Below are 53,792 nucleotides of genomic sequence, written 5' to 3'. Positions count from 1 at the left end.
ACGGCGGCGACCGCGATCGGATCGTGGACCGGTGGGTGTTCGAAGCCGAAGACCCGCAGGTAGGTGGCGGCGAAGAACGTCATCAGCTCCGCGCAGATCGTGCCCGGGCGGGTGTTCATGGCGCGGAACTCGGCGATGACCGACGTGGTGGCCAGGGCCTGGTGGGTGACGTTCAGGCCGATCATGGTGATCGGCAGGCCGGAGCGGAGCACGACGTCGGCGGCTTCCGGGTCGGTGACGATGTTGAACTCGCCGTACGGCGTGGTGTTGCCGCGGTCGGTGGAACCGCCCATGAAGACGATCCGGCGCACCTGCGGGAGGACCTCGGGGTGCCGGGTCAGCAGGGTTGCGACGTTGGTCAGCGGCCCGGTGGCGATCAGGGTGACCGGTTCCGCCGAGTCCACCAGCAGGCGGTGCATCAGGTCGACCGCGTGCCGGCCGGACAATTCACCGACGGGGCCGTCGAGATCCGGGCCGTCCAGGCCGGACTCGCCGTGGATGTCCTCGGCGACGGTGAGCTCGCCGGTCAGCGGGCGGTCGCAGCCGGCCGCGACCGGTACGCCGGTGACGCCGGCCAGGGCGAGGATCCGCAGCGCGTTCCGGGTGGTCTTGTCGAGGGTCTGGTTGCCGGCGACGGTGGTGACGCCGAGCAGGCGGAGCCGGGGATCACCCGCGGCGAGCAGCAGTGCGAGGGCGTCGTCGTGTCCCGGGTCGCAGTCGAGGATCACCTGAGTGGGGGTCACCCCGTGACGATAGGCCTCAGCCGCGGGCGACGAGGTCCTCGACCCGGCCGGGCGCGAAGATGCCGTCGGCCAGCAGCAGGGCCAGCCCGATCAGCCCGGAGCGGTTGTCCAGCCGGGTCGCCACGATCTGCAGGCTGCGGGTCGCGAGGGGCAGCGAGCGGCGGTAGACCATCTCGCGGATCCCGGCGAACAGCTGTTCCTCGATCCGGGCGAGTTGCCCGCCGATCACCACGACGCGCGGGTTGATCAGGCTGACCGAGTCGGCGACGGCGTGCCCGATGATCCGGCCGGCCCGGCGGGCCAGGCGCACGGCGAGCAGGTCGCCGGTGCGGACCAGGGCGACCGCGTCGTCCACCGTGGTCACGTCCTTGCCGGCCTCGCGCAGGTCGCGGACCATGGCCCAGCCGCCGGCGTACGCCTCGACGCACCCGGTGTTGCCGCACCGGCAGACCGGCTCGGTGCCGGCGTCCTCGACGGTCACCTGGATGTGCCCGATGTCGCCGGCCGCCCCGTCGGCGCCCCGGTAGATCTCGCCGCCGAGGATCATCCCGGCGCCGATGCCGGTGCCCGCTTTGATCATCAGCAGCTGGCGGACGTCGGGGTAGACGCTGCGCTGCTCGCCGAAGGCCATCGCGTTGACGTCCTTGTCGACGAGCACCGGGCAGGCGTAGCGGCCGGCGAACCAGCCGGGGATGTCGTACCGGTCCCAGCCGCTCATGATCGGCGGGCTGACCACCTGGCCGCTGTCGAAGTCGACCGGGCCGGGCACGTCCAGTCCGATGCCGAACACCTCGGCGGTCCCGCGCCCGGCACCGGCCAGCAGCTCACCGAACATCGCGTCGGCAGTGGTGAGCACCGGATCGGGTCCGGCGGCCACGTCGATGGCCCGCTCGCGCTCGGCGAGCACGGTGCCCCGCAGGTCGCACAGCGCGGTCCGCATGCCGGTGGCGCCGATGTCGGCGACCAGCAGCACGCCGCGGTCGTGGTGGAACGTGAACCGGCTGGCCGGTCGGCCGCCGGTCGGTGAGCCCTCGCCGCTCGGCACCACCAGGGCCGCGCTGAGCAGCGCGTCGAGACGCTGGTTGACGGTGGACCGGGACAGCCCGGTCAGGTGCATGACATCGGCCCGGGTCAGGCTCGGCCGGCCCCGGAACAGCTGGAGCACCTCACCGAGTCCGGCCACGGTCGGGACTGCTGACGCGCTCATGGACACCGGCAGATCCTATTACGAGTAGACGTCATACGTAAGTGCCTGATGTTTTGGTTGACAGAAGTCATAAGTGCCTCTGTAATCAGACGAAACATCGACGACACACCTCGGGAGGTCTCCCCGTGTCACGTATCCCGATCCATTTCGGCCTGGCGCTCACCGTGCTGGTCACGGCCGCGGCTTGCGGGTCGAACGACACCACCACGGCCGGCACCGCCAAGGTCGCGGCCGTCATCAAGGGCCTGGACAACCCGTTCTTCCAGTCCATGGAGCAGGGCATCAAGGAGCAGGCGCAGACCTCCGGCACCGCGGTGACCGTGCAGGCGGCCAACTCGATCACCGACACCACCGGGCAGGCGGACAAGCTCACCGGCCTGGCCGGGCAGGACTTCTCCTGCTACATCGTCAACCCGATCTCCGGCACCAACCTGATCCAGGGCATCGCCCAGCTGGCCGCGAAGAAGAAGACCATCGTCAACATCGACAGCCCGGTGGAGGCCGCCGCCGCGAAGGCCGCGAACGCCGCGCCGGCCACCTACATCGGCACCGACAACACCTCGGCCGGGCAGCAGGCCGGCGAGCAGATGCTCAAGCTGCTGCCGGGCGGTGGCAAGGTCGCCGCGATCGGCGGCATCGCCGGTGACGTCACCAGCGGCCAGCGCATCGACGGGTTCAGCCAGGCGATCACCGGCAAGCTCGAGCTGGTGCAGACGGTCGCCGCCAACTGGGAGCGCCAGGAGGCGCTGACCCAGGCCACCAACCTGATGCGGGCCCAGCCCGACCTCAAGGGCTTCTTCGTCGCCAACGACGACATGGGGCTGGGCGTGGCGCGCGCCGTCGCGACGTCCGGGAAGACCGGGCAGATCAAAATCATCAGCGTCGACGGGATCAAGGACGCGCTGAGCGCGGTCAAGGCCGGTCAGGTGGACGCGGTGGTGGCGCAGTACCCGTACGCGATCGGGCTGATGGGCATGGAGGCGTGCCAGGCCGCGGCGAAGGGCGCGACCCTGCCGGCCACCGTCGAGGCACCGGTCGAGGTGGTCACGAAGGAGAACGCCGACCAGGCGCTCGCCGCCACGCTGAAGCCGTTCGGCACGTACGCCGACCCGTTCAAGACCCTGCTGGGCAGCTGATCATGACGACTGTCGCTGCACCGCCGCGGTTCAACACCGGACGGCTCAAGGACGTCAGCTTCTGGGCCGAGTGGGCCGCCGCGATCGGGCTGGTCCTGCTGGTCATCGTCTTCCAGATCCTCAACCCGACGTTCCTGAGCACCGGCAACATCGCCTCGATGCTGGTCGCCGCCGCGATCCTGGTGATCCTGGCGGTGGGGCAGACGTTTGTGGTCGCCACCGGCGGCATCGACCTGTCGGTCGCGTCGATGATGACCCTCGGCGCGGTCGGTTTCGGTCAGGCGTACTCGCACGGCTGGGGCCTGACCTGGTCCTGCCTGGTGGCGGTCGCGGTCGGCGCGGCGACCGGGCTGATCAACGGCCTGGTCATCGCGAAGGGCCGGATCACCGACTTCATCGTCACGCTCGGCATGCTCTCCGCGGCCTCCGGCGCCGCACTGATCCTCGCCGACGGCAAGCCGGTCACCGTCATCGACACCACCCTGCTCCAGCTCTCCACCGGCGGGATCGGCGTGTTCGGCTGGACCGTGCTGATCGCCGCGGTGGTCGCGATCATCGCCCACGTGCTGGTCTTCTGGACCCGGTTCGGCACCCACGTGCTCGCCACCGGCGGCTCCCGCGAGGCGGCCAACGCGACCGGCATCAACACCGACAGGATCAAGATCGCGGTGTACGCCGTGTCCGGCCTGCTCGCCGGTCTCGCCGCGATCCTGCTCGTCGCCCGGGTCGGCGCCGCCGAACCCGCCTCGAACACGTCCTTCCTGCTCAACTCGGTGGCCGCGGTCGTCCTCGGCGGGGTCAGCCTGCTCGGCGGGTGGGCCACCATCGCCGGACCGGTGATCGGCGCGCTGCTGCTGACCGCGCTCACCAACGGCCTCACCCTGCTCGGCGTCTCGCAGTTCTACCAGCCCCTGGCCGTCGGCTTCGTCGTCGTCCTCGCGGCCCTACTCACGAGGTTCCAGAAATGAGTGCTCTGCTGAGTGCCGACGGCGTCTTCCTGGCCTTCGGCAGCGTCCAAGCCCTGAAAGACGTCTCCCTGACCGTCGCCGAGGGGAGATCACCGCCCTGGTCGGCGACAACGGCGCCGGCAAGTCGACACTGGTCCGCTGCATCGCCGGCGTGCACCGCCCGGACCACGGCACCATCGCGATGCGCGGCGAGTCACTGCACCTGAAGTCCCCCGAGGACGCCCGGGAGCAGGGCATCGAGACGGTGCACCAGAACCTGGCGCTGGTCGAGGACCTGACCGTGTGGCAGAACCTGTTCTTGAACCGCGAGCTCGTACACAAGATGGGTCCTTTCGGTCTGTTGGACCGCCGCCGCATGCAGCGGCAGGCCCGGGAGATGGTCGCGACGCTGGCGGTGAACGTGCCCGCGGTCGGCAGCCGGGTCCGGCGGCTCTCCGGCGGGCAGCGGCAGGCGGTGGCGATCTGCCGCGCGGCCGGCTTCAGCTCCCAGCTCGTGATCATGGATGAGCCGACCGCGGCCCTCGGCGTCCAGGAGACCGCCCGGGTCGAAGAGCTGATCACCAAGCTCCGCGACGACGGCCGCGCCGTGCTGCTGATCAGCCACAACTTCGACCAGGTCATGCGGCTGTCCGACCAGGTCTGGGTGATGCGCGCGGGCCGCTGCGTCGGCGGCCGCCGCACCGCCGACACCACCGGCCAGGAGATCGTCGGTCTGATCACCGGCGCCATTCAGTGAAGGAGACCCCCATGGACATCCGCAATCCGCTCGGTGTGCACGCCCTCGTCTGGGTCGGCGACACCGCCCCGGCCTCGGTCACGACCGCGATCCAGAAGACAAAATCTTCGGGGTACGACCTGATCGAGTTCTCGTTGCACGACTCCCTGAACCTGGACGTCGCCCGGACCCGGGCCGAGCTGGACGCGGCCGGCCTCAAGGTCGCCTGCTCCCGTGGCCTGGCGATGGACGCCGACATCTCCAGCGACGACCCCGCCGTGGTGGCCCGCGGCGAGCGCCTGCTGCAGGACTCCCTGACGATCGCGGCCGGGATCGGCGCCAGCCACCTGACCGGGGCGCTCTACAGCGCGTTCGGCAGCTACGCCCGCCCGCTGAGCACGGCCGGCCGGGCCAACGTGGTCACCGTGCTGCGCGAGCTGGCCAAGCAGGCCAGCGGCACCGGCGTCACGCTCGGCCTGGAGATCTGCAACCGGTACGAGACGAACGTGGTGAACACCGCGCGCGACGCGTTGCGCCTGGCCGACGACATCGGCGAGGACAACGTGGTCATCCACCTGGACACGTACCACATGAACATCGAGGAGAACGACATGGTACGGCCGGTGCTGGACGCCGCCGACCGCCTCGGTTACGTGCACATCGGTGAGAACCACCGGGGCTACCTGGGCTCCGGGCACCTGGACTTCACGTCGTTCTTCCACGCGCTCGGCGCGATCGGCTACACCGGCCCGATCACCTTCGAGTCGTTCTCGTCCGCGGTGGTCGCGCCCGGCCTCTCCGCCGACCTGTCCATCTGGCGCAACCTCTGGGACGACGGCGAGGACCTGGCCCGGCACGCGCGGCAGTTCATCGCCGGCCATCTCAGCGCCCGACCGGCATGAGCATCACGTTCGCCGGCCTGGTGGACCGGGCCGGCGCGCTCGCCTCGGGCGGGCGACGGGCCGTCCTCGGGATCACCGGCGCGCCGGCGGCCGGCAAGACCACCCTCGCGGAGGCGCTGGTCCGGACGCTGGCGCGGGCCGGGGTGCCGGTGGCGCACGTACCGATGGACGGTTATCACTTCGCCGACGGGGAACTCGACCGGCTCGGCCGGCGCGACCGCAAGGGCGCGCCGGACACCTTCGACGCCGCCGGGTACGCGGCGCTGCTGCGCCGGCTGCGGGAGGACGAGGACGACCTGGTGTACGCCCCCGGCTTCGAGCGCCTGCTCGAACAACCGCTGGCCGGCGCGATCCCGGTGCCCCGCGCCGCCCGGCTGATCATCTCGGAGGGCAACTACCTGCTGGTCGACGAGCCGTGCTGGCGCGACGCCCGCCGCCGGTTCGACGAGATCTGGTACGTCGACCTGGCACAGGAGGAACGGATGCGCCGTCTGGTCGAGCGGCACGTGCGCTTCGGCAAACCGCAGGCGGAGGCGATCGCCTGGGCCACCGGCACCGACGAGCACAACGCCGGGCTGATCCTGGCCACCCGGGACCGGGCCGACCTGATCGTTCCGAACACCGTGCTGGACGAAGCGTTGGATCAGGTTCGCCCGGTCACAGACGGGCGGCGGTGACGAACGTCCGGGCATGGTGGATCAGCGGGCGGTCGTCGTCCGGGCCGTGGAACACCTCGAGCACCGACGCGACCACCAGCGTCGAGTCACCCACCGGCACCAGGTGCAGCGGCGCGGCCCGCAGCGCGGCGACCGCGTCGAACAGGACCGGCTCGCCGGACGGGAGGGTGCTCCACCCCTGCTCCGGGGTGAACCGGTCACCGGCGGAGTGCGCGAACTCCCGGGCCAGCGCGACGTGCCGGGTGCCGAGCAGGTGGACGACGAAGCTCGGCGCGTCCAGCAGGATCCGCGCCGACCGCGTGCCCATGACCGAGAACGACAGGGCCGGCGGCGACACCGACACCGACGCCACACTCGAGGCGGTCAGCCCGACCGGCCCGTCCGGCCCGACCGCGCTGATCACCGCGACCCCGGTCGGGTACCGGCGGAAGGCCCCCTTGAGCCGCTCGCCGACACCCGATTCCCGCACTGTTCCCAGATCCACCACGCGACGGTAAAACCTCAACCCCGCTTCATGTCAAAGCGTCGTCTGTCACTCCGCGCCCCCGGCTGGCGTCCAGGGGTGCCTCGAGGCGGTGGAGACACCCCTGAGCGCCAGCCGGGGGCACCGCCGGTCACTCCGGGGTGGTGCGGGCGATGTGGACCGGGCAGGCGGCGTGGTGCAGCAGCTGCAGGCTGGTCGAGCCGACGAGCGATCCGGAGACCCGGCCGTGCCCGTGACTGCCCACGACGATCAGGCGGGCCCGGTGGGAGGCCGCGATCAGGGCAGCTGGTGGGGTGTCGTGGGTCAGCGCCACCTGGACCGGCACGTCCGGGAACTTGGCGCGCCACGGGGCCAGCTGCTCCTCCAGGCGGTCGAGCTCGCCGTCGTCCCGGGCGGGCGGGTCGGTGGTGAGCCAGGCCGGGAGGGCCGGCGGGCAGGCGCGGATCACCGTGATCGGGCAGTTCTGGTCGGCGGCGGTGCCGAAGACGGTCTCCAGGACCAGGTCGGCGCTGGGGGAGTCGTCGACCCCGGCGGCGATCGGCGCGTCCGGGGCCGGTTGCTCGCCGATCACGATGACCGGGCACGGCGCGTGGGTGGCGACCCGCTGGGCGGTGGAGCCGAGCAGCATCCCGGTGAAGCCGCCGCGGCCGCGCCGGCCCAGGACCAGCAGCTGGGCGCCGCGGGCCGACTCGAGCAGCCGGGGGACGGCCGGTCCGATCAGGGTGAACGTCTGCGGGGTGAGCCCGGGGGCGACCCGCCGGACCCGGTCCACCGCGGCCGCGACGACGTCCTCGGCCTGCCGGCGGGCCGCGTCCAGGTGGTGCTCGCCGACCGGGAAGCGGGACTCGCGCCAGTCCCAGTCGAAGGCGTGCACGACCCGCAGGGTCAGGCCGCGCCGGTGTGCCTCCCGGGCCGCCCATTCGACGGCCGCGTCGCTCGTTGTGGTGCCGTCGGTGCCGACGACGATCCCAGTGGTCCGCATGGCAGGTTCCCTTCGTCTCTGCCGTCCATCCTCGGTGCCGTCGATCTCCCGGGGCAGGGCGACAGCACCCGGCCCGGCGGGCCGAAGGTCACGGACCTGCCAGGGGGCAGTATGAGAGGCATGAACACTGCACCGGACGTGCCAGGATCCGCCCGGGACCGGGACGCGGCCGGGCGGGCCCGCAACTCGCGTCCCCGCGACGGGCTGGGCCGCCCGCTCCCGCACGGGCTGCCCGGTGTGCCGACCACCCCGGAAGACCTGGTGCTCCCGCCGGACGAGGCGCTGCGCGAGGCCGAGCGCCTGCTCGCCGCCGGCCGGCCGTTCCACGCCCACGAGGTCCTCGAGGGCGCGTGGAAGGCCTGCGACGACGACACCCGGGAGCTGTGGAAGGGTCTGGCCCAGCTCGCGGTCGGGATCACCCACCTGCGGCGGGGCAACGAGGTCGGCGCGGTGCGCCTGCTGACACGCGCGGCGGACCGGATCGAACCGTACGCCGAAAGCAGCCCGCACCGGATCCCGGTGGCCGCGCTGACCGCCTGGGCCCGCGCCCTGATCGCGAGGATCGGCAGCGGCCCGGTGCCGGAGGAGCTGCTGGCCCCGCGCCTGATCAGCTAGATCTTCGGGAGCAGGGCCTCGGCCACGTCCTTCTCGTCGGACAGGTTCTGCTTCTCGGTGCCGCCGTGCGCGTAGACGTCGATCTGCACCGTCCCGAAGAGCACGTACAGGTGACCGGAGTGCGCGTACGCCTGATCGCCGAGGTCCTCGACCGGCTCCGCCTCGGCGACGGTGACCTGGAACTCCGCCGCGGTGGTGCGGCTCAGGAAGACCGCGAGCCGGCCGCCGTCCTGCTGCCACTGGCAGTACCGGGTGGCGTCACCGGCGTTCGCGCCGTCCTCGTCGATCTGGCTGACCTTGCGGTCGGTCAGGGTGCTGATGTCGTCCTCGGAGAGCAGCGTGCACGGGTCCGGGATGTCCCCGTCGTCCTTCACCGACGCGGCGTTGCCGACCTGCTGGGCCGCGGCCGGTTCCCGCGTGGTCGTGCGGGCGGCGGCCCGGGGGCTGGCGTCGGCGTTGTTGACCAACCCGCAGCCGGTCAGGGCGAGCGAGAGGGCCGCCAGGGCGGCGAGGCGGTGCTTCACGGGTTCTCCTCCGGGCGATGCGGTGGTGCGGCCGGTGGGATCGCATCACGGCGAAGGGTGCACATCCCAGGGGTACGGGCGCGGAGTCACCCGGTCGCGTCAACCCCGGCCAGCTGCCCGGACCACCACCTCCTCCAGCATGCCGGTCGACGTCATCAGTGCGGGCTGACCCGCAGCTCCGGGACCGGCACGCCCTCGAACCAGGCGGCCTCGCGCAGCGTGTCGAGCAGCCGCTGCCGGTCGTCGGCGTCCTGCCGGTCGAGGAACAGGATCCCGTCGAGGTGGTCGGTCTCGTGCTGCATGCACCGGGCCAGCAGGCCCTGGCCGACGACCTGGACCGGGTCGCCGTGCTTGGTGTAACCCTTGGCGACGGCATTGAGCCGGCGCTTGGTGTCCAGATAGACGCCGGGGATCGACAGGCACCCCTCCGGACCTCGCTGATCCTCCTCGTCGGGGAACTCCAGCACCGGGTTGACCAGGTGGTCCAGCCGCAGATCGTTGCCCGGCAGGTCCGGGTTGATCGCGAAGACCCGCAGGCTGACCCCGATCTGCGGCGCGGCCAGCCCGGCGCCGCGCGACTCCGCCAGGGTCTGTGTCAGGTCGTCGACCAACCGGCTGAGCTCGGCGTCGAAATCGGACACCGGCGCGGCGGCCAGGCGCAGCACCGGGTCACCGATCTTCCGGATGGGTAGCACGGACACGACGACCTCCATGATGCGGGACACTGCGGGCGCTCCCGGAGACGCTACCCGGGTGTGCGCGCGGGTCAAGCCGGGTACCGCGAGCTTGTGGACAACGCCGCTGTGGACGAAAAACGCCTCGATCAGCCCTCTTCCGGTTCCGAGAATTCCTCGGAGGGCGGTGACAGCAAGTGGACCGTGATCGTCGCGGTGGTCGCGAACGGCGCCATCGCGATCGCGAAGATCATTGCCGGGTTGCTGACCGGTTCGGCGTCGATGTGGGCCGAGGCCGCCCACTCCATCGCGGACACCGGCAACGAGATCCTGCTGCTGATCGGCCTCAAGCGCTCCCTGCGGGAGCCGGACAGCAAACACCCCTTCGGGTACGGACAGGAGCGCTATTTCTGGACGTTCCTGGCAGCGCTGGGGATCTTCCTGGTCGGCGGGGTGCTGTCGATCGGCGAGGGCGTGCGCAGCATCCTGATGCCGGAGGCGGTCGAATCGCTGTGGATCGGCGTCGGCGTGCTCGTGGTGGCCGCGGTGTTCGAGAGCTACTCCTGGTACACCGCGCACAAGCAGTTGCGCCGCGACGCCAAGCAGCAGAACCGGACCCTGCGGCACCACCTGCGGCACGCCTCCGACCCGAGCGCCACCACGGTCTTCCTCGAGGACACCGCCGCGCTGATCGGTCTCGCGATCGCCTTGGCCGCGCTGGTCCTGCACGCCGGGACCGGCTGGGCGGGCTGGGACGCGATCGGCAGCATGACGATCGGCCTGCTGCTGATCGTGGTGGCGTACCTGCTGGCCCGCCGCTCCAAGGGCCTGCTGCTGGAGGAGTCGGCGCCGGACGACGTGCTCGACCCGATCCGCGCCAAGGTGGCCGCGGAGTCCTGGGTCGAGAAGATCGACGACATGCACGCGGTGTGGGTCGGCCCGTCGCAGCTGCTGGTCAACCTGTGGGTGACACCCACCCGCGCGGTCCGGGACAGCCCGGCCGGCAACCTGGTCGAGCACGCCGCCCACCTGCGCCGCGACCTGATGTCCGACGACGCGGTAGCCCAGGTAACCCTGACCCTCGAGACCCCCTGACCCCCTGAACCCCCTCCGCCGTGGTCCGGGCCGCTCGTCGCTGCCGGGCCTCGGCTGGTGCTGAGGGTTGTCTCGGGGGTGCGGAGGCAGCCGCCACCACCAGCCGCTCGCGGTTCGCCGGCTGGTTGTCAGGGGTGCCTCCCGATGGGCGAGGCACCCCTGGGGGCCAGCCGGGGTCAGGAGGCGTAGGTCTCGAACTCCGCGACCTTGGGAGTGCCGGAGGCGCTGGTGATCTTGAAGGTGATCTTGGTGAGGGCGGTGGCCGGGAAGCTGATCACGCCGGCGCCGGTGCCGGAGGTCAGGACCGCGCCGGTCGTGCCGTTGAGGACCTGGTAGGCGCCGATCAGGCCGGTGGCGCCGGACGCCTCGCGCAGGTTGATCCGGGCGACGGTGGTGGCCGAGCCCCACTTGATCGAGATGTCGCCGGTGGTGCCGCTCGGGGACCAGTAGGTGGTCAGGCTGCCGTCGCGGACGTTGCCGTAGCTGGTGCCGCTGGCCTTGCTCGACCCGTCGGCGCCGGCGCCCGAGGCGAGGCTGAGGTTGGTGCCGCTGGGCTGCGACGGGCTGGCCGTCGGCGAGACGGTCGGCGACACGGTGGGCGAGACCGTCGGTGAGCTGGTCGGCGACGCGGTCGGGGTGGTGGTGGCGCACTTGCCGTCCGAGGTCTTCAGACCGGTGCCCGAGCCGGCGGTCGCGCGGGCGATCGCGGGGACGCACGACGCGCTGTCCAGCACGTACGCGTAAGGGATGCTCACGGTCGTGTTGGAGACCGGATTCGGACCGGCGGGGTTGTTGTCGGAGGCCACGGCCGACCAGGTCACGTTGTCGAACGTGTTGCCGGCGACCTGCCAGTACCCGGGCAGGTCGGTGTAGAACGTGCCGAGCACGTCCTTGGAGTTCTGGAAGTAGTTGTTGTCCACCTTCGCCTTGCCGCCGGCACGGGCGTTGATCCCGGACTCGTTCAGGCTGAGGTAGTAGTTGTTGTAGATGTGCGCGGTCGCGCCCCGCAGCAGCGGGGTGCGCGAGTCGATGTTCTCGTAGAAGTTGTGGTGGAACGTGACCGGGCCGTTGGCGAGGTCGCTGTCACCGGAGCCGATCAGGCCGCCACGGCCGGAGTTGCGCAGGATGCTGTAGGAGAGCGTGACGTACTGGGTGTTGTCCTTCATATCGAACAGGCCGTCGTAGCCCGCCGACTCGCCGCCCGAGGCCAACAGCGTGGCGTGGTCCACCCAGACGTTGTGGACGTTGGTCTCCATGCCGATCGCGTCGCCGCCGTTGGAGGTCGGCGAGCCGGACTTCTTGACGTTCTGGACCGTCACGTTCTGGATGATGATGTTGCTGGCGTCCCGGATGTGGATGCCGAGTTGGTCGAAGACGGCGCCGCCGCCCACCCCGACGATCGTGATGTTGCTGACCTCTTTGAGCTCGATCTTGTCGGCGGCGGTGTTGCAGCTGGCGCCGGAGACCTTCGTGGTGTTGCCGTGGTTGATCGTGCCCTCGACCTCGATGGTGATCGGGGTGCTGCTGCTGGCCCGGTTGCAGAGCGCGGTGTGGATCTGGGTGCCGGTGGTGGCCCGGACCGTGGTCCCGCCGGCGCCACCGGTGGTGCCGCCGTTGACGCTGGCGTATCCGGTCGCGGTGCCGGTCACCGCCGCCGATGCCTGGGGAAGTGGCAGGGCGATGGCGACGGCGGCAGCGGTGATCGCGGTGCCACCGGCGAGTGCGAGTGCTCTTCTCATGGCTTTGCTCTCCTGGGGATGTAGTGCGGGAAAGCGCTTTCCTCAGGAGCATAGAAGTACATCGATTCACGTACAAGAAACTTCGCTGTTTGCATTTTGTTGCATTCGCCGGCCGCGTCGTCTCGACCTCTGGCGAGGCCGGGCACCCCTCCGGGCCGGGCGATCCGGTCGCCGGCGGGAGGCTGGTTCTCCGGGCCGGGTCCGATTTCGTACGTACGAAAAAGGCCGCCGGAACCAACCGGCGGCCTGAATCGTGCGGGATCAGCGCTTGCCGCGTTTGGCAGCGGTCTTCTCGTCGCTGACGCCGGCGGTGAGCAGCGTGCCGTCCGCGGACTCCAAGTGGGCGCGGACGAACCAGTGGTACTGCTCGAGCTTGCCGGACTGGCCGATCAGCAGGTCCTGGGTGACCGGGTCGGACTCCTCGGTCTTCGCGATCGCCTCACGGTGCGACTCGATCACGCCGGTGTAGACGATGTCGAGCGCGGCCAGGTGCGACGTGGTGTCGGCGCGGCCGATCGCGTAGTCGTCCCAGGAGCGCTGGGCGACCAGGGCGCCGGGCGTGCCGACCGGGGAACCGCCCAGCGTGGCGATCCGCTCGGCGATGTCGTCGACCATGACGCGCACCGCGTCGACCTGCGGGTCGAGCATCTGGTGCACCGCGATGAAGTGCGGGCCGACGACGTTCCAGTGCACGTGCTTGAGGGTCAGCGCCAGGTCGTTCAGGGCGTTGAGCCGGTCCTGCAGCACAGCGATGACGTCACCGGCGGTGTCCGGTTTGAGGCCGGGAACGGTGTAGCTCGGGCTGGTGGTCGGTTGAGTCTTACGTGCAGCCATCGCTTCTCTCACTCCTCTACCAGGGTTTACCTCTGCCTGAGTGCCCGTCCCGGAGGGTGATAAACCGTGCGGGCGGTCACCGCATTCGTGGGGAAGGATGCCGGTATGACCTTGGCGCGGTATCTGGTGGCGGCGGTCGGCGCCCGGCTCGCCGACGAGGGCGCCCGGGTGGCGATCGTGCTGCTGGCCCTGGAACGCACCGGCGACGCCCGCCTGGGCGGGCTGCTCGTCGCGGCCCTGATGGTTCCCCATGTGCTGGCGGCGCCGCTGGTGGGCGCGGCCGCCGATCGGGTACGCCGGCGCAAGCCCCTCTACGCGGCCGCCTTCCTCGCTACGCGCTCGCGCTGATCGCCGCGGCGACGCTGATCGGCACGTGGGAGTGGGTGGCCGCGGGCGTCCTGGTCGTCGCCGGCTGCCTGTCGCCGCTGCTGCTCGGCGGGCTGAGCAGCCTGCTCGGTGAACTCGTCCCGGACGACCGGGCCCGGGCGTTCAGCTTCGACGCCGGCACGTACGGCGCGGCCGGGATCGTCGGCCCGGCGCTGGCCGCGATCGTCGCCGGCTGGGCCGGTGCGGGCTGGTCGATGCTGGCGCTCGGCGGCTTCGTCGCGCTGGGCGCCGGCCTGTTCCTCACGTTGCCGGTGCCCCGGCGACCGGCGCCGGTGCAACGGCTGCGGGTCCGCCCCCTCGCCGGGTTCGCGGTGATGGTGCGCCGGCGGCCACTCGGCGCGGTCACCCTGGCGTCATCGGTGCACATGCTGGGCTTCGGCGCGCTGCCCCTGGCCGCCGCGGCGATCGCGACGACGGCCGGCCGTCCGGCGCTGACCGGGCTGGTGCTGTCCGCCCTGGCCTGCGGCGGGCTGCTCGGGTCGGTGCTCTGCACCCGGCTGCCGGTGGTGCACCGCCGTCCGGAACCGGCCGTACTGGTCTGCTGCGCGGCGATGGCCGTGCCGTTCCTGCTCACCGCGCTGGGGCCGCCGGTCTGGGCGCTGCTGGTGCTCTTTGCGCTCGCGGGGCTGTTCACCGGTCCGGTCAGCGTGGCGGTGTTCACCACCCGGGACCGGGAGGCGCCGCCGGAGCTGCGGACCCAGGTGTTCACTCTGGGCGCCGGGTTCAAGGTGACCGCGGCCTCGGCCGGCGCGGCGGTCGGCGGCCTGCTCGCGTCCCACCCGCCCGCGGTGCTGCTGTCCGCGATCGCCGGGTGTCAGCTGCTCGGGGCGGTGCTCGGCGCGCTGGTGCTGCGGACACGGAACCGCCCTCCGCGTGGGGCGGAGGGCGGCGCGACGCCGGGGATCAGACCTTCTGGGTCTCGGTCGTCGACGGGTGCAGCTCGGTGGTCGTCTTCTTGACGAACCGGCCGGTGCTGGTGCTGCGGTTCACCTCACGGTCGGCGTGGTCCTTGCCGACGTGCTCGGTGGTCGTGGTCTTGGGGGAGCGCTTGGTGGTCGACTCCTTGACGAAGCGGCCGCTCTTGGCGCTGCGGTTGACGTCCTGCTCGGTGCTAGCCATCTCGGGGGCCTCCTCTGTCAGCGGGGGATGTCGCTGTTCCTTGATGTGCCCACAGCCGACATCCGGAAACACGAACACGAATCGGTGGCACGTCCGGCGCGCTCACCGTCGTACCGGAAGGGCTTTGCTCACGCCGGGATGATCGCGACGCCGGCGGTGCGCAGCGGTCGCAACGCCGGGTGGTCCGGCAGGTCGGTGATGATGCCGCTGACCTCGGCGGGCGGCAGGACCGTGAACGCCGCGGCCGCGCCGATCTTCTCGGCGCTCGCCAGGACGTAGGTCTCCGCGGCGCGCCCGGCGAGGGTCCGCTTCATCGCGGCCTCGTCAGGATCACCCGTAGTGAGGCCCGCTTCGTGGTGCACGCCGGCGACGCCGAGCAGGAACAGGTCGGCGGAGATGCCCTGCGCGGCCTCCGCGGCTGCGGCGCCGCAGGTCACCGCGGAGTGTTTGAAGAGGCGGCCACCGAGCACGTAGACCTCGACCGATGGGTGGCCGACCAGCGCGGCGGCCACGGTGGGACTGTGCGTGACGATCGTGGCGGTCAGGCCGGGTGGCAGGGCGGCGGTGACCGCGAGGGCGGTGGTGCCGCCGTCGAGCAGGACGGTGCTGCCCGGCCGGATCAGCGCGACGGCCGCGGCGGCGACCCGTTCCTTGCTGGAGGTGGCGACGGTGGTGCGCGTCGCGTAGTCGGCGGCGGCCGGGGAGAGCGGCAGCGCGCCGCCGTAGACCCGCTGGCAGAGGCCCGCGGCGGCGAGTTCGCGCAGGTCACGGCGGATCATGTCCTCGGTGACGGCGAGCTCGGCGGCGATCTGCTTGGCGACCACCTTGCCGTCGGCGTGCAGGCGGGACAGCAGGACGTCGCGTCGCTCCGCGGCCAGCATCCGTGTTTCTCCTCATTATTGTCGACTCTTGCGCGTTTTCGGTTGTAGGTTACGCCCATGACTGTGCGACCTGGCATCGACCTTCCCGACGCCCGCGGCCGGACCGGGTTGGATCAGGTGGGCCGCGACCTGACCGGCAATCCGGACGTGATCGTGCGCGACGTGGAACTGCTCGCCACGGCCTGGCACGTGCTGCGCCGCACCACCTACGACTACCGCCGCGGCGACGGGCAGTGGACCAGTGAGCAGCGCGAGACGTACGACCGGGGTGACGGCGCGACGGTCCTGCTCTACGACCCGGAGCGGGAGACCGTGCTGTTCACCCGGCAGTTCCGCTATCCGGTGTACGTGAACGGACATCCGGACGGCATGTTCGTCGAGACCGCGGCCGGGCTGCTCGACGGCGACGACCCGGCCGCCGCGATCCGGCGGGAGGCGAGCGAGGAGTTGGGCGTGGCGATCGGCGAGCTGGAGCCGGTCTTCGTGGTGTGGACCAGTCCGGGATCGGTCACCGAGCGGATCCACTGCTTCGCGGCGCCGTATTCCGCGGCGTCCCGGGTCGGCGCCGGCGGCGGGCTTGCCGACGAGGGCGAGGACATCGCCGCGGTGGAGCTGCCGTTCGCGCAGGCCCTCGCACAGATCGAGACCGGTGAGATCGCCGACGCCAAGACGATCATGCTGCTGCAGTGGGCGGCGCTGCGCGGACCGTTCTCCGCGGCCGTTTCCGGTCACCACGCGGTTCGTCACGGCACGCGCGCCTAGCTGCTGTTGCGCACGCGCGAGGCCGGTGTTCACTTGCGGTCACCCCGGCGGTCCGCGTCAGGTCCGCCGCCCCTCGCGACCGTCATTTTCCGGTACGAATACCGAGCCCCCGCCGGAGGCCTCTCGGCCCAAGCCCTCGGGGCGAGCGGCCCCGCGACTCCCACCCACGGCACGCCCCACCCGGCGCGCACGCACCCGAACTCCCCACGCCGCGCTCGCCGGCGGTGTGTGTGTTGAGTTTGGGTGCGGTGCGCACCGAAAGTCCCCACGCCGGGCTCGCCGGCAGCGTGTGTGTTGAGTTTGGGCGCTGAGCGCACCGAAAGTCCCCACGTCGCGCTCGCCGGCGGCGTGTGTGTTGAGTTTGGGTGCGGAGCGCGCCGAAAGTCCCCACGCGCGCTCGGGCCGCGGCGCGGCTCACCGTGCTGGGCTGGTCCTCAGGGGTGCCTCGTCAACCTCGAGGCACCCCTGAGGACCAGCCGGGGTGGTGGGGCGCGCCGCGGTCTTGGGTGGCAGCGGTGTGGCGTGCCACCACCGCGGGACGTGGCCCGATACCCCGGCCCGGCGGCCCCGATACCCCGGCCCCGCGGCCAGGCCCGGCGCGGTGATCCGGGCCGGGGCGATCTGGATCGGGGTGACGTGGGCGGGCAGCGGGCTCAGCTGTCTGCGGTGGCGGAGGCGCTCAGCAGGTCGGCGAGCGCCTGCGGTTCGGAGAACATCGGCCAGTGGCCGGTGGGCAGCTCGTGATAGGTCCAATCACCGTCGACCATCAGCGCGAACGCGGGCACCGACCCGGCCATCCCGCGCAGCTGGGCCTCGGTGAACGAGCACAGCACCGCCGTCCGCGGGATCTTCTGCCACGCCGAGCCGTGCCGGACCGGGTCGGTCGCGGTGGCCACCGGCTGGGGCCGGCCCCGCTCGCGGACCACCGCCCAGTCGAAGCCCGCGGCGGCCGGCGGCGCCTCGGCCGGCACCGGGATGAAGCCGTCGACCGCGTGCGGCGGCGAGCCGTCGAAATCGGCCTGGGACATCCCGTCCGGCATCGGGCCGGAATCGACGTAGACCAGGCGGGCCACCCGCTCCGGCACCCGGTCGGCGGCCGTCGTGATCACCATCCCGCCGTAGCTGTGTCCGACCAGGATCACGTCGTCGAGGCCACGCAGCACGTCGGTGAGCTGGGTGACGTGGTCCTCGACGCCGATGCCCGCTCCGAGATCCGGCGAGAACGTGTACACCTCGCCGGGCAGCGCCGCGGCCACCTCGTCCCACGCCCAGCCGCCCAGCCAGAACCCCGGTACCAGCACGTATGTCGTCATGAGAAGAACGCTAGGCGCTATACCGGGCAGCTTCCGCCCGGTATATTGTGTGGTCCATGCCACAGTCACTCGGGAGGGTGCTCGGACTGCTCGAGCTGCTCCAGGCCAGTCCGGCCGGTGCCACCGTCGGGCAGCTCGCCGAGCGGCTCGGTGTCGACGAGCGCACCGTCCGGCGGTATGCGGGACACCTCGCCGACCTGGGCATCCCGGTCGAGGGGCGGCGCGGGCGGTATGGCGGGTACACGCTGGCACCCGGCTATCGGCTGCCGCCGCTGATGCTCACCGACGACGAGGCCCTGGCCGTGCTGCTCGGCCTGGTCGCCGGGCGCCGGGCGGGCCTGGTCACCACCGCGGCCGCCGGGGAGACCGCCCTCGCGAAGATCCAGCGGGTGCTGCCGGCGGCCCTGCGCGCCCGGATCGACGCGCTGCTGGCCACCCTCGACTTCGCCGCCGGGCGACCCGCGCCGACACGTGCCAATCCGGACACCGACACGCTGCTCACCCTGGCCGGTGCGGCCCGGGAGCACCGGCCGGTCACGTTCATCTATGCCAAGCCCGGCGCGGATCCGGCGGTGCGCGGCCTCGACCCCTACGGCCTGGTCTTCCACGGCGGCAAGTGGTTCGTGACCGGGCGCGATCACGACCGGGCTGAGGTGCGGACGTTCCGTCTCGACCGGATCAGTGGGGCCGTCGCGGGGGAGGGGGTCTTCGAGGTGCCGGCCGGGTTCGACCCCGGCGCGCAGGTGGCCGCCGGGCTCGCGGCCGCTGCCTGGCGGCACGAGGTGTCGGTGCTGCTGCACACCGGCCTCGACGAGGCCCGCCGGCGGATCCCGGCGACGGTCGCGACCCTGGTCCAAGCTGATGATTATCGGGTACGAATGACCGCCCGCGCGGAGCGCCTGGACGGGATGGCGCAGATGCTCGCCGGTCTCGGCTGGGAGTTCACCGTGGAGAAGCCGGCCGAGCTGCGCACCGAGGTCGCCGCCCTGGCCGCCCGCTTGCAGGCAGCCGCGGAGCGCTGACGCTCGATGGGGCGGAGCCACGGCCGCGAACCGCCGAACGCGCAGCCGTCCGGGAGCGACGGGCCGTGCCACGATCGCTGCGCCATGATGGGGTGATGTCACCACGTCGGCGGTCCCTGCTCCTCGGCGTCGCCGGCGTTGTCGTCGCGCTGCTCATCGTGCTGGGTGTCCGGCTCGCCGGCGCCGGTGGCGGTGACGACGGCACCCGCCCCGACCAGGCCCGGCCGGGCACCGTGCTGCTGGTCCCGGGGTACGGCGGCAGCCGGACCGCGCTCACCAGCCTCGCCGCCCGGCTGCAGGCCGAGGGCCGCACCGCCGACGTGCTGACCCTGCCCGGCGACGGCACCGGCGACCTGCTGGCACAGGCCGACACGCTGGACACCGCGGTCCGTGACGCGCTGCGCGCCGGCGCGCCCTCGGTCGACGTGATCGGCTACTCCGCCGGGGGAGTGGTCACCCGCCTCTGGGTCGACCGGCACGCCGGCGCCGAGGTGGCCCGCCGGATCGTCACGCTCGGCTCCCCGCTGCACGGCGCCCGGATCGCCGGCGTCGGCGCCGCCCTGGCCCCGGACGCCTGCCCGCAGGCGTGCCGCCAGCTCGCCCCGGGCAGCGACCTGCTGCGCGGGATCACCGGCTCCCTGCCGTCCGGCCTCCCGTGGCTGTCGATCTGGACCGAGAACGACGAGACCGTCCAGCCCCCCGATTCGGCCCGCCTGTCCGGCGCGGTCAACCTCTCGCTCCAGGGCCTCTGCCCGGCGGCTCGGGTAGCCCACAGCGAACTCCCCACCGACCCGGACGTGGTGGCCCTGGTCCTGACCGCCCTGAGCCCCACCCCCCTGTCCGAACCCACGACCTGCCCCACCAGCGCCAGCTGACCCCACGCCGCCGGGCTATCGGCTGGCTCTCAGGTGTGTCTCGATGCCATCGAGACACCCCTGAGAACCAGCCAGAGTCTGGGGGCGCGCCTCGGTCGTGACCCGCAGCGGCGTCGCGGGGCCGCACGGGCGGGACGTGGCTCGTAGCCTGCGGGCGAGCGCTCCGCATTCGTACCGAATAGGGCACGTCAGCCGCAGCGGACCTGGCGCCCAGAAGCGGTGCGTTCAGTTGGCGACGTCCTTCGTCAGGAAGTTGGCCCAGGCGGCGCCCAGCAGGACGGCCAGATAGACGAGCTGGATGCCGGCGCCGCGTTCGATGTCGCGCCAGAGGACCGGGTCGCGGAAGAAGTCGACCCAGGCCAGCCAGTAGCGGGTCGGGAGGTACGGGCGGATCGCGGCGGCCGCGTCCAGCGTGACCAGGACCTGACTGGTCACCAGGACCGCCAGCGCGCCCATCGCGGCGCCCAGCGAGGAGTCGGTGACCGTGGAGAGGAACAGGGCGATCGCGGCCACCCCGAGCATCGAGATCACGATGTACGCGACCGTGCCCAGCAGCCGCAGCGCCAGGCCGGCCGGGCTGATCGTGACGCCGGACAGCGAGGTCACGTCGGGTGGCAGCGCGACACCGGCCGAGCTGGTCGACACCCCGAACAGCAGAATCCCGGTCAGGTACGACGTGACCAGCACCGACACGATCGCGAACAGCACGAACGCGACCAGCGAGATCAGCTTGGCGACCAGCAGCCGGGTGCGGCTGACCGGCCGGATCAGCAGGTAGCGCAGCGTGCCCGCGGACGCCTCGCCGGCCACCGCGTCACCGGCCAGGACCGCGACCGACACCGGCAGGAAGACCGGCAGCACCAGGGCCATCGCGGCGGCCGGGTAGAGCGCGCCGTTGCTCAGCACCGCGGACAGGAACGCGCCTCCCTGACCGGGCGGCGGCGGGATCCGGGTGGTGGCCAGGAAGATCGCCACGGTCAGCGGCAGGGCGCAGAGCAGCGCCGCGATCACGTACGTCCGTGGCCGCCGGAACAGTTTGGCCAGCTCGACCCCGATCATCCGGCTGCCTCCACGCGGTCCGAGCTGGTCGTGGTCGCGTCGAGGACGACCTGTTCGAGGGTGCGGCGTTCGGTGGCGATCGCGGTGACCGTCACCCCGGCCGCGACAAGTTCCGCGTTGAGCGCGCCCGGGTCGTCGTGCCGGACGGTCAGCACCTCGCCGTCGCGGTGCTCGACCCGGCCGTCGAGCAGCGCCACCACCCGTTCCGGGGTCGGGCTGCCGACCGTGACCCGGCCGGTCGGGGCGCGCAGCGAGCTCAGGTCCTCCTGCAGCACCAGCCGGCCGCGGTCCATCACACCGACCCGGGTGCAGAACGCGTCGATCTCGGCGAGCAGGTGGCTGGAGAGGAACACCGTGGTGCCCTCCCGGTTGAGCTCGTCGAGCAGGTCCCGGATCTCCCGGATGCCCCGCGGGTCGAGGCCGTTGGTGGGCTCGTCCAGGATCAGCAGCTTGGGCTGGCGCAGCAGCGCGCCGGCCAGGCCGAGCCGCTGCCGCATGCCGAGCGAGTAGTTGCGGACCGGGCGCCGATCGATACCGGCCAGGCCGACCCGTTCCAGGGCGTCGCCGACCCGCTGCCGCCTGTCCTTGCGCCGCCCGCCGGCGCCGGCCGCGTCGAAGAGCGTGAGGTTCACCCGGCCGGACAGGTGCGGATATGCGCCCGGCCCCTCGACCAGCGCGCCGATCGACGGCAGCACGTCCTGGATCCGCTTGGGGACCGGCTGGCCGAGCACCTCGATCTCGCCGCGGGTCGCGAAGACCAGGCCGAGCAGCATCCGGACCAGGGTGGTCTTGCCGGAGCCGTTCGGGCCGAGCAGGCCGTAGCGGTCACCCTCGCGCACCTCGAGTTCGACGCTGTCGACCGCGACGGTCCGGCCATAACGCTTGGTCAGATCGTGCGTGATGATCATCCAGCGACCCCGGTCATCCGTTGACTCCGGCCAGGCCGGTGGCCACCCGGCGCAGCAGGTCCGGGCCGACCAGCCCGGCGACCAGGAACGTGCGGTTCCGGTTGCGGACCGCGAGCACGTTCAACAGCCCTGTCTCGATCACCGCGGCCTCGTTTCCGTCCGGCACCGGCACCTCCAGTCCATACGTGGTGATCTGCCGGAATGCCCGCCCGCCGGAGCGTCCCGGCAGGGCGAGCACGACGAACGACGCGAGTCCGGCGCCGTACACACCGGCCGCGGACACGCCGGCGACCGCGTCCCGGCGGGGGAGCCCGGCCAGCGTGGCCGGCAGTGGTGCGGGCTGCCCGCGGTTGAGGGCGCTGAGCGCGTCCGGCGCCTCGGCGACCGAGTAGCCGATGCCCGGCCGGGGCGCGGGCGGGGTCAGCACCCCGGCGTCCGGCGCGCCGAACCGGATCTCCAGGAACCGGGTGACGAACACCGGCCGCGCCCCGCCCCGCGCGGTCACCTCGACCTGCAGCGGCAGCCCGTGCTCCGGGTCGGCCCAGATGTCCACATGCGCGACGGTGGTGCCGGTGCCGGCCGGGGTCAAGCGCATCCCGGCCGCCTCCACGCCGGCGACCCGCTTGGCGTCCAGCGGGGTGAGGCTGTCGCCGGCGGCGGCCGACAGGACCTGCCGGGCCAGCGCCGGCGGGGTGAGGTCGGCCGCCCGGGGGAGCCGTACCGGCTGGGCGCCCTCGATCCGGGTCAGCTGGTTGTCGCCGAAGTCCCAGGTGAACTGGGCCTCCGGGGTCTGGTAGAGACCGTGCTCGGTGCCCTCGCCCAGCACGTCGACCCGCCAGCGGTCCGGTGCCGCGTACCAGGTGCGCATCTCGGTGGTGCCGCTGACCAGCGCGGTGACCTGGGTGAGATTGGGCAGGGCGGGGAGTCCGAGCAGGCCGGCGCTCTGTGCGTACCCCTGATGGGCCTGAATGCCGGAGGCCGCGATCCGGGAGCGCAGGTCGGCCGGGTCGACGCCGGCGGCCCGGACCGGCCAGACGTTGACCACCACCGGGACCGCCGCCAGCACCAGGACGAGTCCGAGCACGACGGCCCATCGGCGCATCCCCTGCGCGGTCACCACGGTGCGGCCGATGTCCATAGTCCAGCAACCGTACCCACGATCACCGCCGACCCGCGCAAGATCGCTCCGGCTCTTGGTCACCCCGCCGGCGCATGACCGCTCCGGCTCCCGGTCATCCCGCCGGCGCCAGACCGCTGCCGGTCCCGGCCGCAGCGCGCGTGCTGACGCGAGACCGTGGCCGCTCACGACCGCAGCGCGACTCGGGGCCCCGGCTGGTCCTCAGGGGTGTCTCACCGGCCTTGAGGCACCCCTGAGGACCAGCCGGCAACCGGAGCCGCGCCACGGTCCCGCGCGGCTCCGGCCCCGGCCGGTGCTCAGGGTCACTTGCCCGTGGCGGCGGCCATCCGGGCGATCGCTTCCGGGCTGACCCGCAGGCCGGCGCCGAGCTCGAGCAGTTGGTCGCGGCTGAGCGGCACGTCGGCCTGTACCGTCGCGTAGACCTGCGGCGACACCGAGATGATCAGCTGCCAGGTGGGGCCGATCGGGTGCAGCACCGCCTCGTGCCCGGCCACGGTGACCTTCTCGCCGTCGACCGGGTCGCGGTAGGAGCGCTGCTCCAGGTAGATGCCGATCTTGCCGCCGAGGTCGCGGGGGTCGTACATCGGCGCCTTCGACGGGTCGACGCCCGGCGACGGGTCGCGGACCGCGTCCGGGGCGATGGTGAGGCCACCCTCGTCGTCGTTCTGGACGAAGAACCCGGCCGGCACCTTGGCGATGGTGAAGTACCGGGGCTGCTCCCCGCGGTAGTCGACGAGCCGCAGACCGGCGACGGTGCTCTCGGCGACGGCCGGCGCGGGCGGTGAGCCGGGCCGGTTGCCGACGACGGCTCCGGTGAACGAGACCGCGGCGACGATCGCGGCGACCCCGAAGGCCGAGCCGGCCACCGTACGGGCGGTCCGCCGCCGCCGCACGGCCCGGTGCGCGCGGGCGAGGTCCGCCGTGACGGTGTCGCTGGTGGCGGTCTCGATCGGCCCGCCGAAACGGTCGAGCCTGGTGTGCAGATCCATCATCGGTGCGCTCCCTGCGGCAGTGTGATCAGGGCGGCCCGCGGTTGTCCCAGCGCGGCTCGCAGTTTGTCCAGCGCCCGGGCGGTCTGGCTCTTGACCGTCCCGGGTGAGCAGCCGAGCGCCTCGGCGGTGTCGGTCACGTCCATGTCGTGCACGAAGCGGAAGACGATCGCGGCGCGCATCCGCGGCGGCAGCTCGCCCAGGGCCCGGGCCAGGTCCGGGTCACCGTCGTCGGCCGCGGCGCTCACCCGCTCCGGCACCTCGGCGAACGACCGCTCGAAGCGCCGCCAGATCCGGCGCCGCTCGTCCATCAGCGCGTTGAACAGCGCGCGGCGCACGTAGGCGTCCGGGTTGGCGGCCCGCCGGTAGGCCGCCCACGAGATGTAGAGCTTGGTCAGCGCGGTCTGCACCAGGTCTTCGGCGAGGAACGGATCGCCGGCGGTCAGCAGCCGGGCGGTGTGCAGCATCCGCCCCCGGTGCCCGGCCACGAACGCGGCGAACTGGCTGTCGTGCTCGGCTGTCCCCGAGCTTTCTGGTTTCACGTCCCTCAAGACCGTAGTGCGCACGGTCCAGGTTGCACGCCCCTAGGAAAACCCGATTTGGTACGAATACGGAGCGGCCGTCCGCAGGCTACGAGCCGAGTCCCGCCCGTGGGGCCGACGCGAGACCGCTGCACGTCGAGGCCGAGGCGCGACTCCGGGTTCCGGCTGGTGCTGAGGGCTGTCTCAAGGCCGCTGAGGCAACCCTGAGCACCAGCCGACCACCTCAGGCAGCGACCGCGGCGGTCTGGAACGTGGCCTCGAACGCCTCGGCGCTCATCGGCCGGCCGAACAGATAGCCCTGCGCCAGCCGGTAGCCCGCCGCGTGCAGCCGCTCCGCCTGGTCCCGCGTCTCCACGCCCTCGGCCACCGCGTCGATGCCGAAGTCCGTGGTGAAGCCGATGATGTTCTTGACGATGATGGCGCCCGCGTCCTCCGCGCGGTCGCCGCTGACGAACGACTTGTCCACCTTGAGGACGTCGACCGGGCAGGTCATCAGCAGGCTCAGCGACGAGTGGCCGGTGCCGAAGTCGTCGAGGGCGATCCGCAGGCCGAGCGCCTTGAGCCGGTTCAGCTGATCGATAGCGGTCTCGGCGTTGAGGACCGCGGTCTCGGTGACCTCGAGCAGCAGGTGGTCGGTGCCGGCGCCGGTGGCCCGCAGCGTGGCGGCGACCGCGTCGACGAAGTCCGGGTCGGCGAGCTGGCGGGCCGAGACGTTGACGCTGATCCGGCCGGGCGCGCCGGCGCCGAACCGGGCGGACCAGTCGGCGCTCTGCCGGCAGGCCTGCTCGAAGACCCAGGCGCCCAGCTCGTGGATCACACCGGTGCGCTCGGCGACCGGGATGAACACGTCCGGCGGGACCAGCCCGCGCTCCGGGTGCTGCCAGCGCAGCAGCACCTCGGCGCCGGTCGTCACCCCGTCGGGCAGGCTCACGATCGGCTGGTAGAGGACGAAGAACTGGTCGCCGGCCAGCGCGCCGCGCAGGTCGGCGGCGAGCCGCGCGGTGTCGTCGGCGGCCCGGTCCATCCGCGGGTCGAACCACTGCCAGCGCTGACCCCCGGCGGCCTTGGCGGCGTACATCGCGACGTCGGCGCGGCGCAGCAGCTCGGCCGGGTCGTCGCCGGGCTGGACACTGGTGACGCCGATGCTGGCACCGGGGGTGAGGATGTTGCCGTCCAGATCGGCGGGCCGTCCCACCGCGGCGACCAGGGCGGCGAAGTCCTGGTGATCGGGAAGACCGGGCAGGACCAGCGCGAACTCGTCGCCGCCGAGCCGGGTGACCAGGGCGCCGGGGCCGAGCGTCGCGGTCAGCCGCCGGCTGGTCTCCTGGATCAGCCGGTCGCCGATCCGGTGGCCGAGCCGGTCGTTGACCGCCTTGAAGTCGTCCAGGTCGAGCAGCGCCACGTGGAACGTCCCGCCCGCAGTGAGCAGCCGTGAGGTGTGCTCCTCGAACAGGGTGCGGTTGCCGGCGTCGGTGAGGCTGTCGTGGGTGGCCTGGTGGGTCAGCCGGTCCTGGTAGTCGCGCAGCTGGTTCAGGTGCCCGTCGACGGTGGTCAGCAGCCCGTGGTTCTCCCGCAGCGCGATGATCTGCCGGATCACGACCAGCGCGGTGAGCGCGACCGCCGCGGTCTCCATGGTGCGGGTGGTGGCCGGGTCGCCGCTGCCGGTGGTCAGCAGCATCGTGTCGGTGATCGCGACGGCGAAGTACGGCACGACGCTGATCCGCGGCCGCCCGGAGCGCGGCCGCGGTTCCCGGTTGCCGGCCCGCTGCTGGCTGATCGCGGAGAGATGGATGGCCAGCGCGGCCACCGGCACGGCGATCAGGGCGCTGGACAGGTAGGGGCGGCCGGCCAGCAGCAGCGACACGGCGCCGAGCACGCCACCCAGGGCGGCGCCGGTGGCCAGGATGTGGATGGCGCGGCGGTCCAGCCGGCCGGCGCCGGCGAACGCGACCTTGATGAAGGTGGCCATCGACAGCCCGGCCACCGCCATGATCACCAGCATCGCCCCGGCGCCACCGGTCTGGCTGACCCACTGCTCGTGGTTGCGCAGCGTGAGGTTCCAGACGACGGCGCCCACGGTCAGCATCACGATGCCGGAGTCCAGGCCGAACCGGATCCAGTCGCCGCGGCCGCGCTGCCAGGACGGCAGCCGCAGCAGGGCCCACATGGCCGTGCCGAGGGTGCCCAGGTACCCGGCCAGGGTGATCATGCCGATCTCCTGGGACGGCGCCGGGCCTCCGGTGGCGTCGTTGATGTTGGAGACGATGCCGGCCACGAAGAAGCAGCAGGCCACGGCGAGGTGCCGCCAGAACCGCCGGGTCTCGGCGTCCAGATCGGCCTGCCGGCTCGCCGTCCAGCAGGCGTGCCCGGCCAGCACGGCGGACACCGGGATGGGCAGCCAGCCGATCACCGGATGCGGGTAGACGTGGGTGAAACCGCCGATCAGCCAGGCGCCGCAGAACAGCGCCACGACCGCGGTGACGAGCAGCGGCCCGTTCCGTCGGTCGAAGATCGGCAGGCGCGGCACGTGTTTCTCCCAGGGTCCTCGGCGTCGTCGTTCACCATCGTCGGCCGCCGCGCCGGGGAGCTGAGATCTTCACCGCGGCGCCGGGGTGATATGCACGACCGGTGCGATCTCCCTGGCGGTACCCGGCCCGCATCGTGCCGCTCGCGTTCCTCGGCGCGATCCTGCTCGGCACCGGCCTGATGATGCTGCCCGCCGCACGGGCCGAGCCGGGCCACGCCCCGCTGGTCACCGCGCTGTTCACCGCGGCGTCCGCGGTCTGCGTGACCGGTCTGTCGGTGGTCGACACCCCGACGTACTGGTCGACGTTCGGCCACGTGCTGCTGACCGTGCTGTCGCAGATCGGCGGCTTCGGCATCATGACCCTGGCCACCCTGCTCAGCCTGCTGGTGTCGCGCCGGCTCGGGCTGCGGGGCCGGCTGCTGGCGCAGGCCGAGAGCGCCGGTCTGACCGGTGGCAACCTCGGCGGGGTGCTGCTGCGGGTGGCGGGGGTCATGGTCGTTTCGGAGGCCGCCATCGCCGCCGTGCTCACGGTCCGCTTCTGGCTTGCGTACGACTACAGCCTCGGCCGCGCCCTCTGGGAGGCGATCTTCCACGCCGTCCAGGCGTTCAACAACGCCGGGTTCGCGCTCTACCCGGACAGCCTGGTCCGGTTCGTCGCGGATCCGTGGATCTGCCTGCCGCTGACGTTCGGCGTGCTGGCCGGCTCGATCGGCTTCCCGGTGGTGTTCGAGCTGGTCCGCGAGTGGCGCAAGCCGGACGCCTGGTCCACGCACACCCGGCTGACCGTGTGGGGCACCGTGCTGCTCTCCGGGTTCGGCTTCCTGACCTTCCTGGTCTTCGAGTGGGGCAACCCGGGCACGCTGGGCCCGCTCGGCACCCCGGCGAAGATGCTCGCCGCGTTCACCCAGGACGTGATGACCCGCTCCGGCGGCTTCAACACCGTCGACCTGGGTCACACGTACAGCGAGACCACGGCGGTCACCACCGCGCTGATGTTCATCGGCGGTGGCAGCGCGAGCACCGCCGGCGGCATCAAGATCACGACGTTCCTGCTGCTGGCGTACGTCATCTGGGCCGAGCTGCGCGGCGAGCCGGACGTGGTGATCCACCGCCGCCGGATCGCCGAGGAGACCCAGCGGCAGGCGCTCACGGTGGCCCTGATGGGTGTCGCCCTGGTCGCGTCCGGCACGCTGGCACTGGACGCGCTGACCGACGGCGTGCCGTTCGACCGGGCCCTGTTCGAGGTCACCTCGGCGTTCGCCACCGTCGGGCTCAGCACCGGCATCACCGCGAGCCTGCCGCCGTCCGCGCAGGTCCTGCTCGTCGTCCTGATGTACGTCGGCCGGGTCGGCACGATCACGGTGGGCACCGCGATCGCGTTGAACACCCGCCGCCGGCACTACCGCTACCCGGAAGAGAGGCCCCTCGTTGGCTGAGAGAAGCGCGTCGAGCGACAACGTGGTGGTGATCGGTCTCGGCCGGTTCGGCGGCCAGGTCGCCGCGTCCCTGCTGGACCTCGGGTACGAGGTGCTCGGCATCGACACCGACCCGCGGATCGTGCAGGACTGGTCGGACCGGCTCACCCAGGTCGTCGAGGTGGACGCCACCGACGAGGACGCGCTGCGCCAGCTCGGCGTGCACGAGTTCCCGCGTGCGGTGGTCGGCATCGGCACCAACCTGGAGACCAGCGTGCTGACCGTGCTCACGCTCACCGAGCTGGGCGTCGGGGAGATCTGGGCCAAGGCGACAAGCGTCAAACACGGCAAGATCCTCAAGTCGGTCGGCGCCCAGCACGTGATCTTCCCGGAGACCGAGATGGGCGAGCGGGTCGCGCACCTGATCACCGGCCGGATGCTCGACTACATCGAGTTCGACGACGACTTCGCGATCGCCAAGGTCCGCGCGCCGCGGGGTGCGGCCGGCCGCACGCTGCAGGACCTCGGGCTGCGCAACACGTGGGGGATCACCGTCGTCGGCACCAAGCGTCCCGGCGAGGACTTCACGTACGCGACGCCGGAGACGGTCGTCCCGCAGGGCTGCGTGCTGATCGTGGCCGGGGACACCGCCAAGGTGGAGGCGTTCGCGGCGGCGACCTGATCCGGACATGGCGAAGGCCCTCACCCGAGTGTCGCGGGCAGGGCCTTCGTCAGATACCTCGACCGGGAACGGGGATCTCAGCCGTCGAACCCGGTCGGTTGTGTTGTGGCTAACACTGCCCGGTAGTGGCCGGATTCAACCATGGTTTCCGACTTGATTGCTCAGGCGGCGGTGACGCAGGCGGCGGCCATCGCCAGCTCGGCCCAGACGACCTTGCCGGCCTGGCTGGTGCGGGTGCCCCAGGCGCTGGTCACCGCGGCGACGATCAGCAGCCCGCGGCCGCCGATCCGGCGCGGGTCGGGGGCGCGGACGCTGGGTGCGGCGGAACTCTCGTCGAACACCTCGACGAGCACGCCCTCGCGGCGCCGGGTCAGCACCAGCTCGCCGCGGCCGCCGGCGTGCTGGACCGCGTTCTGCACCAGCTCGCTGATCACCACGAGAGCGTCCCCGGCCAGGTCGGTGAGCTGCCAGGTGGCGAGCACGTGGCGCACGGTCCGGCGGATGGCCGCGCTGCCGTAGCCGTACGCGAAGGGCATCCGCAGCGTCTCCATGCCCCAGTTTTACCCGATTGTGGCCAGTCGATGCGAATTGATCACAGTTCCGGCGAGTCGGCGTGACCGATCGGTTTCATCGGGCTGAACGGCGGGCATCAACCGGGACAGGAGTTCGGAGGCGAGCCTGGTGTGACACGGCTCCCGCCGCTCGCAGTCCCATCCATCACCACCTGGAGAAACGACAATGAAGATGATGAAGCTGGCCGTCGGATTCGCCGCTGGATATGTGCTGGGCACCCGGGCCGGCCGCGAGAAGTTCGAGCAGATCGCCGCGACCGCGCGCAAGGTCGGCAGTCACCCCAAGGTGGTGCAGGCGCAGGAGAAGGCGACCGCACTGATCAACACCGGCGTCGAGAAGACCAACGCGAAGCTGGCGTCGATCGCCCCGGAGTCGTCCTCCACGACCCCCGCGCCGTCGCACGTCACCCCGTCGCCGTCGCTGGTCACGGCCGGCGCCACGTCGGTGACGCCCACGCCGTCGCCCGTCACGCCCACGCCGTCCACCACCACTCCGGTCGTGACGCCCGCGCAGGCGAAGCCGCGGACGTCCTCGGCCACCACGCGTGGCACGAACAACAGTGACCTGCTGAACTGACGCACGACTCGCAAGCCCGGTGGAGACGACGGTCTCCACCGGGCTTTTTCCGTGGCGGAGCCGGAACCACCGGGCGTTCGGATTCCCGGGCCCGGCCGTATCGTCGCTGGTGGTCGCTGTGAAGCCCGCCTCCGGATGGGGACATCGGCGGGCCGGGCTGGCATGCTGTGCCGATGCTGTCGACCCTGCGTTCCGGGACCCGGCGCTGGAACGCCGAGTTACCGCCCGTGGTACGGCGATGGTGGCGTCCCGCGCTCGGTCTCACGGTTACCGTGGCCATCCTGGTCACTCTGCGTGACCAGCTGCCCGATCTGAGTTCCCTGCTGACCGTCTGGCAGGACGTGGATCTGCGCTGGGCCGCGGCCGCCGTGACCGCCGGGCTGCTCTCCCAGGCCGCGTTCGCCGAGCAGCAGCGCCTGCTGTTGTCCGGTCTCGGGGTGCGGCTGCCGCGGGACAGCGCGGTCGCGTTGACCATCAGCGGGGCCGCGGTGAGCATGGCCGTCCCGGCGGGCGCGGCGGTCGCGACCGCTTTCACCTTCCGGACCTTCCGGCGGTACGGGGCGAGCACCGCCGTGGCGACCGCCGTGACAGTGGTCTCCGGCGTCATCTCGATCCTGAGCCTGGCACTGCTCTATACGCTCGGCTGGCTGGTCCGGTCGGACGTCGCCGCCACCGTCCAGGTGCCCGAGGTGCTCGGCGTGGCCGCCGTCCTGGTCGCGGCCGTCGTCGCCGGGCGGATGCTGTGGCGTCGCCGCCCCGCCGTGCCGGTGGGGCCGGACTCCCGGCTCGGCCGGCTGCTCGCCGCCGCCGGGCGGACCACCCGGGAGATGGCCGCGCTGCCGCCCCGGCGCTGGGCCTCGGTCGTGGCGGCCGGGATGACCAAGTGGGTGCTCGACCTGTTCTGCCTGGCCGCGGCGGCCACCGCCTGCCACGCCACGCTCGGCTGGTGGCGGATCGCGGTGATCTACCTGGGCATCCAGATCGTCCGGCAGATCCCGCTGACACCGGGCGGCACCGGCCTGATCGAGGTCGGCATGCTCGCGGCGCTGGTGGCCGCCGGCTGCAGCCACCCGGTCGCCGCCGCCGTGGTGGTGCTGTACCGCCTGATCAGCATGTGGCTGGTCCTGCTGATGGGCATGCCGGCCTACCTCTGGCTGCGCCGGGACTGGGCTCAGCCCGCCACGTCGTCCTGAAGGTGCGCGCGCAGCGCGGCGGCGATCTCGGCCGCCGCGGTCAGCTGGGCCGGGGTCAGGGCGTCGACGAACAGCTCCCGGATGGCCCGCAGGTGCGGTGCGGTCGCCGCGGCGAAGGCGTCCGCGCCGGCCGTCGCGAGCACCACCTGCGCGCCGCGACTGTCGCCCGGGTGCTCCTCACGGCCGATCAGCCCGCGGCGTTCCATCCGGCCCAGGTGATGCGACAGCCGGCTGCGTTCCCAGCCGATGTGCGCGGCCAGCTCGGACGAGCGCATCCGGCGATCGGTGGCCTCGCTCAGCGCCAGCAGCACGGTGTAGTCGCCGGTGGACAGGCCGGTGTCGTGCTGCAGCCGCCCGGCGAGGCGCCCGCGCAGCACCTCGGTGCTCTCCAGGAACTCCCGCCAGGTCCGCAGTTCGTCTCGGGAAGGCAGCTTGCGCTGGCCGGGCATAAACCTTCACCTCCGGTGGTTGACGTGTCAATCATAGGCGGTTGACATGTCAATCATCAGGGAGCGCGGCACCATGACGGACCTCATCTTCGGGCTGGACACCTTCGGCGACGTGCCGGAGGACGACAACGGCACGCTCGTCTCGGACGCCACCGCGATCCGGCAGGTCGTCGAGGAGGCCGTGCTCGCCGACGAACTGGGCGTGGACGTGATCGCGCTGGGCGAGCACCACCGCCCGGAATACTCGATCTCCACGCCGGAGACGGTGCTGGCCGCGATCGCCGCCCGCACCTCCCGGATCAAGCTGGCCTCCGGCGTCACCGTGCTCAGCTCGGACGACCCGGTCCGGGTCTTCCAGCGGTTCGCCACCGTCGACGCGCTGTCTAACGGCCGGGCCGAGCCGATCCTCGGCCGTGGCTCGTTCACCGAGTCGTTCCCGCTGTTCGGCTACGACCTGAGCGACTACGACGTGCTCTTCGAGGAGAAGCTCGAGCTGTTCGTGAAGCTGCTCGACGAGAAGCCGGTGACCTGGAGCGGCACCACCCGCCCCGCGCTGACCGACGCCGACGTGTTCCCGAAGACCGAGTCGGGCCGGCTGAACGCCTGGGTCGGCGTCGGCGGCTCGCCGCAGTCGGTGGTGCGCACCGCCCGGCACGGGCTGCCGCTGATGCTCGCCATCATCGGCGGTCAGCCGGAGCGCTTCGCGCCGTACGTCGACCTGTACCGGCGGGCCACCGAGCAGCTGGGCACCGTGGCGCACCCGATCGGGATGCACTCGCCGGGGTTCGTGGCGGACACCGACGAGCAGGCCAAGGAGCTGTTCTACCCGTACTACAAGGTGCAGCGGGACCGGATCGGCGCGCTGCGCGGCTGGCCGCCGTTGCGCCGGGCCGAGTTCGACGCCGAGGTCGACAACGGCTCGCTCTACGTCGGCTCGCCGGACACCGTGGCCCGCAAGATCGCCCGCGCGGTGACGGCGCTCGGCGTGGGCCGCTTCGACATGATCTACACGGTCGGCGCGCAGCCGATCAGTGCGCGCCTCAAGGCCGTCGAGCTCTTCGGTACGACGGTGCTGCCCCAGGTCCGCGACATGCTGACGGAGAAGTGACCCATGACCACTCTCGGCATCCTCGGCGCCGGCAAACTCGGCACCGTGCTCGCGCGGCTGGCCGTCGCGGCCGGTTACGACGTACTCGTGGCGGGTTCCGGTGACCCGAAGAAGATCGCCCTGATCGTGGAGGTGCTCACCCCGGGCGCGGTCGCGGTGACCGCGGCCGAGGCGGCCGCGCGTGCCGACGTGGTGGTGCTGGCGCTGCCGCTCGGCAAGCACCGCACCCTCCCGGCCGGCGCGCTGGACGGCAAGCTGGTGATCGACGCGATGAACTACTGGTGGGAGGTGGACGGCATCCGCGCCGACCTCACCGACCCGCGCGCCTCGTCCAGCGAGATCGTGCAGGCGTTCCTGGCCGGGGCCCGGGTGGTCAAGGGCTTCAACCACATGGGGTACCACGACGTGGAGCAGGAGGCCCGGCCGGCCGGGGCGCCCGGGCGCAAGGCGATCGCCATCGCCGGTGACGACGCCGCGAGCGTCACCGCGACGGCGGCGCTGGTCGACGCGCTCGGCTTCGACCCGGTTCTCGCCGGAGGGCTGGCCGAGGGCGTACGGATGGAACCGGGCGCCGAGCTCTTCGGCGCGAACACCGACGCCGAGCAGGTCCGTGCCCTGCTGGCCGCGTTCCCGGAGTCGGACCGGGGCCGCGCGGTCCACGCGGCCCGCTCCGCGGCCTAGGGGTTCCAGTCGACCAGGATCCGGGCCTGGTCGAAGTGCCGGGCGGCCAGGTCCTTGCGCCGGATCAGCCAGAAGATCGTCGCGCCGCCCGGCCGGACGCCGTGGAACTCGGCGACCAGCACCCAGTCCTCGACGTTCGCCTCGGTCTCGTCGAAGTCCCAGTCCTCGTCCTCGGGCCGGCCGGCCGCCCGGACCGGGTCGACGCCGTTGTCGTCGGTGCCGTACCCGCCGAGCAGCAGCGGCTGCCACAGTCCCCGGTCGGCGAACACCTCGCGCCACACCGCGGTCAGCTCCTCGGACCGGTCGTGGCCGGGGACCGCGCCGACGTAGGGCAGTGAGACGTCGACGCTCAGGTGCAGGTCACCGGGCGCCAGCAGGGCATAGACCTCGGCGTACTCCGGCTCCTCGGGGGTGAGGCCCTCCGGGAACTCCGGTCGTTCCCGGAGATCGGCGCCGGCCGGCACGTAGACCATCCGGCCCCAGCCGTCCTCCTCCGGCCAGCCGAACAGCAGCAGCGAGCCGTCGGCCGGCAGCGGCAGATCCGTCGCGCCGGCCGGCAGCGCGGCCAGGTCGATGCCGGCGATGAGCGGGAACATCGGGTCCTCGGCGTCGGCGGGCAGCAGCACCGGCCCGCGGATCGCGCCGGCCACCGGCCCGTCACCGTCCCTGGTCAGCACCGCACACGGGCGGGCGAGCCCGAGCCAGCGCTCCACGTCGGGGGCGGGGATGCCGCGCCGCAGCGCCTCGGCCCGGAACTGATCGATGATCTGCGATTCTCGATTCGTCACCCGCAGGACCGTAGAGCACGGCTACGACAGTCACGCCGCCCGACATCTCAGGATGGCCCCGGCCCGGCCGATGACCCTGAACGTGGAGACACCCGACGTCGCGCTCGACATCGAGCTCACCTTTCTGGAGGACCGTCCCCGGTACGGCATGGACCTGGACGAATGGTTCACGCGGGCGGCGGAGGCGGAGGCGGCCGCGCGGGAACTCGGGCGCACCGACATGTCGATGCGGGCGCAACTGGTCGAGGCCGACATCATCGGCCGCCGTGGCGACGTGATCACCAGCGGGCAGATCTACCGCCAGGTCAACGCGTGGGCGATCGAGAACGGCCATCCGCGTCTGCTGGTGCTCAGCCACCTGCGGCTGTCGCCGTACTTCGGTCAGCTCGGTGACTACCCCACGGCGCTGGAGCACGCGCTCGACGCCATGAAGGCGGTCGCCGAGATGGGCGACGGCGCCTCGGCGTTCCTGCGCTGGCGCAGCGTGATGGCCCTGGCCGACGCCCTCGCGGACGTCGACGACATCACCGGCGCGCGGCTGCGCTACGCCGAGGCCGAGCGGCTGTCGATCCCGCTGCGCGACGTCCGGGTCCGGCTCCGGGTCTTCAACAACCTGGCGTTCACCGAGCACCAGGCCGGCGAGAGCGAGCTGGCCGAGCGGGCCGTGGCCCGGATCCTGCAGCTCGCCGCCGAGCACGACGTCACGCTCGACTACAACACGCTCGACACGGTGGCGAACGTCCAGCTCGGCGCGGGGCGCTTCCTGGAGTCGGTGCAGACCCTGCTGCCGGCCCTGGACGACGAGTACGCCATCGCGTACGAGGAGGTCGGCTCCCGGGCACAGTGCCTGGTCACCCTCTCCGGGGTGCACCGCCGGGCCGGCGAGCTGGACAAGGCGCAGGACGCCATCGACCGCTGCCGGCTGCTCTGCGAGCACCGCCGGCTCTCCGGCGTCGCCGTCGACGTGCGGCGCGAGCAGGCCGAGATCTGGGCCGCCGCGGGCCGGTACGCCGAAGCGCTGGAGGAGTACAAGGCCTTCCACGCCGCCGCGATGGCGCTGATCTCCAGCGAGCGCGACGCCCGGGCCAAGACCCTGCACGCGATGTACGAGGCCGACGAGGCCCGCCGGGCCGGCGCCCGCGCGCAGGAGCTCTCCCTGCGGGACCCGCTGACCAGCCTGTTCAACCGCCGGTTCGTCGACGTGGAGCTGCCGGTGCTGCTCGGCCAGGCCGAGGAGGACCGGGTGCCGCTGTCGGTGGCCGTCGTCGACCTCGACCACTTCAAGCGGATCAACGACACCTGCTCGCACGAGGTCGGCGACCGGGTCCTGCGGGTGGTCGCCGAGCTGCTGACCACCGCGGCCGCCGGCGCGCCGGGCGCGTTCGCGGCCCGGCTCGGCGGTGAGGAGTTCCTGCTGGTCCTGCCGGGGATGGACGCCGCGCAGGCGTACCTCTGGGCGGAGCGGCTGCGGGTGGCGATCCAGGGCTACGGGTGGCGGCCGACGACCGGGGACGTGCCGGTGACCGCCAGCATCGGCGTCGCGACCTCGGCCGAGGGGTTCCGGACCCAGGAGGCGCTGCTGCGCCAGGTGGACGTCCACCTCTACGCGGCCAAGGAGGGCGGCCGGAACCGGACCTCCGACGGCCCCCTCGAAATGCTCATGCAAAAAGCATCATGAGCCACTTATGCATCAACCTAACGGTTTGATATAGCTGACCGTTCGGGTGGTTTCAGACGTTCGGATCTTCGGGAAATACGTGCGCCACCGACACCCTCCCGTAGTGGTCGAACCGAGGAGCAACCCGCATGACTGTCATCGCTGAAGCCGCAGTCGAGACCGACGCGTCGGCGAGCACGGACCAGGCCGGCGACCTGATCAACGCGATGGCAGCCGTGCCGGCCGGCCATCCCTCCCGGCCCGCCATGCGGGACCGCGCGATCGAGGCGTGGCTGCCGCTCGCCCGGCACCTGTCCAGCCGCTACGCCAACCGCGGCGAGCCCCGCGACGACCTCTACCAGGTCGCCGTGGTCGGCCTGATCAAGGCGGTCGACCGGTTCGAGCCGGACCGCGGTGTCGACTTCGCCGGCTTTGCGATCCCGACCATCGTCGGCGAGCTCAAGCGGCATTTCCGCGACAAGACCTGGTCGGTACGCGTGCCGCGCCGCCTGCAGGAGCTGCGCCTGGCGATCACCGCGGCCAACAACACGCTCACCAACGACCTGGGCCGCTCGCCCACGGTCGCCGACATCGCCCGGCACCTGGAGATCAGCGAGGACGAGGTGATCGAGGGCCTCGAGGGCGCCCGCGCCTACAACTCGACGAGCCTGTCCACCCCGGTCACCGAGGGTGGCTCCGAGCTGGGCGAGACCCTGGGCGGTGAGGACTCCGCGTTCGAGGAGGCCGAGCTGCGCGTCGCGCTCGGCCCGGCGATGTCCGCCCTGGACGAGCGCGAGCAGAAGATCATCACGCTGCGGTTCTACGGCAACCTGACCCAGTCGCAGATCGCCGACCAGATCGGCATCTCACAGATGCACGTGTCCCGGCTCCTGACCAAGGCCCTCGCCAAGCTGCGCCGTGGCCTGGACGGCGCGCTGGTCTGATCGTCCGTCGCCGGGTCCGGTCTCCTCGGGGTAGGAGATCGGTCTCGGCGCCATCACGACCGCAACGAGTGGTTCGGCCGTGTCGATCCTGGGGAACGCTGCGGGCACGAATCGGGACATGACCTCACAGTCGGCACTGACGTGCCGTACTTCAGGTTTCCGAGCTGAATCTTCTGCAGAGGTACACGGGGGCGATGGAAAATCCGGATCGCGGCATAGTCGGAGCCGATCGGGGGCACAGGCGTGCGATGGAGCCGATCCGCACCTCACCGCCACCGCCGCACGCCGCGCAGCTCCGTGTGTGGACCCTGACCAGCACCGCCGAGCTCCAGCAGCTGCGGGCCGCCCTGCAGCAGGAACTGAGCGGCCACCCGATGCTCCCGGACGACGACCACGGTGACGTGCTGGACGGGATCGTGCTGGTCGCCACCGAGCTGGCCACCAACGCGATCCGGCACGGCCTGCCGCCCACCGAGATCCGCCTGCTGCGCAGCGACGATCACCTGATCCTGGACGTCGCCGACCACGACCTGACCACGATCCCGGAGCTGGCCGACACCCGCCCGCTGCACGCCGGCGGTCACGGCCTGCACCTCGCCCAGGCCTTCTCGCTCGACGTCGGCTGGTACGCCACCGAGGACTCCAAGCACATCTGGGCGATCTTCCCGACCCAGGGCGAGTCCCGGGTGGGCAGCGCGGCCGGCCCCTGGTAGGCGATCACGTGACCGACGACTACTACTCCATTACCACCGGCCCGGCCGCAGCCGACGTCGGCGGGGTGGTGACCGTGCGCGTGACGCTGGCCGGGTCCTTCGACATCGGCGCCCGCGACGAGTTGCGGGACGCGCTGCTCGCCGCGGCCGACGCGGGCGCCCCCGGTGACCGGATCCTGGTCGACCTCGGCCAGGTCCGGTTCGTCGACTCGGAGGCGATCAGCGCGCTGATCCAGGGCTACCTGGCCGCTGAGACGGCCGGCCTGAGCCTGCGCCTGACCGGGGCGACCGGCGTCGTCGCCAAGGTGCTCACCGTGATCGGCCTGGATCACCTGCGGGAGGACCCGGCGCCCGGTTCGTGAGGCCGGCGTCGCCGCCGTAGTGCGCCAGCAGTCGCGGGTCCATGATCCGGCGCCAGAGCGGCGGGATCAGCGCGACCAGCAGCATGGTGGCGTACCCGGCGGGCAGCTGCGGTGACGCGTCGAACGTGCGCAGGGTCTGGTAGCGGCGCAGCGGGTTGGCGTGGTGGTCGCTGTGCCGTTGCAGCTGGAACAGGAACACGTTGGTGGTCAGCCGGTCGCTGTTCCAGCTGTGCCGCGGATCGACGCCCTCGTACCGGCCGGTGGCGGTGCGCTGCCGCAGCAGCCCGTAGTGTTCCAGGTAGTTGACCGCCTCCAGCGTCGTGAAGCCGACCACCGCCTGTAACAGCAGGAACGGCAGCGCGCGGACCCCGAACACCCCGATCAGCAGACCGAGAACGGCCACGGTCATCACCCAGGCGTTCAGGATGTCGTTGCGCGGGTGCCAGGGGCTGCGCCCGCGGAGCCGGTGCCGGCTGGTCTCCAGACGCCAGGCCGACCGCAGGCTGCCGAGCACCGTGCGCGGCCAGAACCGCCAGAACGACTCGCCGAGCCGGGAACTGGCCGGGTCCTCCGGGGTGGCGACCCGGACGTGGTGGCCACGGTTGTGCTCGACGAAGAAGTGCCCGTACCCGGTCGGGGCCAGGGCGATCTTGGAGAGCCAGCGCTCTGCCGTCTCGCGCTTGTGGCCCAGCTCGTGCGCGGTGTTGATGGCGATGCCGTTGACCAGCCCGGCGGTCAGCACCAGCCCGACGCCGCCGATCACTCCCGGACCGCGCACCCAGGCGGCGCAGGTGACGGCCAGCGCGGCGTACTGCGCGGGCAGGAACAGATAGGTGATCCACCGGTAGTAGGGCGACGCCTGCAGCGCGGGCACCGCCTCGTCCGGCGGATTCGCCCGGTCGTCGCCGACGAGCAGGTCGACGAGCGGGATGACACCGAGGATGACCACCGGGGTCAGCCACCAGAACCACGGCGAGGAGGTGGCGGTGGCGAACAGCAGCGCGGCGAACGGGAGACCGGGCACCACCAGGGCCAGCGGCCAGAGGGGGCGTTTGCGGTCACGCCAGGGGAGTGCGGCGACAGCCATGCCATCGATGCTTTACATTCGAGCCGCTAGTGTCAAGTGTATGGACACGGCTAGCGCAGAAGTCGAACAAACACCTCGGCCAGGGCGCTCGCCGCCGTCGCCGTGTCCGCACTCGGCCGCACCACGTGGCTCACGGTGAGCCGCACGATCGACTCGCCGGCCAGCGCCACCACCGCGGGGTCGGCGTCCGGCAGGCTGGCCGCGGCCCACTCGTCGATCACCGCGCCGGCCGCCGACAGCAGCAGGTCCGACCGGGTGGTGAGGAACGGCAGCAGCTCGTCGGGTGCGCCGGCCAGGATCGACCGCACCAGCGGGTTCTGATCGGCTTCGGTCAGCGTGTGCAGGATGGCGGCGTGTGCGGCGGCCCGGACGTCGGCGCCGTGCTCCCGCAGCCGCTCACGCACCGCGACGGTGAACCGCTCGATCTCCCGGGCGGCGAGCGCCTGGGCGAGCCCGTCCCGCCCGTCGAACTCGTTGTAGACCGTCTGCCGGCTGACCCCGGCGGCCTTGGCCACGTCCGCCATCCGCACCCGGCCCCAGCCGTGTCTCACGGTCAGCTCCCGGGCCGCGTCGACCAGGCTGTCGCGGAGCCGGGCGCGGTTGGCGTCCCGGTAGGAGGGTGCGGATTCCATGACCCGAAACCTTATTCGGTACGGATACCGAGCGCCCCGCCGCAGGCCACCAGCCACGCCCCGGGCTGGTCTCGCGCCACACCGCCCGCACTCCGGACCGTGCCGCGCCGCCAGGTCTCGTCGGCTGGTCCTCAGGGGTGCCTCACGGCACGTGAGGCACCCCTGAGGACCAGCCAGGGTCCGGTGCCTGACCGATTTGTCTCACCGGCCGATCGGGGGCGGGAAAGTTCTGGGAGAAAGCTGGGAACCAGCGGGGCGTCGGTGGCGACTACCGGGGCGACGCCCGAGCGGAACGGCGTCGACTGCAACCCCCTGGATGCCGGCGCCCCCGCGCCGCCGACCTCGACGAGGACAGCCGATGGCCGTGACACCCGAGCTCAGCGCACCCGAACAGGTCGAGACCCCGGCCCGAGCCCCGCGACAACCGTCCGCGCTCGGCGCCCTGCTGCTGCGCCTGCACTTCTACGCCGGTGTGCTGATCGCGCCGTTCCTGCTGGTCGCGGCGCTGACCGGGCTGGCGTACACGATCACCCCGCAGCTGGACTCGATCGTCTACGGCGACGAGCTCACGGTGGCCGCGACCGGCGGCCAGACCCGGCCGCTGGCCGAGCAGATCATCGCGGCCCGGGCCGTGCACCCCGGCGGGACGCTCACCGGCGTACGACCGGGGGAGGGCGACGCCACCACCCAGATCGACTTCAGCTCGCCGGAGCTCGACGAGGAGCACCTGCACACGGTGTACGTCGACCCGTACACCGGCGCCACGACCGGGCAGCTGACCACCTGGTTCGGGTCCACCCCGCTGAAGACCTGGCTCGACGACCTGCACCGCAACCTGCACCTGGGTGTCACCGGCCGGCACTACTCCGAGCTCGCCGCCAGCTGGCTCTGGGTGATCACCCTGGGCGGCGTGGTGCTGTGGTGGCGGCGCCTGCGGGGCAACCGCACCGCCAAGCGCCTGCTCGCTCCGGAGCTGGGCGCGAAGAAGGGTGTCCGGCGTACCCGGAGCTGGCACGCGGCCACCGGGCTCTGGCTCACCGCCGGCCTGCTGATCCTGTCCGCGACCGGGCTCACCTGGTCGCGCTACGCCGGCGGCAACTTCCACGAGGCGCTGGACGCGATGCGGGGTGGTACGCCGTACGTCAGCACGACAGTGACCGGCGAGGCTGCCGCGACCGGCGGTCATCACGGCGGGATGGTCATGCCCGGTGGGGAGGCCCCGGTCGACCCGGCCGCGGTCGACACCGTCCTGGCCGCCGCCCGGAAGGAGGGCCTGACCGGGCCGGTGACGATCGCCGTCCCCGGTGACGCCGCCACCGCCTGGACCGTCTCGCAGAACCGCGCGCTCTGGCCGGTCGCCGCGGACAGCGTCGCCATGGACTCCACCGGCCGGGTCGTGGACCGGGTCGACTTCGCCGACTGGCCGCTGACCGCCAAGCTCACCAAGTGGGGCGTCGCCGCGCACATGGGCGAGCTGTTCGGCCCGGTCAACCAGATCCTGCTGGCCGCGCTCGCGATCGGCCTGATCACCGTGATCATCTGGGGCTACCGGATGTGGTGGCAGCGCCGCCCGACCCGCGTCGGGCGCCAGGCCCTGGTCGGCGCGCCGCCGGCCCGGGGCAACTGGGTCAACCTGCCGCTGCCGGTGATCGCCGTCGGGCTGCCGATCGTGTTCGCGCTCGGCTGGTACCTGCCGCTGCTCGGCGTCCCGCTGCTGGCCTTCCTGGCCTTCGACACCGCCGTCCAGGTGCTCCGGCCCCGCCGCCGCCCGCCCGTCCCGACCAGCCCCGCCCCGGCCGGCAGCTAGCACCCGGGTCACTCAGACCACCGAGGCGCGCTCGGTCTTCCATCATCAGGTCAAAGGGGTGGTGTCGGGGTTGGGGCTCAACGGGGAGCGGTAGGAAGCTCGGGCTTCTTGCTCCCATCTCTGGATGGTGGTGTGCGGTGCGACGGCGAGCCGGCAGTACCTCGTCCCGGGGTGGCTGGGCGTCGTTCGGGAAGAGGATCAGGCCCAGGACGGTGCTGTCGGCTCGGTCCGCCCAGGCCGGCGCCGGGTGGGTCAGCGGGCCGGGGATCACGATCATCGGGTCGCCGTGCGGTGTGCGGAGCCAGCCCCGGGGATGCTCGGGTGCAGGACTCCGGCGCTGACCGGGACGCCGGTGGCGCGGATGCGGTCGGCGCGCTGCTGGAGGGTGATCAGGTCCAGGGCGGCGGCGGTGATCAGCACAAGCCCGAGGAGCAGCGTCAGGATGCGGAGCGGGCGCGGCATGGCCCACCTTATCGAGGTGTGGATCACGCCGGGAACTACCGCGGGCGCGGGGACGACTGACGGACTGTGCGAGGTGTGTGGAGAACGACGGTGACGGCGGCCGGGGTCACCGTGATCGTGCTGGTGGTGGCGCTGCGGTTCGGGGGTGGGATCGACGGGGCGGTGCTGCCGGGGATCCCGAGTCCGGGGGTGGTCACCGAGTGGACGCTGCCGGTGCTGACCCTGGTGGCGAACCTGCTGGGTGTGCTGACCGTGGGTTTCACCGTGACGGCGGCGTTCCTGCTGCCCGGGGACGGTGCGAGCGTGGCGGCGCGCGGGTGGGTGCTGCTGCGGCGTACCACCTGGCTGGCGCTGCTCTGGGCGGTGACCTCGGGTGCGCTGATCGTCTACACCGTCTCCGATGTGCTCGCCGTGCCGGCCGGGCAGCTCAGCCGGCACGCGATCGTCAGTTTCGCGTTCTCCATCTCGCAGGGGCAGGCGCTGCTGCTGCAGACCGGGCTGGCCCTGGCGGTGGCGGTGCTCAGCCGCGGCGGGGTGTCGCGCGGGCTGGCCGCGGTCACCGCCGTACTGGCCATGGTGACCGTGTTGCCGCCGGCGTTCACCGGGCACGCGGCCGGGGCCGGCAACCACCAGATCGCGGTGACCAGCCTGGCGTTGCACGTGCTCGCGGCGTCGCTGTGGGTCGGCGGGCTGGCCGGGTTGCTGCTGGTGCGCCGGCATCGCCGGTTCGCTGACACGGCGGCGCGGTACAGCCGGCTCGCGCTCGGGTGCTTCGTGGCGACCGCGATCAGTGGCGGGGCCAACGCGGTGGTGCGGCTCGGCGGGTGGGGGGAGGTGTGGGGGTCCCGGTACGGCGTACTCGTACTGCTGAAGGTTTTTGGTCTTGCGGTCGTGGGGGTCATCGGTCTCGCGCATCGCCGGCGGACGCTGCCGGCCCTGCGGTCCGGCGCGCCGCGTGGCTTCCTGAGGCTGGCCGCAGGGGAGTTGGTCGTGCTCGGCGCGGCTGTCGGCCTGGCAGTTGCCCTTTCCCGTACGCCGACGCCGGTCCCGGAGGGGTCCGTCGAACCTGATCCGCTCGTCGAACTGCTCGGGTTCGCGCCGCCCGGGCCGCCGACCGCCGTCCGGATGCTCGGCGACCCGCTGCCCGACCTGTTCTTCCTCACCGTCGTCGTGCTCGGCATCGCCGCCTACCTGGCCGGGGTCCGCCGGATGCGCCGGGCCGGCCACGACTGGCCGATCAGCCGCACGGCGTCCTGGATCGCCGGGATGCTGACCCTGGCCGCGATCACCGGCCTCGGCGTCGCCCGGTACGCCTACGTCCTGTTCAGCGCGCACATGGTCCAGCACATGGTGCTCTCCATGGTGGTGCCGATCCTGCTCGTCGGCGGCGCACCGGTCACCCTGGCACTGCGGACCCTGCGCCGCCCCGCCGACCCACAGGTGCGCGGCGCGCGCGAGTGGCTGCTCGTGGTCCTGCACAGTCGCCTGTTCCGGCTGCTCAGCCACCCGCTGGTCGCGCTCGGCGTCTACGTGGTCAGCCTCTACGGCCTCTACCTGGGTGACCTGCTCGGCACGCTGATGCGGTACCACCTCGGCCACCTGGCCATGCTCGTGCACTTCGTGCTCGCCGGGTACCTGCTGTTCTGGGTGCTGATCGGCGTCGACCCGGGCCGCCGCCGGGTGCATCCGGCGCTGCTCACCGTGGTGCACTTCCTGGCCATGGTGGCGCACGCGTTCTTCGGGTTCGTGCTGCTGCAGTCGACGAGCGTGATCGCGCCGGACTGGTATCTGGCCGTGCACCCGGCGTGGGCGTCGTCGCTGCTCGCCGATCAGCATCTGGGTGCCGGGCTGGCCTGGGCGTTCGGTGAGCTGCCGGCCGTGGTGATCATGCTGATCCTGGTGCGGCAGTGGATCCGGTCGGACGAGCGGGAGCAGGCCCGGGTGGACCGGGCAGCGGACCGGGCGGAGGCGGGCGGGGGCGAGGACGATCTCGCGCGGTACAACGCGTTCCTGGCCGTCGCGGCCGCTTCATCGGCCGGCGGCGTGCCGGTGCCGGAAAGCGCGTCCGCCGTCGCCGAGAACCCGGCGCCGGGCGTCCGCCGGGAAAGTCACGAAAAATAATGTTTGAGCGGGAACTTTTGCCGCCCGGATGCTGACCAACCTGTATGCGAAAGTCCCGGCAGTTCCTCACCGCGGCGGTCCTCACCGCCGCCCTGTCCACCCTCGCCCTGGCCGCCTGCGGCTCCGACGACTCGGCGAGCAGCACCGGAACGCCCACTCCCGCACCGTCGGTGACCGCGGTCGCCGCGACCCTGACGATCAAGGACCCGTGGGTCAAGGCGGCCGGGGCCGGCGCCATGACCGCGGCGTTCGGCGTGCTGGTCAACGACACCGACGCGGACATCACGGTGGCCGCCGCCGAGTCGCCGGCCTCGCCGATGGAACTCCACGAGATGACCATGAAGGACGGCAAGATGGTCATGCAGCCCAAGGAGGGTGGCTTCGTGATCAAGGCGAAGGGCACCCACGAGCTGTCCCCGGGCGGCGATCACCTGATGCTGATGAAGCCGGCCAAGGCGATCGAGGCCGGTGACGAGGTGTCGTTCACGCTCAAGCTCGGTGACGGCTCCACCGTGCCGTTCACCGCGATCGCCAAGCCGTTCGCGGGCGCGGGCGAGAGCTACGACCCCGGCATGACGATGGGCAGCGCCGCGCCGTGACGTCTCCGTTGAGCCGGCGGGGTCTGCTCGCCGGCCTCGGTGCCGCGGCGGTCACCGCCGGCGCGACCCCCGCGGCCGCCGCGCCGGCCGCCGCCGGGGTGGCTCCGGTCGCGCTGGCCACCGCCGGCGCGGCCGTGGCGCCCGCCGAGACCGGTATCGGTGCGGCCACCGTTCCGTTTCACGGGCCTCGGCAGGCCGGCATCGCCGAGGACCCGCCCGCACACGCCGCTTTCGTGGCGTTCACCCTGGCCGCCGGCACCGACAAACGGGCCCTGGGCCGGATGCTGCCCCTGCTCACCGACGACGCGGCACGCCTGACCCAGGGCATCCCCGCGCTGGGCGACACCGACGCGACCCTGGCCGCGCTGCCCGCCCGGTTGACCGTCACGTTCGGGTTCGGCCCCGGGCTGTACCGCGCGGCCGGCCTGACCAGCCCGGTCGCCGAGCTGCCGGCGTTCCGGATCGACCGGCTGCTGCCGCGCTGGTCCGGCGGCGACCTGCTGCTGCAGATCTGCGCCGACGACCCGCTGACCGTCGCGCACACCCAGCGGATGATGATCAAGGATGCTCGCCCGTTCGGGTCGGTCCGCTGGGTCCAGCAGGGCTTCCGGCGCAGCCCCGGCGTGCAGGCCCCGGAGCACACCCAGCGCAACGTGCTCGGTCAGCTGGACGGCACCGCGAACCCGCGCGGCCCGGAGATCGATCCGGCGGTGTGGAACCCGGACGGCTCCAGCACGCTCGTGGTGCGCCGGGTCCGCGCCGAGATCGAGAAGTGGGACATGCTGTCGGTTTCGGACAAGGAGAACGCCGTGGGGCGTCGCCTGGCGTCCGGCGCCCCGCTGAGCGGACAGTCCGAACGGGACGAACCGAACTTCACCGCACTCGACGACACCGGCCTGCCCGCCATGCCGGACTTCTCGCACGTCACCCGCGCGCACGTCACCGACCCGGCGCTGAAGATCCTGCGCCGCCCCTACAACTACGACGGCGCTCCGGACGCCTCCGGACGCCCGGACGCCGGTCTGATCTTCGCGGCCTACCAGCGCGACATCGCCCGCCAATACGTCCCGATCCAGCGCCGCCTGGCCGAAAAAGACCTGCTCAACGAATGGATCACCCCCATCGGCTCAGCAGTCTTCGCGATACCCCCAGGCTGCGCCGAGAACGGCTGGATCGGCGAGCAGGTGCTGTCATGAGACAAGACCCCGCTGCGCGGCGGCGGGCGGGTGGTGTCGTGCTGCGGGAGTCTGCTGCGCGGCGGCGGGCGGGTGGTGTCGTGCTGCGGGAGTCTGCTGCGCCGGGGCAGGCGGGTGGTGTCGTGCTGCGGGAGGCTGATGTGCCGCGGCGGGCGGGCGCGGTCGTGACGCGGCTGCTGGCCGCGCTCGCTGTGCTGGCCGCGGTGCTGGTGCCCGGCTCGCCGGCCTGGGCGCACGCCCAGCTTGTCGCGGCCGACCCGGCCAAGGAGGCGACGCTGACCGCCGCACCGACCACCGTGACGCTGCGGTTCAGTGAGCGCCTCAACCCGGACTACACGACGATCGTGGTCAGCGACGCCGCGCGGCAGCCGGTCCCGGCCGCCGCGCCGACCATCGACGGCGCGTCGGCGACGATCACTATCAGTCAGACGCTCGGCAATGGTGCTTACCTGGTCGCCTACCGGGTGGTCTCCGCGGACGGCCACACGGTCCAGGGTTCCTACCCCTTCACCGTCGCCGACCCGGCCCACCCCGCCGCCGCCCTGTCCGCCGCGGCTCCGGTCGCGGCCGCGCCCCCGGACTCCTCCGGCGGCGGCACAGGTCCGCTGATCTCCCTGATCGCTGCCGGCTTGCTGCTTGCCATCGCCATTTTCTGGTACGCCAGGAAGCGCCGCCCACCGCCCCGGTGACGAGGAGCGCGCCGCGAAAAGCGCTCCGCCGTGAAGTGGTGTCCGACGTATTCGGGCGCAGGTGGTGGTGGCGTCGCATGCCGGGGATTTTCAGCCGCTCAGCGTCGCTTGCAGGGTCAGCGTGGGCGGTAGCGGTCCGCACTGAATGTTGGCGAGGCGGCAGCGGTCCGCACTCAATGTTGGTGGGGCGGTAGCGGTCCGCGCTTGATGTTGGTGGGGCGGTAGCGGTCCGCGCTTGATGTTGGTGGGGCGGTAGGAGTACGCGTTGGGCCGGATTCGGGGCGGTAGAGGTCCGCGATCGGGTTGTGCGGGCATGTACCGCCCCCAGGTGGGCGGTGCGCGCACGCAATCTGGCACTGCGGACTCCCGCCGCCCTCCCCGGGCGGCACACGGATCCGATCGGGCATCGGGCACGCCCGCAGCCCGGTCTCCCGCGCTGCCGTCCCGCGTTGCGGTCCGGTGATGCCGCCCCGGCCGTCGCGTGCGTGGCTGGTGCTCAGGGGTGCCTCGGGGGCGGGGAGGCACCCCTGAGCACCAGCCGGTAACCGGGACGTGTGCGGGGGCCGTGCGCACGCTGTGGCCGGCGTGATTCGCGCCTGCGGCAACCGCTGCATCCGGCCACCGGCATCCGGCACTGGGTTAGTGCGGCTGGTTGTCATGGCCGTTATGGCTCGCTCGATGCGGCCGTGAGGGCCAGCCGGCGATCGGGCCGCGCACTCGGTGGGCGCGACCGGGCTGGAACTTTCTGATCAGTGTGGTTCTGGCTGGGATCGCGCTGCGTCCGTGGGCTGGTCAGGGGCTGATTGCGGCGCCGGGACGAGGTGCCGTCATGAAAGCGTCATGGTTCGTGTCGTAGACGTTGCGGCGATCGAGTAGTTCTATTGGGGGAACGGTACCGCCGCTGCGGCGGACACCGGGATCGCGATGACGGGCGGTGATCCTCCAGTTGTCCACCAGAGACACGCGGCGGGAATTCGATCAGATCGTGGCGCGGCTGACCGGCGAGGAAGTCACGCCGATCCGCCGTACGCGCAAGCCTTTGCGAACGGTGACCATCGCCAGCCTGGCGGTGATCGCGGGCCTGGTGTGGGCAGGCCTCTCGGTGTTGATGGTGGTCTGGGGCGCGGTCGGCGTCCTGATCACCGGCCTGGTGGTCGCCGCGGCCGTCGCGACCGCGGTGGCCATGACGCGGCGGAGATGACGGTCGATCACTAGGCCGGGATGCCGGCGAGGCACTCCAGCGCCTGCGGCTGGTCGGGGAAGGTCGGGAAGACCCCGTCCAGGCGCATGGTGTGCAGCACCGTCTGGACGAATCGGGACGGAGCCACGAGCAGCAGCGACGCGCCGTGACTCCGGGCCTCCCGGTGCGCGCGGACCAGCAGACCGAGCCCGGCCGAGTCGACGACGCCCACGCCCTGCAGGTCCAGCACCACGTGCCGCCCGGCCGTGGCGGCGGCCATCACCACCGGACGCACCACCTCGACGATCTGCTGATCGAGGTCGGACAGCGGCGCCACCACGGTGGCGCGCAGCTCGTCCAGGTGCCGCAGCGTCAGCACGCCGTCGCCGGCCACCGCGGTCATCGGGCACCCCCGGTCCGGTCGTAGTGGGCCCGGTCGGTGGTGATCGCGACCAGGGCGACACCGGCGGCGGCGAACACCACCTGCAGCAGCACCTCGACGGCGGTCGGACCGGTCGCGCCGGCGTCCGCCATCCGGAGCGCCACGGTGGCGAACACGGCCGCGCCGATCCCGACGGCCGGCGGCAGCCAGAGCGGTGCGCCACGGCGGTGCGTCGTCACGAGCCGGCCGACGAGACCGGTGACCAGGCCGATGGTCACCGCGGTGACGAGACTGACTGCGGTCATGGGTCACACGCTGCCCGGCCGGCATGGCGGTACCGGCCCATCGCCATGACAGTTACGTGACAAACTCCCGTCGTGAGCCGACCGACGGGCTCACCGGCGGAACGCGCGGCATCATGCGGGTATGACCGCGGTGCTGCTGATCGAGGACGACGACCGGATCCGCCTCTCGCTGACCATGGCGCTGGAGGACGAGGGGTACACCGCGTACGCGGTCGCCACCGGCGAGGAGGGCATCGCCGAGCAGCGCCGCCGCAGAGCCGACACCGTGCTCGTCGACTTGATGCTGCCCGGGATGGACGGGTACGAGTGCATCCGGCAGTTGCGCCGCGACGACGACGTGCCGATCGTGGTGGTCAGCGCGCGTGACGACACCCACGACATCGTCGCGGCGCTGGAGGCCGGCGCGGACGACTACGTGGTCAAACCGGTCCGGGTCAAGGAGCTGGCCGCGCGGTTGCGGGCGCTGCGCCGCCGGTCCCGTACGGTGCTCGCCCCGGTCACCAGCGTGCTCACCTTCGGCGCGCTGGAGATCCGCCCGGAGGCCGGCGAGGTACGACTCGACGGCGTGGCGGTGGCCGTCACCCGCACCGAGTTCCGGCTGCTCTGCGAGCTGGCCGAGCACCCCGGCCTGGTGCTCTCCCGCCAGCAGCTGCTGCAGCGGGTCTGGGAGTACGAGTTCGGCGACGAACGGGTGGTCGACGTGCACGTGGGGCGGTTGCGGCAGAAGATCGAGGCGGACACCGCCCGGCCCCGGCACCTGGTCACCGTCCGCGGCCTGGGATACAAGCTCCAGCCGTGACACCGATCGGACTGCGCGCCCGGGTCAGCGCCGCCTTCGCGATCGGCGCGCTGCTGCTGTCCACCTGCGTGACGGTGGTGTCGTACGAGCTGATCCGCAACACGCTCTTCGCCGAGCGGGAGCGCACCGCGGTGCGGGCCACGTACTTCGACGCGGCCATCGTCACCGCCGACGTGGCCGGCGCGGATCCCGAGCTGGGCGAGGTGCTGCGCGGGCTGGACACCGGTGCCGACCGGTACGTGCTGCTGCACCGCGACGGCCGGTGGTACTCGCGCAGCGCCGAGCCGGTGGGCGAGACGACGGTCCCGGCGCGGCTGCAGGCGATGACGGCGGGCGGGCAGGCCGGGGCGCAACGGGTCAGCCGGGACGGGCAGCCCGCGCTGATCATCGGGGTGCCGCTGCCCGGGGACATGACGTTCTACGAGATCGTCTCGCTGCGGGAGCTGGAACGTACGCTGCAACTGCTTGCCCTGGTGCTGACCGCCGTCGCGATCATGGTGGCGGCCGGTGGCGCCGCGGTCGGCTGGTACGTCACCCGGCACGCCCTGCGCCCGCTCGCCGCCGTCGCCGGAGCGGCCCGCGGCATCGCCGCCGGTGACCTCGCCACCCGGCTCGACCCGGACACCGAACCGGACCTGGCGGTGCTCTCCGAGGCGTTCAACGACATGGCCGGTCAGCTGAGCCGGCGCCGGGAACGGGACCGCCGGTTCGCCGCGGACGTGAGCCACGAGCTGCGGTCGCCGTTGCAGACCCTGGAGGCCGCGGTGAGCGTGCTGGAGCGGCGCAAGGACCGTCTCGACGAGCGGTCAGCGTCGGCGGTCGGCCTGATCGCGGCCGAGGTGGAACGGTTCCAGGCCCTGGTCAACGACCTGCTCGAGCTGGCCCGCAGCGACCAGCCGGTGCACCGGGAGCCGGTGGTGATCGCCGAGCTGCTGCGCGGGATGTGCCGGTCCCGCGGGCTGGAGGCGGACCTGGTGGTCATCGTGCCCGGGACGCCGGAGGTCTGGACCGTGGACCGGCGGCGGGTGGAGCAGGCGCTCGGCAACCTGATCGACAACGCGATCAGGTATAGCGGTGGCCCGGTAGCAGTGCGAGCGGGCCGGGCATCTGACGGCCTCGCCTCGGCCGACTTCTTCCTTGAGGTGGACGACGCCGGGCCGGGCATCGACGAGGCGGACCGGCCGACGATTTTCGACAGGTTCGTCCGCGGGCCGGCCGCCGGTGCGCGCGGTGCGGGTGACGGCACCGGGCTCGGCCTGGCCATCGTCGCCGAGCACGCGGCCGCCCACGGCGGCCGGGCCCAAGTCTCGGACCGCCCCGGCGGCGGCGCCCGCTTCCGCCTCGACCTGCCCGGGAGCGTCTGATGCCCGGCACTGCCCTGGAGCGCCTGATGCCGGGCATTGCCCGGGAGCGTCTGACGCCTGGAGCTGCGCGGCGGCGCCCGATGCGGTGGAGCCGCGCCGCGCTGAGCCTGCTGACCCTGCTCGCCGTGGCGGCGTGCGGGGTGCCGGCCCAGGACGAGCCGCACGAGGTCACCCTGCCCCGGCGCCCGCTCACCGCCACCTCCCCGTCACCGGCGGAGTCCGGCTCGGCCGGTGAGGTCGCCGAGGTGCTCTGCCTGGTGCGGGACGGCAGCCTGGCACAGGCCGTCCGCCGGGTCAGCGGCGCGCCGACCGCCCAGCGGCAGCTGACCGACCTGGTCGCCGGCCCGACCGCGACCGAACGGCAGGCCGGGCTGTCGTCGGCGCTCGCCGGCACGTCACTGACCGTGCGGGTCGGCGCCGCCGGCGGGGGAGCGGTGGTCGAGGTCGCCGAGCCGGATGCGGGCAGCGGGCGGAGCGACGAGCTTCTGGGGTACGCCCAGATCGTCTGCACCCTGACGTCCCGGGCGGACATCGGCTCGGTGGTCTTCACCCAGGGCGGGCAGCCGCTGCGCGTGCCACGCGGAGACGGCTCACTGTCGGACGGCCCCCTGACCGGCGCCGACTACCGCGAGCTGATCGGCCCCTGAGCGGAGCTCGGGAAGAGCCGCTCCACGGCGGTGACCACCGCGGCCCGACGCGCGGCCAGGAACTCCGCCCGGTCCACATCGGCCGGGACCAGGTCGGGCTGATCCGCCCACGACATCGCGATCTGGTTCACGAACACCAGGATGTCGAGCGGCTCCCAGGACGGATCGAGATGCCCGGCCCGCTGCGCCTCGCGGATCAGCTCGATCTTGTAGCCGACCGACCGCTGGATCGGGTCGTCCAGCGCGACCTCGCCGGGCAGGCACTGGCGCATCCGGCCCCAGGTCATCAGCCGCAGCCGTTCCGGATAGCGCATGAAGTAGTCGTGGATCCGCCCGGCGTACCCGGCGAGATCCCGCGGGTCCAGGCGGGTCGCCTCGGCCACCGTGGCCAGCTCCCGGCTGAGGACGTGCTGGTAGAGCGCCTCTTTGCTGCGGAAGTAGGCGTACACCCGCTCCTTGCTGGTGCGGGCGGTCTTGGCGATCCGTTCGATCCGGGCGCCCGCGACGCCGTGCTGGGCGAACTCGGTGGTGGCCGCGGCGACGATCCGGTCGCCGGTGGAGTCGGTGCTGATCGTGGCGGCCATGGCACGAGATTACCAACCGAACCGTTTGGTTTGGCGTTCGCGGTTCGCCGTCGTATTGTCGAACCGAACCGTTCGGTTTGACCCGTACGCTGGAAAGGTCTCACCATGCAGCAGCGCACCCTCGGACAGCACGGCCTCGCGGTCTCCGCGATCGGCTACGGCGCCATGGGCATCAATCTGGCCTACGGCCCCGGCGACGAGCAGGAGGGCGTCGACACCATCCGCCGCGCCCACGACCTCGGCGTGACGTTCTTCGACACCGCCGAGCTGTACGGCTGGGGCGAGAACGAGAAGGTCGTCGGCCGGGCGGTCAAGGACTTCCGCGACGAGATCGTGATCGCCACCAAGTTCGGCTTCACCCGCGACTACGGCTTCGACAGCCGGCCGGACCACATCCGCGAGGTCGTCGAGAACAGCCTGCGCTACCTCGGCGTCGACCACATCGACGTGCTCTACCAGCACCGCGTCGACCCGACCGTGCCGATCGAGGACGTGGCCGGCGTGGTCAAGGAGTTCATCGACGCCGGCAAGGTCAAGTACTTCGGGCTCAGCGAGGCCGGCGAGGAGACCATCCGCAAGGCGCACGCGGTGCAGCCGGTCTCCGTGCTGCAGACCGAGTACTCGCTGTTCGAGCGCGACGCCGAACAGCTCTTCGGAGTCCTCGACGAGCTCGGCATCGGTTTCGTGGCCTACTCGCCGCTCGGCCGCGGCTTCCTGACCGGCGCCGCCAAGCCGGCCGGGGAGTACGACCCGACCGACATGCGCAACACCGACCCGCGCTGGCAGCCCGGCAACTACGAGAAGAACCTCGAAGCCGTCCGGCAGCTCGGCGAGCTGGCCGAGGCCAAGGGCGCGACGGTGTCGCAGCTGGCCCTGGCGTGGCTGCTCACCCGGGGCGAGCACGTGGTGCCGATCCCGGGCACCCGCAGCGTGGCCCGGGTGGAGGAGAACACCGCGGCCGCCGACCTGCGGCTGACCCCGGCCGACCTGGCCGCCCTGCACGAGATCCTGCCGACCGGCGGGTTCGGCGCCCGCTACGCCGGCGGCAACGTGCCGACCTGGGTCTGACCGGGACCGTCAGGCCCGCGGGTTCTCCCGCAACGGGCGGACCGCGGCCGGGACCGGGTGGCCGGCCGGGACGTATGCCGCGGTGAAACTGCCGTGGTAGCCGAACAGCGGCCCGAACCGGCGGTTGGTCACGGTCACCCGGATCCGGAAGCGTTCGGCCTTCGCGTCCCACCACTCGTGCACCTCGGCGTCACCGGAGATCGCCGGCGGGCAGCCGATCCCGCCGCGGAACGTCTGCGGGCCACTGCGCAACCGCAGCCCGCCGGCACTGTCCACGGAGACGTCGAGGTCGACCGCGAGATGCTGGGTGGTGCCCAGGTAGTCGACGAGCACCGCCCGGCGCGGGTCGTAGACCATCGTCGCGTCGAAGCGCCGCCGCCGGTGCGGCCGGACCTGGAACGTCCGCACGAACGTCAGCGTCGGCCGGCGGTAGGTGTCCTGGTAGGCGTAGTTCTCGATGGTGAACGGGATGCCGGTCCCGGTCTCCGGGAACAGGATGTGCCGCAGCGTGCCGAGATACAGGAACGGCGCGGTGAACGCGGCGCCACGCCAGACCCGGTCCATCACGCCGGTGCCGACGCAGCCCTGGTCACGGTCGCCGTCGACGCCGAACCGCCGTTGCAGCCGGGGGTGCAGGCGGTCGAAGTCGTCCCGCAGCGTCTCTTGGAAGACCGAGGTCATCGAGGTCCGTCCTTTCCGGGACGCCGGCGGCACCGCCGGGCCGCTGGAGTTTTCCGGTACGGCGGGAAGCCGATCGCCAGCCCCGCCGCGACCAGCACAAGAAGGGGCCGACCGGCCGCCGGCGCGGCGGCGACGAGCGCGGCGCGCAGCAGGCACTCGACGACGGCGTTCCGGCGGGCTCGTTCCGGTGTGACGCCGTGCTCGAGCCAGAGCCGCAGCCGATCGAAGGAC

At 72.2% G+C, this 53,792-nt stretch carries 60 protein-coding genes (2 of these 60 cut by a window edge); 32 read left to right on the top strand and 28 right to left on the bottom strand.

The features are described from left to right. Together ADL15_RS48725 and ADL15_RS48720 are read right to left on the bottom strand one after the other, a co-directional pair. Positions 1–743: the 5' portion of a nucleoside hydrolase gene (locus ADL15_RS48725; protein ID WP_067707586.1), read on the bottom strand. 208 nt of this gene lie to the left of the window's left edge; 743 of the gene's 951 nt are visible here — the first part of the coding sequence; the start codon lies at positions 741–743; its stop codon lies beyond the left edge, outside the window. A gap of 16 nt (positions 744–759) precedes the next feature. Next, positions 760–1,950, bottom strand: a complete 1,191-nt coding sequence (locus ADL15_RS48720) for an ROK family transcriptional regulator (protein WP_067707584.1) — start codon at positions 1,948–1,950, stop codon at positions 760–762. 125 nt (positions 1,951–2,075) lie between these two features. Between ADL15_RS48720 and ADL15_RS48715 the strand changes: the two genes are divergently transcribed. The 5 genes from ADL15_RS48715 (at position 2,076) to ADL15_RS48695 (ending at position 6,348) form a co-directional block, all read left to right on the top strand. After that, on the top strand, positions 2,076–3,086 hold the full coding sequence (locus ADL15_RS48715) for a substrate-binding domain-containing protein (protein ID WP_157442082.1): 1,011 nt from the start codon (positions 2,076–2,078) through the stop codon (positions 3,084–3,086). Between the two features lie 2 nt (positions 3,087–3,088). Next, entirely contained in the window at positions 3,089–4,054 is a 966-nt protein-coding gene (locus ADL15_RS48710) for an ABC transporter permease (RefSeq protein WP_067707582.1), read from the top strand. A gap of 88 nt (positions 4,055–4,142) precedes the next feature. Further along, positions 4,143–4,790 carry an ATP-binding cassette domain-containing protein gene (locus tag ADL15_RS48705; RefSeq protein WP_198171348.1) on the top strand — a complete coding sequence of 216 codons (648 nt, stop codon included), beginning with the start codon at positions 4,143–4,145 and terminating at the stop codon, positions 4,788–4,790. Between the two features lie 11 nt (positions 4,791–4,801). Then, entirely contained in the window at positions 4,802–5,671 is an 870-nt protein-coding gene (locus tag ADL15_RS48700) for a sugar phosphate isomerase/epimerase family protein (protein WP_067707581.1), read from the top strand. Continuing rightward, the gene (locus ADL15_RS48695) at positions 5,668–6,348 is read left to right on the top strand and encodes a nucleoside/nucleotide kinase family protein (protein WP_067707580.1); all 681 of its coding nucleotides are present in this window, start codon (positions 5,668–5,670) and stop codon (positions 6,346–6,348) included. Before ADL15_RS48700 ends, ADL15_RS48695 begins: the two co-directional genes overlap by 4 nt. Here the strand turns inward: ADL15_RS48695 and ADL15_RS48690 are convergent. Continuing rightward, the gene (locus ADL15_RS48690; RefSeq protein WP_067707753.1) at positions 6,329–6,832 is read right to left on the bottom strand and encodes a flavin reductase family protein; all 504 of its coding nucleotides are present in this window, start codon (positions 6,830–6,832) and stop codon (positions 6,329–6,331) included. The two genes, ADL15_RS48695 and ADL15_RS48690, sit on opposite strands and share 20 nt — an antisense overlap. A gap of 130 nt (positions 6,833–6,962) precedes the next feature. Then, the gene (locus tag ADL15_RS48685; protein WP_067707579.1) at positions 6,963–7,814 is read right to left on the bottom strand and encodes a universal stress protein; all 852 of its coding nucleotides are present in this window, start codon (positions 7,812–7,814) and stop codon (positions 6,963–6,965) included. Positions 7,815–7,934: 120 nt separating this feature from the next. Here ADL15_RS48685 and ADL15_RS48680 point away from each other — a divergent pair, with 120 nt between their 5' ends. Further along, positions 7,935–8,429 (top strand): DUF309 domain-containing protein, encoded by a 495-nt coding sequence (locus tag ADL15_RS48680; RefSeq protein WP_067707571.1) that lies wholly within the window; start codon positions 7,935–7,937, stop codon positions 8,427–8,429. On the opposite strand, the gene ADL15_RS48675 is transcribed toward ADL15_RS48680, so the two are convergent. Continuing rightward, on the bottom strand, positions 8,426–8,953 hold the full coding sequence (locus tag ADL15_RS48675; RefSeq protein ID WP_067707570.1) for a DUF3558 family protein: 528 nt from the start codon (positions 8,951–8,953) through the stop codon (positions 8,426–8,428). The genes ADL15_RS48680 and ADL15_RS48675 overlap by 4 nt on opposite strands. A 155-nt stretch (positions 8,954–9,108) precedes the next feature. Further along, a complete protein-coding gene (def, locus tag ADL15_RS48670; protein WP_067707750.1) occupies positions 9,109–9,654 on the bottom strand; it encodes a peptide deformylase in 546 nt (181 codons plus the stop codon). Between the two features lie 87 nt (positions 9,655–9,741). Between def and ADL15_RS48665 the strand changes: the two genes are divergently transcribed. Continuing rightward, complete coding sequence (locus ADL15_RS48665; RefSeq protein WP_232345087.1) at positions 9,742–10,722, top strand: cation diffusion facilitator family transporter; 981 nt, start codon at positions 9,742–9,744, stop codon at positions 10,720–10,722. A 176-nt stretch (positions 10,723–10,898) separates the two neighbouring features. Here the strand turns inward: ADL15_RS48665 and ADL15_RS48660 are convergent, their stop codons facing one another. Both ADL15_RS48660 and ADL15_RS48655 read right to left on the bottom strand, forming a co-directional pair. Continuing rightward, positions 10,899–12,461, bottom strand: a complete 1,563-nt coding sequence (locus ADL15_RS48660; RefSeq protein WP_067707558.1) for a pectate lyase family protein — start codon at positions 12,459–12,461, stop codon at positions 10,899–10,901. Positions 12,462–12,722: 261 nt separating this feature from the next. Further along, on the bottom strand, positions 12,723–13,295 hold the full coding sequence (locus tag ADL15_RS48655; RefSeq protein WP_067707555.1) for a Dps family protein: 573 nt from the start codon (positions 13,293–13,295) through the stop codon (positions 12,723–12,725). A gap of 105 nt (positions 13,296–13,400) precedes the next feature. On the opposite strand from ADL15_RS48655, the gene ADL15_RS48650 reads away from it, so the two are divergent. Both ADL15_RS48650 and ADL15_RS48645 read left to right on the top strand, forming a co-directional pair. Next, positions 13,401–13,643, top strand: a complete 243-nt coding sequence (locus ADL15_RS48650) for a hypothetical protein (protein WP_067707554.1) — start codon at positions 13,401–13,403, stop codon at positions 13,641–13,643. A gap of 35 nt (positions 13,644–13,678) precedes the next feature. After that, complete coding sequence (locus ADL15_RS48645) at positions 13,679–14,641, top strand: MFS transporter (protein ID WP_067707552.1); 963 nt, start codon at positions 13,679–13,681, stop codon at positions 14,639–14,641. Here ADL15_RS48645 and ADL15_RS48640 read toward each other — a convergent pair. Both ADL15_RS48640 and ADL15_RS48635 read right to left on the bottom strand, forming a co-directional pair. Continuing rightward, the gene (locus ADL15_RS48640) at positions 14,586–14,801 is read right to left on the bottom strand and encodes a hypothetical protein (protein WP_067707550.1); all 216 of its coding nucleotides are present in this window, start codon (positions 14,799–14,801) and stop codon (positions 14,586–14,588) included. The two genes, ADL15_RS48645 and ADL15_RS48640, sit on opposite strands and share 56 nt — an antisense overlap. A 128-nt stretch (positions 14,802–14,929) precedes the next feature. Further along, positions 14,930–15,682, bottom strand: coding sequence for a DeoR/GlpR family DNA-binding transcription regulator (locus ADL15_RS48635; RefSeq protein WP_067707549.1), 753 nt, complete (start codon positions 15,680–15,682; stop codon positions 14,930–14,932). 57 nt (positions 15,683–15,739) lie between these two features. Between ADL15_RS48635 and ADL15_RS48630 the strand changes: the two genes are divergently transcribed. Then, entirely contained in the window at positions 15,740–16,444 is a 705-nt protein-coding gene (locus ADL15_RS48630; RefSeq protein WP_083972637.1) for an NUDIX domain-containing protein, read from the top strand. A 653-nt stretch (positions 16,445–17,097) separates the two neighbouring features. Here ADL15_RS48630 and ADL15_RS48625 read toward each other — a convergent pair. Continuing rightward, positions 17,098–17,757: an alpha/beta fold hydrolase gene (locus ADL15_RS48625; RefSeq protein ID WP_067707547.1), complete on the bottom strand. Its 660-nt coding sequence runs from the start codon at positions 17,755–17,757 to the stop codon at positions 17,098–17,100. Between the two features lie 56 nt (positions 17,758–17,813). On the opposite strand from ADL15_RS48625, the gene ADL15_RS48620 reads away from it, so the two are divergent. Beyond that, a complete protein-coding gene (locus ADL15_RS48620) occupies positions 17,814–18,779 on the top strand; it encodes a helix-turn-helix transcriptional regulator (RefSeq protein WP_067707545.1) in 966 nt (321 codons plus the stop codon). Between the two features lie 95 nt (positions 18,780–18,874). Beyond that, a complete protein-coding gene (locus tag ADL15_RS48615) occupies positions 18,875–19,654 on the top strand; it encodes an esterase/lipase family protein (RefSeq protein ID WP_232345083.1) in 780 nt (259 codons plus the stop codon). Between the two features lie 225 nt (positions 19,655–19,879). Here ADL15_RS48615 and ADL15_RS48610 read toward each other — a convergent pair whose 3' ends face one another. The 6 genes from ADL15_RS48610 to ADL15_RS48585 all read right to left on the bottom strand — a co-directional run bounded on the left by ADL15_RS48610 (position 19,880) and on the right by ADL15_RS48585 (position 26,817). Continuing rightward, positions 19,880–20,713 carry an ABC transporter permease gene (locus tag ADL15_RS48610; RefSeq protein WP_067707543.1) on the bottom strand — a complete coding sequence of 278 codons (834 nt, stop codon included), beginning with the start codon at positions 20,711–20,713 and terminating at the stop codon, positions 19,880–19,882. Further along, on the bottom strand, positions 20,710–21,621 hold the full coding sequence (locus ADL15_RS48605) for an ABC transporter ATP-binding protein (RefSeq protein WP_067707538.1): 912 nt from the start codon (positions 21,619–21,621) through the stop codon (positions 20,710–20,712). Before ADL15_RS48605 ends, ADL15_RS48610 begins: the two co-directional genes overlap by 4 nt. Before the next feature lie 13 nt (positions 21,622–21,634). Continuing rightward, the gene (locus tag ADL15_RS48600; RefSeq protein WP_083972634.1) at positions 21,635–22,759 is read right to left on the bottom strand and encodes a LolA-like protein; all 1,125 of its coding nucleotides are present in this window, start codon (positions 22,757–22,759) and stop codon (positions 21,635–21,637) included. Positions 22,760–23,061: 302 nt separating this feature from the next. Continuing rightward, the gene (locus tag ADL15_RS48595; protein ID WP_157442081.1) at positions 23,062–23,751 is read right to left on the bottom strand and encodes a hypothetical protein; all 690 of its coding nucleotides are present in this window, start codon (positions 23,749–23,751) and stop codon (positions 23,062–23,064) included. Further along, positions 23,748–24,290 (bottom strand): SigE family RNA polymerase sigma factor, encoded by a 543-nt coding sequence (locus ADL15_RS48590; protein WP_269748450.1) that lies wholly within the window; start codon positions 24,288–24,290, stop codon positions 23,748–23,750. Before ADL15_RS48590 ends, ADL15_RS48595 begins: the two co-directional genes overlap by 4 nt. Positions 24,291–24,513: 223 nt before the next feature. Then, complete coding sequence (locus ADL15_RS48585; RefSeq protein WP_157442080.1) at positions 24,514–26,817, bottom strand: putative bifunctional diguanylate cyclase/phosphodiesterase; 2,304 nt, start codon at positions 26,815–26,817, stop codon at positions 24,514–24,516. Between the two features lie 101 nt (positions 26,818–26,918). On the opposite strand from ADL15_RS48585, the gene ADL15_RS48580 reads away from it, so the two are divergent. Both ADL15_RS48580 and ADL15_RS48575 read left to right on the top strand, forming a co-directional pair. Next, positions 26,919–28,253 (top strand): TrkH family potassium uptake protein, encoded by a 1,335-nt coding sequence (locus tag ADL15_RS48580; protein WP_067707535.1) that lies wholly within the window; start codon positions 26,919–26,921, stop codon positions 28,251–28,253. Then, the gene (locus ADL15_RS48575; RefSeq protein WP_067707534.1) at positions 28,246–28,914 is read left to right on the top strand and encodes a potassium channel family protein; all 669 of its coding nucleotides are present in this window, start codon (positions 28,246–28,248) and stop codon (positions 28,912–28,914) included. The genes ADL15_RS48580 and ADL15_RS48575 overlap by 8 nt, the downstream gene beginning before the upstream one ends. Before the next feature lie 161 nt (positions 28,915–29,075). Here the strand turns inward: ADL15_RS48575 and ADL15_RS48570 are convergent, their stop codons facing one another. Further along, positions 29,076–29,465 (bottom strand): ATP-binding protein, encoded by a 390-nt coding sequence (locus tag ADL15_RS48570; protein WP_067707527.1) that lies wholly within the window; start codon positions 29,463–29,465, stop codon positions 29,076–29,078. A 187-nt stretch (positions 29,466–29,652) separates the two neighbouring features. Between ADL15_RS48570 and ADL15_RS48565 the strand changes: the two genes are divergently transcribed. Together ADL15_RS48565 and ADL15_RS48560 are read left to right on the top strand one after the other, a co-directional pair. After that, entirely contained in the window at positions 29,653–30,063 is a 411-nt protein-coding gene (locus ADL15_RS48565) for a hypothetical protein (RefSeq protein WP_067707524.1), read from the top strand. Positions 30,064–30,236: 173 nt separating this feature from the next. Continuing rightward, entirely contained in the window at positions 30,237–31,256 is a 1,020-nt protein-coding gene (locus ADL15_RS48560) for a lysylphosphatidylglycerol synthase transmembrane domain-containing protein (RefSeq protein ID WP_157442079.1), read from the top strand. Here ADL15_RS48560 and ADL15_RS48555 read toward each other — a convergent pair. Beyond that, positions 31,235–31,705, bottom strand: coding sequence for a MarR family winged helix-turn-helix transcriptional regulator (locus ADL15_RS48555; protein WP_067707518.1), 471 nt, complete (start codon positions 31,703–31,705; stop codon positions 31,235–31,237). The two genes, ADL15_RS48560 and ADL15_RS48555, sit on opposite strands and share 22 nt — an antisense overlap. A 73-nt stretch (positions 31,706–31,778) precedes the next feature. Here ADL15_RS48555 and ADL15_RS48550 point away from each other — a divergent pair, with 73 nt between their 5' ends. Beyond that, on the top strand, positions 31,779–32,813 hold the full coding sequence (locus ADL15_RS48550) for an LLM class flavin-dependent oxidoreductase (RefSeq protein ID WP_067707516.1): 1,035 nt from the start codon (positions 31,779–31,781) through the stop codon (positions 32,811–32,813). Positions 32,814–32,816: 3 nt separating this feature from the next. Beyond that, positions 32,817–33,494, top strand: a complete 678-nt coding sequence (locus tag ADL15_RS48545; RefSeq protein WP_067707513.1) for an NADPH-dependent F420 reductase — start codon at positions 32,817–32,819, stop codon at positions 33,492–33,494. Here ADL15_RS48545 and ADL15_RS48540 read toward each other — a convergent pair. Continuing rightward, positions 33,491–34,282 (bottom strand): YwqG family protein, encoded by a 792-nt coding sequence (locus ADL15_RS48540; protein WP_083972632.1) that lies wholly within the window; start codon positions 34,280–34,282, stop codon positions 33,491–33,493. The genes ADL15_RS48545 and ADL15_RS48540 overlap by 4 nt on opposite strands. A 52-nt stretch (positions 34,283–34,334) precedes the next feature. On the opposite strand from ADL15_RS48540, the gene ADL15_RS48535 reads away from it, so the two are divergent. The 4 genes from ADL15_RS48535 to ADL15_RS48520 all read left to right on the top strand — a co-directional run bounded on the left by ADL15_RS48535 (position 34,335) and on the right by ADL15_RS48520 (position 37,958). Then, entirely contained in the window at positions 34,335–35,960 is a 1,626-nt protein-coding gene (locus ADL15_RS48535) for a GGDEF domain-containing protein (protein WP_157442078.1), read from the top strand. A 128-nt stretch (positions 35,961–36,088) separates the two neighbouring features. Beyond that, positions 36,089–36,883: an RNA polymerase sigma factor SigF gene (locus tag ADL15_RS48530; protein WP_067707509.1), complete on the top strand. Its 795-nt coding sequence runs from the start codon at positions 36,089–36,091 to the stop codon at positions 36,881–36,883. 248 nt (positions 36,884–37,131) lie between these two features. Further along, positions 37,132–37,596, top strand: coding sequence for an ATP-binding protein (locus ADL15_RS48525; RefSeq protein WP_067707506.1), 465 nt, complete (start codon positions 37,132–37,134; stop codon positions 37,594–37,596). 8 nt (positions 37,597–37,604) lie between these two features. After that, positions 37,605–37,958 (top strand): STAS domain-containing protein, encoded by a 354-nt coding sequence (locus ADL15_RS48520; RefSeq protein ID WP_067707504.1) that lies wholly within the window; start codon positions 37,605–37,607, stop codon positions 37,956–37,958. On the opposite strand, the gene ADL15_RS48515 is transcribed toward ADL15_RS48520, so the two are convergent. Together ADL15_RS48515 and ADL15_RS48510 are read right to left on the bottom strand one after the other, a co-directional pair. Then, positions 37,906–39,045 (bottom strand): alkane 1-monooxygenase, encoded by a 1,140-nt coding sequence (locus tag ADL15_RS48515; protein WP_067707501.1) that lies wholly within the window; start codon positions 39,043–39,045, stop codon positions 37,906–37,908. The genes ADL15_RS48520 and ADL15_RS48515 overlap by 53 nt on opposite strands. A 50-nt stretch (positions 39,046–39,095) precedes the next feature. Beyond that, positions 39,096–39,677: a TetR/AcrR family transcriptional regulator gene (locus ADL15_RS48510; protein ID WP_067707498.1), complete on the bottom strand. Its 582-nt coding sequence runs from the start codon at positions 39,675–39,677 to the stop codon at positions 39,096–39,098. A gap of 358 nt (positions 39,678–40,035) precedes the next feature. Here ADL15_RS48510 and ADL15_RS48505 point away from each other — a divergent pair, with 358 nt between their 5' ends. Next, positions 40,036–41,484: a PepSY-associated TM helix domain-containing protein gene (locus tag ADL15_RS48505; protein ID WP_067707496.1), complete on the top strand. Its 1,449-nt coding sequence runs from the start codon at positions 40,036–40,038 to the stop codon at positions 41,482–41,484. A 273-nt stretch (positions 41,485–41,757) separates the two neighbouring features. On the opposite strand, the gene ADL15_RS48500 is transcribed toward ADL15_RS48505, so the two are convergent. Beyond that, a complete protein-coding gene (locus ADL15_RS48500; protein ID WP_067707493.1) occupies positions 41,758–41,946 on the bottom strand; it encodes a hypothetical protein in 189 nt (62 codons plus the stop codon). 75 nt (positions 41,947–42,021) lie between these two features. Between ADL15_RS48500 and ADL15_RS48495 the strand changes: the two genes are divergently transcribed. The 5 genes from ADL15_RS48495 to ADL15_RS53800 all read left to right on the top strand — a co-directional run bounded on the left by ADL15_RS48495 (position 42,022) and on the right by ADL15_RS53800 (position 47,752). Then, positions 42,022–44,067 (top strand): cytochrome c oxidase assembly protein, encoded by a 2,046-nt coding sequence (locus tag ADL15_RS48495; protein ID WP_157442077.1) that lies wholly within the window; start codon positions 42,022–42,024, stop codon positions 44,065–44,067. A gap of 44 nt (positions 44,068–44,111) precedes the next feature. Further along, positions 44,112–44,666 (top strand): copper chaperone PCu(A)C, encoded by a 555-nt coding sequence (locus ADL15_RS48490; protein WP_067707488.1) that lies wholly within the window; start codon positions 44,112–44,114, stop codon positions 44,664–44,666. Positions 44,667–44,674: 8 nt separating this feature from the next. Then, positions 44,675–45,862: a Dyp-type peroxidase gene (locus ADL15_RS48485; RefSeq protein WP_067707716.1), complete on the top strand. Its 1,188-nt coding sequence runs from the start codon at positions 44,675–44,677 to the stop codon at positions 45,860–45,862. A 125-nt stretch (positions 45,863–45,987) separates the two neighbouring features. After that, positions 45,988–46,551 (top strand): copper resistance CopC family protein, encoded by a 564-nt coding sequence (locus ADL15_RS48480; RefSeq protein ID WP_067707713.1) that lies wholly within the window; start codon positions 45,988–45,990, stop codon positions 46,549–46,551. Positions 46,552–47,485: 934 nt separating this feature from the next. Beyond that, positions 47,486–47,752 carry a hypothetical protein gene (locus ADL15_RS53800; protein WP_067707485.1) on the top strand — a complete coding sequence of 89 codons (267 nt, stop codon included), beginning with the start codon at positions 47,486–47,488 and terminating at the stop codon, positions 47,750–47,752. Positions 47,753–47,762: 10 nt separating this feature from the next. Here ADL15_RS53800 and ADL15_RS48470 read toward each other — a convergent pair whose 3' ends face one another. Both ADL15_RS48470 and ADL15_RS48465 read right to left on the bottom strand, forming a co-directional pair. Next, a complete protein-coding gene (locus ADL15_RS48470; protein ID WP_067707483.1) occupies positions 47,763–48,134 on the bottom strand; it encodes an STAS domain-containing protein in 372 nt (123 codons plus the stop codon). After that, positions 48,131–48,418, bottom strand: coding sequence for a hypothetical protein (locus ADL15_RS48465; RefSeq protein ID WP_067707481.1), 288 nt, complete (start codon positions 48,416–48,418; stop codon positions 48,131–48,133). Before ADL15_RS48465 ends, ADL15_RS48470 begins: the two co-directional genes overlap by 4 nt. 121 nt (positions 48,419–48,539) lie before the next feature. On the opposite strand from ADL15_RS48465, the gene ADL15_RS48460 reads away from it, so the two are divergent. The 3 genes from ADL15_RS48460 to ADL15_RS48450 are packed head-to-tail and all read left to right on the top strand — an operon-like array spanning position 48,540 to position 51,228. Further along, entirely contained in the window at positions 48,540–49,217 is a 678-nt protein-coding gene (locus ADL15_RS48460; protein WP_067707478.1) for a response regulator transcription factor, read from the top strand. After that, on the top strand, positions 49,214–50,581 hold the full coding sequence (locus tag ADL15_RS48455) for a sensor histidine kinase (protein ID WP_067707475.1): 1,368 nt from the start codon (positions 49,214–49,216) through the stop codon (positions 50,579–50,581). The genes ADL15_RS48460 and ADL15_RS48455 overlap by 4 nt, the downstream gene beginning before the upstream one ends. Then, positions 50,581–51,228 carry a GerMN domain-containing protein gene (locus tag ADL15_RS48450; RefSeq protein ID WP_232345075.1) on the top strand — a complete coding sequence of 216 codons (648 nt, stop codon included), beginning with the start codon at positions 50,581–50,583 and terminating at the stop codon, positions 51,226–51,228. The genes ADL15_RS48455 and ADL15_RS48450 overlap by 1 nt, the downstream gene beginning before the upstream one ends. Here ADL15_RS48450 and ADL15_RS48445 read toward each other — a convergent pair. After that, the gene (locus tag ADL15_RS48445) at positions 51,204–51,812 is read right to left on the bottom strand and encodes a TetR family transcriptional regulator (protein WP_067707470.1); all 609 of its coding nucleotides are present in this window, start codon (positions 51,810–51,812) and stop codon (positions 51,204–51,206) included. The genes ADL15_RS48450 and ADL15_RS48445 overlap by 25 nt on opposite strands. Positions 51,813–51,917: 105 nt before the next feature. Between ADL15_RS48445 and ADL15_RS48440 the strand changes: the two genes are divergently transcribed. Beyond that, positions 51,918–52,880 carry an aldo/keto reductase gene (locus ADL15_RS48440; RefSeq protein WP_067707467.1) on the top strand — a complete coding sequence of 321 codons (963 nt, stop codon included), beginning with the start codon at positions 51,918–51,920 and terminating at the stop codon, positions 52,878–52,880. Positions 52,881–52,889: 9 nt separating this feature from the next. On the opposite strand, the gene ADL15_RS48435 is transcribed toward ADL15_RS48440, so the two are convergent. After that, positions 52,890–53,561, bottom strand: a complete 672-nt coding sequence (locus tag ADL15_RS48435) for a DUF4166 domain-containing protein (protein ID WP_067707465.1) — start codon at positions 53,559–53,561, stop codon at positions 52,890–52,892. After that, on the bottom strand, positions 53,558–53,792 hold the end of the coding sequence (locus ADL15_RS48430; RefSeq protein ID WP_198171344.1) for an SRPBCC family protein. Its footprint extends 422 nt past the window's final position; 235 of the gene's 657 nt are visible here — the last part of the coding sequence; the start codon falls outside the window, past its right edge; its stop codon occupies positions 53,558–53,560. The genes ADL15_RS48435 and ADL15_RS48430 overlap by 4 nt, the downstream gene beginning before the upstream one ends.

It is taken from the genome of Actinoplanes awajinensis subsp. mycoplanecinus (assembly GCF_001509495.1).
In the GTDB taxonomy this organism is placed as follows: domain Bacteria; phylum Actinomycetota; class Actinomycetes; order Mycobacteriales; family Micromonosporaceae; genus Actinoplanes; species Actinoplanes palleronii.
This window is presented reverse-complemented; position numbering and strand designations above follow the sequence as displayed.

Bases quoted from the DNA above. Each gene is read 5' to 3' on its own strand.
- ADL15_RS48625 (WP_067707547.1), bottom strand. From the start codon at position 17,757: ATGACGACATACGTGCTGGTACCGGGGTTCTGGCTGGGCGGCTGGGCG.
- ADL15_RS48545 (WP_067707513.1), top strand. From the start codon at position 32,817: ATGACCACTCTCGGCATCCTCGGCGCCGGCAAACTCGGCACCGTGCTC.
- ADL15_RS48525 (WP_067707506.1), top strand. From the start codon at position 37,132: ATGGAGCCGATCCGCACCTCACCGCCACCGCCGCACGCCGCGCAGCTC.
- ADL15_RS48560 (WP_157442079.1), top strand. From the start codon at position 30,237: ATGCTGTCGACCCTGCGTTCCGGGACCCGGCGCTGGAACGCCGAGTTA.
- ADL15_RS48660 (WP_067707558.1), bottom strand. From the start codon at position 12,461: ATGAGAAGAGCACTCGCACTCGCCGGTGGCACCGCGATCACCGCTGCC.
- ADL15_RS48445 (WP_067707470.1), bottom strand. From the start codon at position 51,812: ATGGCCGCCACGATCAGCACCGACTCCACCGGCGACCGGATCGTCGCC.
- ADL15_RS48630 (WP_083972637.1), top strand. From the start codon at position 15,740: ATGACTGTGCGACCTGGCATCGACCTTCCCGACGCCCGCGGCCGGACC.
- ADL15_RS48605 (WP_067707538.1), bottom strand. From the start codon at position 21,621: ATGATCATCACGCACGATCTGACCAAGCGTTATGGCCGGACCGTCGCG.
- ADL15_RS48450 (WP_232345075.1), top strand. From the start codon at position 50,581: ATGCCCGGCACTGCCCTGGAGCGCCTGATGCCGGGCATTGCCCGGGAG.
- ADL15_RS48640 (WP_067707550.1), bottom strand. From the start codon at position 14,801: ATGGCTAGCACCGAGCAGGACGTCAACCGCAGCGCCAAGAGCGGCCGC.
- ADL15_RS48655 (WP_067707555.1), bottom strand. From the start codon at position 13,295: ATGGCTGCACGTAAGACTCAACCGACCACCAGCCCGAGCTACACCGTT.
- ADL15_RS48685 (WP_067707579.1), bottom strand. From the start codon at position 7,814: ATGCGGACCACTGGGATCGTCGTCGGCACCGACGGCACCACAACGAGC.
- ADL15_RS48620 (WP_067707545.1), top strand. From the start codon at position 17,814: ATGCCACAGTCACTCGGGAGGGTGCTCGGACTGCTCGAGCTGCTCCAG.
- ADL15_RS48610 (WP_067707543.1), bottom strand. From the start codon at position 20,713: ATGATCGGGGTCGAGCTGGCCAAACTGTTCCGGCGGCCACGGACGTAC.
- ADL15_RS48695 (WP_067707580.1), top strand. From the start codon at position 5,668: ATGAGCATCACGTTCGCCGGCCTGGTGGACCGGGCCGGCGCGCTCGCC.
- ADL15_RS48600 (WP_083972634.1), bottom strand. From the start codon at position 22,759: ATGGACATCGGCCGCACCGTGGTGACCGCGCAGGGGATGCGCCGATGG.
- ADL15_RS48635 (WP_067707549.1), bottom strand. From the start codon at position 15,682: ATGCTGGCCGCGGAGCGACGCGACGTCCTGCTGTCCCGCCTGCACGCC.
- ADL15_RS48555 (WP_067707518.1), bottom strand. From the start codon at position 31,705: ATGCCCGGCCAGCGCAAGCTGCCTTCCCGAGACGAACTGCGGACCTGG.
- ADL15_RS48470 (WP_067707483.1), bottom strand. From the start codon at position 48,134: ATGACCGCGGTGGCCGGCGACGGCGTGCTGACGCTGCGGCACCTGGAC.
- ADL15_RS48505 (WP_067707496.1), top strand. From the start codon at position 40,036: ATGGCCGTGACACCCGAGCTCAGCGCACCCGAACAGGTCGAGACCCCG.
- ADL15_RS48460 (WP_067707478.1), top strand. From the start codon at position 48,540: ATGACCGCGGTGCTGCTGATCGAGGACGACGACCGGATCCGCCTCTCG.
- ADL15_RS48700 (WP_067707581.1), top strand. From the start codon at position 4,802: ATGGACATCCGCAATCCGCTCGGTGTGCACGCCCTCGTCTGGGTCGGC.
- ADL15_RS48435 (WP_067707465.1), bottom strand. From the start codon at position 53,561: ATGACCTCGGTCTTCCAAGAGACGCTGCGGGACGACTTCGACCGCCTG.
- ADL15_RS48490 (WP_067707488.1), top strand. From the start codon at position 44,112: ATGCGAAAGTCCCGGCAGTTCCTCACCGCGGCGGTCCTCACCGCCGCC.
- ADL15_RS48615 (WP_232345083.1), top strand. From the start codon at position 18,875: ATGTCACCACGTCGGCGGTCCCTGCTCCTCGGCGTCGCCGGCGTTGTC.
- ADL15_RS48535 (WP_157442078.1), top strand. From the start codon at position 34,335: ATGGCCCCGGCCCGGCCGATGACCCTGAACGTGGAGACACCCGACGTC.
- ADL15_RS48440 (WP_067707467.1), top strand. From the start codon at position 51,918: ATGCAGCAGCGCACCCTCGGACAGCACGGCCTCGCGGTCTCCGCGATC.
- ADL15_RS48680 (WP_067707571.1), top strand. From the start codon at position 7,935: ATGAACACTGCACCGGACGTGCCAGGATCCGCCCGGGACCGGGACGCG.
- ADL15_RS48720 (WP_067707584.1), bottom strand. From the start codon at position 1,950: ATGAGCGCGTCAGCAGTCCCGACCGTGGCCGGACTCGGTGAGGTGCTC.
- ADL15_RS48550 (WP_067707516.1), top strand. From the start codon at position 31,779: ATGACGGACCTCATCTTCGGGCTGGACACCTTCGGCGACGTGCCGGAG.
- ADL15_RS48570 (WP_067707527.1), bottom strand. From the start codon at position 29,465: ATGGAGACGCTGCGGATGCCCTTCGCGTACGGCTACGGCAGCGCGGCC.
- ADL15_RS48710 (WP_067707582.1), top strand. From the start codon at position 3,089: ATGACGACTGTCGCTGCACCGCCGCGGTTCAACACCGGACGGCTCAAG.
- ADL15_RS48515 (WP_067707501.1), bottom strand. From the start codon at position 39,045: ATGGCTGTCGCCGCACTCCCCTGGCGTGACCGCAAACGCCCCCTCTGG.
- ADL15_RS48595 (WP_157442081.1), bottom strand. From the start codon at position 23,751: ATGATGGATCTGCACACCAGGCTCGACCGTTTCGGCGGGCCGATCGAG.
- ADL15_RS48500 (WP_067707493.1), bottom strand. From the start codon at position 41,946: ATGCCGCGCCCGCTCCGCATCCTGACGCTGCTCCTCGGGCTTGTGCTG.
- ADL15_RS48650 (WP_067707554.1), top strand. From the start codon at position 13,401: ATGACCTTGGCGCGGTATCTGGTGGCGGCGGTCGGCGCCCGGCTCGCC.
- ADL15_RS48565 (WP_067707524.1), top strand. From the start codon at position 29,653: ATGAAGATGATGAAGCTGGCCGTCGGATTCGCCGCTGGATATGTGCTG.
- ADL15_RS48465 (WP_067707481.1), bottom strand. From the start codon at position 48,418: ATGACCGCAGTCAGTCTCGTCACCGCGGTGACCATCGGCCTGGTCACC.
- ADL15_RS48530 (WP_067707509.1), top strand. From the start codon at position 36,089: ATGACTGTCATCGCTGAAGCCGCAGTCGAGACCGACGCGTCGGCGAGC.
- ADL15_RS48510 (WP_067707498.1), bottom strand. From the start codon at position 39,677: ATGGAATCCGCACCCTCCTACCGGGACGCCAACCGCGCCCGGCTCCGC.